General features: G+C 71.5%; 47 protein-coding genes and 1 pseudogene (2 of these 48 only partly in view). 28 read left to right on the forward strand and 20 right to left on the reverse strand.

Annotated features, from left to right (window positions below):
* On the reverse strand, positions 1-128 hold the 5' end (the start) of the coding sequence (locus ACIBQZ_RS00790; protein WP_396086343.1) for a hypothetical protein. Its footprint begins 631 nt before the window's first position; only the first 128 of its 759 coding nucleotides appear in the window; its start codon is at positions 126-128; the stop codon falls past the left edge of the window.
* A 203-nt stretch (positions 129-331) separates the two neighbouring features.
* Between ACIBQZ_RS00790 and ACIBQZ_RS00795 the strand changes: the two genes are divergently transcribed.
* On the forward strand, positions 332-883 hold the full coding sequence (locus ACIBQZ_RS00795; protein WP_396086344.1) for a sigma-70 family RNA polymerase sigma factor: 552 nt from the start codon (positions 332-334) through the stop codon (positions 881-883).
* Positions 880-1,584, forward strand: a complete 705-nt coding sequence (locus tag ACIBQZ_RS00800) for an anti-sigma factor family protein (protein ID WP_396086345.1) — start codon at positions 880-882, stop codon at positions 1,582-1,584. Before ACIBQZ_RS00795 ends, ACIBQZ_RS00800 begins: the two co-directional genes overlap by 4 nt.
* A 44-nt stretch (positions 1,585-1,628) precedes the next feature.
* Here the strand turns inward: ACIBQZ_RS00800 and ACIBQZ_RS00805 are convergent, their stop codons facing one another.
* From ACIBQZ_RS00805 to ACIBQZ_RS00820, 4 genes are all read right to left on the reverse strand, one after another.
* Positions 1,629-2,111, reverse strand: a complete 483-nt coding sequence (locus ACIBQZ_RS00805) for a pyridoxamine 5'-phosphate oxidase family protein (protein WP_396086788.1) — start codon at positions 2,109-2,111, stop codon at positions 1,629-1,631.
* Entirely contained in the window at positions 2,081-2,491 is a 411-nt protein-coding gene (locus ACIBQZ_RS00810; RefSeq protein WP_396086346.1) for a rhodanese-like domain-containing protein, read from the reverse strand. The genes ACIBQZ_RS00805 and ACIBQZ_RS00810 overlap by 31 nt, the downstream gene beginning before the upstream one ends.
* Positions 2,485-2,958, reverse strand: a complete 474-nt coding sequence (locus ACIBQZ_RS00815; RefSeq protein ID WP_396086347.1) for a cysteine dioxygenase — start codon at positions 2,956-2,958, stop codon at positions 2,485-2,487. The genes ACIBQZ_RS00810 and ACIBQZ_RS00815 overlap by 7 nt, the downstream gene beginning before the upstream one ends.
* A 290-nt stretch (positions 2,959-3,248) precedes the next feature.
* Positions 3,249-4,949, reverse strand: a complete 1,701-nt coding sequence (locus ACIBQZ_RS00820) for a protein kinase (RefSeq protein WP_396086348.1) — start codon at positions 4,947-4,949, stop codon at positions 3,249-3,251.
* Positions 4,950-5,020: 71 nt separating this feature from the next.
* Here ACIBQZ_RS00820 and ACIBQZ_RS00825 point away from each other — a divergent pair, with 71 nt between their 5' ends.
* Positions 5,021-6,271 (forward strand): glycosyltransferase family 4 protein, encoded by a 1,251-nt coding sequence (locus ACIBQZ_RS00825; RefSeq protein ID WP_396086349.1) that lies wholly within the window; start codon positions 5,021-5,023, stop codon positions 6,269-6,271.
* Here the strand turns inward: ACIBQZ_RS00825 and ACIBQZ_RS00830 are convergent.
* Positions 6,197-7,144 carry a magnesium transporter CorA family protein gene (locus tag ACIBQZ_RS00830; RefSeq protein ID WP_396086350.1) on the reverse strand — a complete coding sequence of 316 codons (948 nt, stop codon included), beginning with the start codon at positions 7,142-7,144 and terminating at the stop codon, positions 6,197-6,199. The two genes, ACIBQZ_RS00825 and ACIBQZ_RS00830, sit on opposite strands and share 75 nt — an antisense overlap.
* 385 nt (positions 7,145-7,529) lie before the next feature.
* On the opposite strand from ACIBQZ_RS00830, the gene ACIBQZ_RS00835 reads away from it, so the two are divergent.
* The 3 genes from ACIBQZ_RS00835 to ACIBQZ_RS00845 all read left to right on the forward strand — a co-directional run bounded on the left by ACIBQZ_RS00835 (position 7,530) and on the right by ACIBQZ_RS00845 (position 10,047).
* The gene (locus ACIBQZ_RS00835; RefSeq protein WP_396086351.1) at positions 7,530-8,699 is read left to right on the forward strand and encodes a neprosin family prolyl endopeptidase; all 1,170 of its coding nucleotides are present in this window, start codon (positions 7,530-7,532) and stop codon (positions 8,697-8,699) included.
* Between the two features lie 128 nt (positions 8,700-8,827).
* Positions 8,828-9,349: a sigma-70 family RNA polymerase sigma factor gene (locus tag ACIBQZ_RS00840; protein ID WP_396086352.1), complete on the forward strand. Its 522-nt coding sequence runs from the start codon at positions 8,828-8,830 to the stop codon at positions 9,347-9,349.
* Complete coding sequence (locus ACIBQZ_RS00845) at positions 9,346-10,047, forward strand: zf-HC2 domain-containing protein (protein ID WP_396086353.1); 702 nt, start codon at positions 9,346-9,348, stop codon at positions 10,045-10,047. Before ACIBQZ_RS00840 ends, ACIBQZ_RS00845 begins: the two co-directional genes overlap by 4 nt.
* Before the next feature lie 24 nt (positions 10,048-10,071).
* Here ACIBQZ_RS00845 and ACIBQZ_RS00850 read toward each other — a convergent pair whose 3' ends face one another.
* From ACIBQZ_RS00850 to ACIBQZ_RS00880, 7 genes are all read right to left on the reverse strand, one after another.
* Positions 10,072-11,247, reverse strand: a complete 1,176-nt coding sequence (locus ACIBQZ_RS00850) for a Fic family protein (protein WP_396086354.1) — start codon at positions 11,245-11,247, stop codon at positions 10,072-10,074.
* A 144-nt stretch (positions 11,248-11,391) separates the two neighbouring features.
* A complete protein-coding gene (locus ACIBQZ_RS00855; protein ID WP_396086355.1) occupies positions 11,392-11,793 on the reverse strand; it encodes a thiol-disulfide oxidoreductase DCC family protein in 402 nt (133 codons plus the stop codon).
* A gap of 5 nt (positions 11,794-11,798) precedes the next feature.
* Positions 11,799-12,818: an ABC transporter permease gene (locus tag ACIBQZ_RS00860; protein ID WP_396086356.1), complete on the reverse strand. Its 1,020-nt coding sequence runs from the start codon at positions 12,816-12,818 to the stop codon at positions 11,799-11,801.
* Positions 12,815-13,768: an ABC transporter permease gene (locus ACIBQZ_RS00865; protein WP_396086357.1), complete on the reverse strand. Its 954-nt coding sequence runs from the start codon at positions 13,766-13,768 to the stop codon at positions 12,815-12,817. Before ACIBQZ_RS00865 ends, ACIBQZ_RS00860 begins: the two co-directional genes overlap by 4 nt.
* The gene (locus tag ACIBQZ_RS00870) at positions 13,758-15,293 is read right to left on the reverse strand and encodes a sugar ABC transporter ATP-binding protein (RefSeq protein ID WP_396086358.1); all 1,536 of its coding nucleotides are present in this window, start codon (positions 15,291-15,293) and stop codon (positions 13,758-13,760) included. Before ACIBQZ_RS00870 ends, ACIBQZ_RS00865 begins: the two co-directional genes overlap by 11 nt.
* 21 nt (positions 15,294-15,314) lie before the next feature.
* Positions 15,315-18,068 (reverse strand): AbfB domain-containing protein, encoded by a 2,754-nt coding sequence (locus ACIBQZ_RS00875; RefSeq protein ID WP_396086359.1) that lies wholly within the window; start codon positions 18,066-18,068, stop codon positions 15,315-15,317.
* Between the two features lie 26 nt (positions 18,069-18,094).
* Positions 18,095-19,189 (reverse strand): ABC transporter substrate-binding protein, encoded by a 1,095-nt coding sequence (locus ACIBQZ_RS00880; RefSeq protein WP_396086360.1) that lies wholly within the window; start codon positions 19,187-19,189, stop codon positions 18,095-18,097.
* Positions 19,190-19,572: 383 nt separating this feature from the next.
* On the opposite strand from ACIBQZ_RS00880, the gene ACIBQZ_RS00885 reads away from it, so the two are divergent.
* From ACIBQZ_RS00885 to ACIBQZ_RS00900, 4 genes are all read left to right on the forward strand, one after another.
* A complete protein-coding gene (locus ACIBQZ_RS00885) occupies positions 19,573-21,432 on the forward strand; it encodes a S8 family serine peptidase (RefSeq protein ID WP_396086361.1) in 1,860 nt (619 codons plus the stop codon).
* Between the two features lie 174 nt (positions 21,433-21,606).
* The gene (locus ACIBQZ_RS00890) at positions 21,607-22,206 is read left to right on the forward strand and encodes a sigma-70 family RNA polymerase sigma factor (protein ID WP_396086362.1); all 600 of its coding nucleotides are present in this window, start codon (positions 21,607-21,609) and stop codon (positions 22,204-22,206) included.
* On the forward strand, positions 22,199-22,969 hold the full coding sequence (locus ACIBQZ_RS00895) for a zf-HC2 domain-containing protein (protein WP_396086363.1): 771 nt from the start codon (positions 22,199-22,201) through the stop codon (positions 22,967-22,969). The genes ACIBQZ_RS00890 and ACIBQZ_RS00895 overlap by 8 nt, the downstream gene beginning before the upstream one ends.
* 8 nt (positions 22,970-22,977) lie before the next feature.
* A complete protein-coding gene (locus ACIBQZ_RS00900; protein WP_396086364.1) occupies positions 22,978-24,426 on the forward strand; it encodes a S8 family serine peptidase in 1,449 nt (482 codons plus the stop codon).
* On the opposite strand, the gene ACIBQZ_RS00905 is transcribed toward ACIBQZ_RS00900, so the two are convergent.
* Complete coding sequence (locus tag ACIBQZ_RS00905) at positions 24,423-25,076, reverse strand: DNA-binding response regulator (protein ID WP_396086365.1); 654 nt, start codon at positions 25,074-25,076, stop codon at positions 24,423-24,425. The genes ACIBQZ_RS00900 and ACIBQZ_RS00905 overlap by 4 nt on opposite strands.
* Positions 25,077-25,306: 230 nt before the next feature.
* Between ACIBQZ_RS00905 and ACIBQZ_RS00910 the strand changes: the two are divergent.
* From ACIBQZ_RS00910 to ACIBQZ_RS00970, 13 genes and pseudogenes are all read left to right on the forward strand, one after another.
* Positions 25,307-25,390 (forward strand): annotated as a pseudogene (locus tag ACIBQZ_RS00910) (zf-HC2 domain-containing protein); the annotation flags it as partial.
* A 957-nt stretch (positions 25,391-26,347) separates the two neighbouring features.
* Complete coding sequence (locus ACIBQZ_RS00915) at positions 26,348-26,791, forward strand: hypothetical protein (protein ID WP_396086809.1); 444 nt, start codon at positions 26,348-26,350, stop codon at positions 26,789-26,791.
* A 96-nt stretch (positions 26,792-26,887) separates the two neighbouring features.
* Positions 26,888-28,540 carry a beta-1,3-glucanase family protein gene (locus ACIBQZ_RS00920; protein ID WP_396086366.1) on the forward strand — a complete coding sequence of 551 codons (1,653 nt, stop codon included), beginning with the start codon at positions 26,888-26,890 and terminating at the stop codon, positions 28,538-28,540.
* Positions 28,541-28,620: 80 nt separating this feature from the next.
* Positions 28,621-29,112, forward strand: coding sequence for a DUF6668 family protein (locus tag ACIBQZ_RS00925; RefSeq protein ID WP_396086367.1), 492 nt, complete (start codon positions 28,621-28,623; stop codon positions 29,110-29,112).
* 87 nt (positions 29,113-29,199) lie between these two features.
* The gene (locus tag ACIBQZ_RS00930; protein ID WP_396086368.1) at positions 29,200-30,051 is read left to right on the forward strand and encodes a hypothetical protein; all 852 of its coding nucleotides are present in this window, start codon (positions 29,200-29,202) and stop codon (positions 30,049-30,051) included.
* A 125-nt stretch (positions 30,052-30,176) separates the two neighbouring features.
* Positions 30,177-30,713: a hypothetical protein gene (locus tag ACIBQZ_RS00935; protein ID WP_396086369.1), complete on the forward strand. Its 537-nt coding sequence runs from the start codon at positions 30,177-30,179 to the stop codon at positions 30,711-30,713.
* The gene (locus tag ACIBQZ_RS00940) at positions 30,710-31,390 is read left to right on the forward strand and encodes a hypothetical protein (RefSeq protein ID WP_396086370.1); all 681 of its coding nucleotides are present in this window, start codon (positions 30,710-30,712) and stop codon (positions 31,388-31,390) included. The genes ACIBQZ_RS00935 and ACIBQZ_RS00940 overlap by 4 nt, the downstream gene beginning before the upstream one ends.
* 69 nt (positions 31,391-31,459) lie before the next feature.
* Complete coding sequence (locus ACIBQZ_RS00945) at positions 31,460-31,786, forward strand: hypothetical protein (protein ID WP_396086371.1); 327 nt, start codon at positions 31,460-31,462, stop codon at positions 31,784-31,786.
* Between the two features lie 33 nt (positions 31,787-31,819).
* Positions 31,820-32,560, forward strand: a complete 741-nt coding sequence (locus ACIBQZ_RS00950; RefSeq protein ID WP_396086372.1) for a hypothetical protein — start codon at positions 31,820-31,822, stop codon at positions 32,558-32,560.
* Between the two features lies 1 nt (position 32,561).
* Positions 32,562-34,031 carry a hypothetical protein gene (locus ACIBQZ_RS00955; RefSeq protein ID WP_396086373.1) on the forward strand — a complete coding sequence of 490 codons (1,470 nt, stop codon included), beginning with the start codon at positions 32,562-32,564 and terminating at the stop codon, positions 34,029-34,031.
* A gap of 27 nt (positions 34,032-34,058) precedes the next feature.
* Positions 34,059-35,552, forward strand: coding sequence for an SCO6880 family protein (locus tag ACIBQZ_RS00960; RefSeq protein WP_396086374.1), 1,494 nt, complete (start codon positions 34,059-34,061; stop codon positions 35,550-35,552).
* A complete protein-coding gene (locus ACIBQZ_RS00965; protein WP_396086375.1) occupies positions 35,549-37,333 on the forward strand; it encodes an ATP/GTP-binding protein in 1,785 nt (594 codons plus the stop codon). Before ACIBQZ_RS00960 ends, ACIBQZ_RS00965 begins: the two co-directional genes overlap by 4 nt.
* Positions 37,333-39,150: a type IV secretory system conjugative DNA transfer family protein gene (locus ACIBQZ_RS00970; RefSeq protein ID WP_396086376.1), complete on the forward strand. Its 1,818-nt coding sequence runs from the start codon at positions 37,333-37,335 to the stop codon at positions 39,148-39,150. The genes ACIBQZ_RS00965 and ACIBQZ_RS00970 overlap by 1 nt, the downstream gene beginning before the upstream one ends.
* Before the next feature lie 4 nt (positions 39,151-39,154).
* Here ACIBQZ_RS00970 and ACIBQZ_RS00975 read toward each other — a convergent pair whose 3' ends face one another.
* Entirely contained in the window at positions 39,155-40,528 is a 1,374-nt protein-coding gene (locus ACIBQZ_RS00975) for a glycoside hydrolase family 19 protein (RefSeq protein ID WP_396086377.1), read from the reverse strand.
* A gap of 345 nt (positions 40,529-40,873) precedes the next feature.
* On the opposite strand from ACIBQZ_RS00975, the gene ACIBQZ_RS00980 reads away from it, so the two are divergent.
* A complete protein-coding gene (locus tag ACIBQZ_RS00980) occupies positions 40,874-42,886 on the forward strand; it encodes a hypothetical protein (RefSeq protein ID WP_396086378.1) in 2,013 nt (670 codons plus the stop codon).
* A gap of 87 nt (positions 42,887-42,973) precedes the next feature.
* Here the strand turns inward: ACIBQZ_RS00980 and ACIBQZ_RS00985 are convergent, their stop codons facing one another.
* The 3 genes from ACIBQZ_RS00985 to ACIBQZ_RS00995 form a co-directional block, all read right to left on the reverse strand.
* The gene (locus tag ACIBQZ_RS00985; protein ID WP_396086379.1) at positions 42,974-43,390 is read right to left on the reverse strand and encodes a DUF4913 domain-containing protein; all 417 of its coding nucleotides are present in this window, start codon (positions 43,388-43,390) and stop codon (positions 42,974-42,976) included.
* 82 nt (positions 43,391-43,472) lie between these two features.
* A complete protein-coding gene (locus tag ACIBQZ_RS00990) occupies positions 43,473-46,955 on the reverse strand; it encodes a BTAD domain-containing putative transcriptional regulator (RefSeq protein WP_396086380.1) in 3,483 nt (1,160 codons plus the stop codon).
* 56 nt (positions 46,956-47,011) lie between these two features.
* Positions 47,012-49,360 (reverse strand): BTAD domain-containing putative transcriptional regulator, encoded by a 2,349-nt coding sequence (locus ACIBQZ_RS00995; protein WP_396086381.1) that lies wholly within the window; start codon positions 49,358-49,360, stop codon positions 47,012-47,014.
* Positions 49,361-49,759: 399 nt separating this feature from the next.
* On the opposite strand from ACIBQZ_RS00995, the gene ACIBQZ_RS01000 reads away from it, so the two are divergent.
* The 4 genes from ACIBQZ_RS01000 (at position 49,760) to ACIBQZ_RS01015 (ending at position 53,276) form a co-directional block, all read left to right on the forward strand.
* Positions 49,760-50,101 carry a hypothetical protein gene (locus tag ACIBQZ_RS01000; RefSeq protein WP_396086382.1) on the forward strand — a complete coding sequence of 114 codons (342 nt, stop codon included), beginning with the start codon at positions 49,760-49,762 and terminating at the stop codon, positions 50,099-50,101.
* A 125-nt stretch (positions 50,102-50,226) separates the two neighbouring features.
* Positions 50,227-50,850: a response regulator transcription factor gene (locus ACIBQZ_RS01005; protein WP_396086383.1), complete on the forward strand. Its 624-nt coding sequence runs from the start codon at positions 50,227-50,229 to the stop codon at positions 50,848-50,850.
* Between the two features lie 95 nt (positions 50,851-50,945).
* Positions 50,946-52,637, forward strand: a complete 1,692-nt coding sequence (locus ACIBQZ_RS01010) for an RICIN domain-containing protein (RefSeq protein ID WP_396086385.1) — start codon at positions 50,946-50,948, stop codon at positions 52,635-52,637.
* Between the two features lie 78 nt (positions 52,638-52,715).
* Positions 52,716-53,276 (forward strand): TetR/AcrR family transcriptional regulator, encoded by a 561-nt coding sequence (locus ACIBQZ_RS01015; protein WP_396086386.1) that lies wholly within the window; start codon positions 52,716-52,718, stop codon positions 53,274-53,276.
* On the opposite strand, the gene ACIBQZ_RS01020 is transcribed toward ACIBQZ_RS01015, so the two are convergent.
* Both ACIBQZ_RS01020 and ACIBQZ_RS01025 read right to left on the reverse strand, forming a co-directional pair.
* Positions 53,260-54,303, reverse strand: a complete 1,044-nt coding sequence (locus ACIBQZ_RS01020; protein ID WP_396086387.1) for a S66 peptidase family protein — start codon at positions 54,301-54,303, stop codon at positions 53,260-53,262. The genes ACIBQZ_RS01015 and ACIBQZ_RS01020 overlap by 17 nt on opposite strands.
* A 1,533-nt stretch (positions 54,304-55,836) precedes the next feature.
* Positions 55,837-56,938 carry the 3' portion of a DHA2 family efflux MFS transporter permease subunit gene (locus tag ACIBQZ_RS01025; RefSeq protein WP_396086388.1) on the reverse strand. 449 nt of this gene lie beyond the right edge of the window, so 1,102 of the gene's 1,551 nt are visible here — the last part of the coding sequence; its start codon lies beyond the right edge, outside the window; it ends in the stop codon at positions 55,837-55,839.

Raw genomic sequence — 56,938 nt, forward strand, 5'->3', positions numbered from 1 at the left:
GCGGGCGTCTTACCCTCCGCGGCCGCGAACCCCACCCGGGTCGGGTCGGTGCCGGGCTGCGCACAGGCGGCGAGGCTGAGCGCGCTGGTCAGTGCCAGTGCGGCGACGGTGATGCGGCTGCGCTTCATGGTTCCCCCTGTGAGTGAGCCGGTACGTCCTCCACACGACACCCGGCCCGATCCGGTTCAGCCGGAAAATCACTCTGAACCGATCCCGGCCTCCGGTACGTGTGGAGGGAGTCAGTCAGACGAAAACGGGGGTCGAGGGTGGCCGGACACGCGCTCCGTCCGGTCAGCCTCGGCGTGATTTCCACCTTTACCTGGGGGAGAAGATGCCGGGGTTGAGGCTCCAACGTCGCCGGGAGGTGGCCGATGAGGCGCTGGTCAGATCGCTGTTCTCGGAACACGGGGCGGCGATGCTCGCCTACGCGACGCAGCTGACCCGGGACCGGGCCGCCGCCGAGGACGTGGTCCAGGAAGCCCTGGTCCGCGCCTGGCGACATCCGGACAGCCTGGTCAACGGCAAGGGCTCGGTGCGCGGCTGGCTGCTCACCGTGGTCCGCAACATCGTCACCGACCAGATCCGGGCCCGCAACGCCCGCGCCCCCGAGGTGCGCGAGTCGCCGGTCGAGATCGCGGCCGAGGGCGACCACGCGGAGCAGGTGGTCAATTCGGTGGTGGTGGTCGACGCGTTGAGCCGGCTCTCCACCGAGCACCGGGAGGTGCTGGAGCAGGTCTATCTGCTCGGCAGCACGGTCGCGGAAGCGGCCAAGGCACTGGGCATCCCGCCCGGAACGGTCAAGTCGCGCTCCTTCTACGCCCTCCGGGCACTACGCGAGCTCCGGACGCTGAGCGCCGCCGGAACGGAACGGTCTGCCTCATGAAGACAAATCACGTGGACCTCGCCGGTTATCTGACGAAGTCGCTGGACGCGGAGCAGGTACGCGCGGTCGAGGAGCATCTCGCCGGCTGCGCCGAGTGCCGGACCGAGGTGCAATCCCTGCAGGAGTGGACGATGGCGCTCGAGGCTGTGCCCGAGGCGATGCTGCTGGACGGGCCGCCCGAGGGCGGAGATCTGTTGCTGCAGCGCACGCTGCGGCAGATCCGGGACGAGTCCGCCGGGAGGCGTCATCGGCGGACCGCGCTGATGACGGCCGCCGCGGCCGTGGTCGTCGCCGCCGCGATCGGCTCCGGGGTGGCGGTCGGCCGCGGCACCGCCGACCCGGCAGCCCCGCTCGCGCTGCCCACCCCGTCGCAAGTGGAGCAGACCACCATCCCGGGCACCAGGACCGCCACCGCGGTCGACGCCGGCACCGGCGCGCGGATCACCGTGGCGGTGGCGCCGGCGCCGGGCTGGGTGCGGATCAAGGCCGCGGTCGCCGGCATCCCGCAGGGCGAGCGGTGCCGGCTCGAGGTGGTCGCCAAGAACGGCACGGTGGTGCTGGCGGGCAGCTGGGTGGTCTCGGAGAAGGGCGCCGGCGAGGGTACGACGCTGGACGGCAGTGCGCTGGTCGCACCCGCGGAGGTCGCGTCGGTCCGGGTCGTGACCGAGACCGGCAAGCGGTACACCAGCGTCAACGTCTAGGCGGACGAGCCGGGACGGTCCTGCGGGACCGTCCCGGCCCGCTGTCATCCCCAGGGTGCGTGGACGATCTTCTCCACCGCGATGGTGAGGATCACCCGCACCTGGTCCCGGCCGCCGAACCACGGGTACGGCCCGCCGAGGTACTTCTGGGCCAGCTCCTCGATGCTCTCCGTGCCGCCCTTGGGCGTGATGTCGACGACCCGTCCACGAACGGAGAAGTAGGTCGACACGTCCTGCGGGTCGGCGATCGTCACGGCGACCCGGGGGTCCCGCTCGACGTTCCTGACCTTCTGGAAGCCCGCCACGGTGTTGATCACGATGTGCTCACCGTCTCGCGCGCGCTCGGCACCGCCGTGGGCCAGCTCTTCCTGGCGACGTTGCTGGGCGGCGGCCCGCCCGGCGCCGGGGAGCAGGATCGGCTGGTGGACGAGGTGCTCATGCCGATGCTCGGGCCGGCGGACCGACTCGGCCGCCGCCGGCCGCCGAGTCGGTCCGCTCAGATCGTCGGGAGGCCGGCGGCCTGCCAGGCCTTGAAGCCGCCGTCGAGGTCCGTCGCCCGCAGCAGGCCGAGATCCTGCAGTGCGGCCGCGGCCAGGCTGCTGGTGTAGCCCTCCTGGCAGGTGACGATCACGTCGAGGTCGTAGCGGGTGAACGCCAGCCGGGCGTCGCTGCGCGGGTCCAGCCGCCACTCCAGCACGTTGCGCTCGATGATCAGGGCGCCCGGGATCTCGCCGTGCTCGGCGCGCTGCGCGGCCGGGCGGATGTCCACCAGCACCGCGCCGCCCGCGACCCGGCGGTGGGTCTCGTGCGGGTCGAGCCGGTGCAGCCGGGCGCGGGCGCCGGCCAGCAGCTCGTTGATGCTGCGGGCGCCCCGCGGCGGGGTCGTGACAGCGGGCGCGCTCACCACTGGGCTCCGGCCCGCTCGACGGTGACCACGGCCAGCCCGGCGGCGCCGATCCGGTAGCGGGTCATGGTGGTCAGCGCCGGCCCGTACGCGTGGATGCTGATCGCCGGCCGGTTGGAGCGGTTGGTGATCCGGTGGATGTGCCGGGTGCCGAACCGGCGGCCGGCGCCCTCGCCGAGCTCACGGGCGGTGATCCGGGGCAACCCGTCGGCGCCGGTGGTGACCGTGTCCTCGGTCAGGGTGCCGGCGAAGACGTGGAAGGCCCCGGCCGAGCCGCCGTGGTCGTGCAGGTCGGTGCCCTGGCCGGGCAGCCAGGTCAGCAGCCACACCTCGTGGTCGGGTTCCTGGGCCAGCCGGTGGTACCACCGGCTGGCCGCGTTGAAGCGGGGCGCGACGGGCCAGGCGTCCGGGTCGGCGGCGTGCCGGGTGGCGGTGGCGAGATGGTCGAGGCGGATGTCGACGACGGTCACTGCAGCTCCTCGCTTTGCATATATTGCCTATCAACTCTATAGGTTTACCGCCACGGTGCGGCCGAGGGTGGACGACGCGCGGAGAGAACCTGGAAACCGGCGCTCAGGCCGGGGATGTCACGCCAAGGGGGCGCGGAAAGCGCAGATCAGCGGGGACAGCGCGCGCTGGAGCAGCGCGCCAGGTCGATCACCCGGCGGGTCGTGAGGGGAATGCCCTGCCGCTGCATGCGCCCATCGTCGTCGGCCGCCGGGGTGCAAATCCAACCCGTACCAACATGCGGGAACGAAGATCAGGACAGGCTGGCGAGGACCAGCCGGAGGTACGGCTCGGTGCCCGTCCAGTCCTGCTCGGTGGTGGCCCACTCCACCAGGTACGCGCGCCCGCCGGCCAGCCCCAGCAGCACGCGCCGCTCGTGCCGGCGTACCGGCTCGCCGTCGGGCTGCCAGGTGAACTCCCACGCCGCGCCGTCCTGCGCCGGCAGCGCGCCGAGCATCTCCCGGCGATAGCCCGGCAGCCGTCCCAGGGCCAGGGCGTCCTGCTCCCGGCCCCGCCAGAAGGCGGCGGGCGGACCGGTCAGCCGGGCCGAGGCGTCGACCCGGAACGAGCGGCTGCCGGCCGGATCGCGGAAGCAGGAGGCGGTGCCGTCCTGGGAGCGGGTCCAGCCCCGCGGCACCGCGACGTCAAAACCGGCCGGATCGGCGACCCAGAGCCAGCCGGTCGGAACCGCGTAGCCGTGGGCCTCGCTCGTGCCGGTGACCGCCGGGCCGTCCGTGGCGCAGGCGGCGACCGGCCCGGCGTACACGCCGGTGGTGACCGGCGGTGCTGGGGTGGCGCCGGGGCGGTGGTCGAGGGCCAGGGCCGTGCCGGTGGTGCCGACCAGCAGCACCGCGGCCGCGACGAGGGTGACCTTGGTGCTGCGGGCGATCCGGTCCCGGGCCGGGCGCGCGCCGGCCATCCGGCCGAGAATCATCGACATCCCGAGCGCGGCGAAGCCGGCCGGCGCGGTTGCGCCGGTAGGCACTTGCGTGCCGGCCGGTATGGACCCGCCAGCGGGCGCTTGCGTGCCGGTCGGTATGGACCCGCCAGCGGGCGCTTGCGTGCCGGTCGGTATGGACCCGCCAGTCGGCTCTTGCACGCCGGCACGCGGGGACGTGCTGGTCGGCGGCGTGCCGGTCGGTGTTGACGGGGTGCTGGTGGGGCGGCTGCGGGGCCGGGGGATGCGCATCGGGAAGATGCCGATTGCGCGGTCCCGGACCCGTTGCAGGGCAGCCTGGGTGTCCGCCGCGGTCGGCCGTTGTGCGGGGTCGTCGCTCAGCAGCCGGTTGATGATCGCCGTCAGCGGCCCCGGGCGGTGGGCGGGCGCGGCCGACCGCTGGAACGACGGCTGACCCTGGACCGCGGCGTGCAGCGTCGCGCCCAGCGACCACAGGTCCGCGGCCTCGTCCGCGTCGGCACCGCGCCGGCGTTCGGGTGCGGTGAACGGGCCCGGCGCGGCGCTGCCGACCCGGGCCAGGCCGAAGTCGGTGAGCACCACCCGGCCGTCGGTGGCGAGCAGGACGTGGGACGGCTTGACCTCGCGGTGCAGCACTCCGGCGGCGTGCCCGGCCCGCAGCGCGGCGAGCATGCCCAGTCCGATCCGGGCCACCTCGCGGTGCGGCAGCGGGCCGTCCCCGCGGATCGCGGCGTCCAGCGACCGGGACTCGACGTGTTCCATGACGATCCACGAGTGGTCCGGGCGCCACACCACGTCGTAGATGCCGGCCACGCCGGCGTGCGTGAACCGGGCCGCCGACCGGGCCTCGCGCATGGTGGTGAGCTGGGCGTCGAGCAGCTGGGCCGGGGTGACGCCGGCCGGCGTACCGATCTGTTTGACGGCGACCCGGCGGCGCAGCAGTTCGTCGTCGGCGAGCCAGACCCGGCCGGTGCCGCCGGCACCGATGATCTCCAGGAGTCGGTAGCGGCCGCCGATCAGATCCCGCGCTTGACTCATGGCGGTGATTCGGCGCAGCTCGGCCCTCGGATGGGTGATGATCATTTTGTGGTCGTTGCTACGTTGCCGCTGTGAAAATCCGGTACCTGCTGCACAACGCCTACGGGGGCGGGGGCACGATCCGAAGCGTCGTGAATCAGGCCAACGCGCTGTGCGACGAGCACGACGTGGAGATCGCCAGCGTCTACCGCACCGGCGACGACACGGTCTTCGCCATCGACCCGCGGGTGCGGCTGGTGCCGCTGACCGAGCTGCGGGAGACCGGCGCCCGCCGGAGCGACCGGCCGGGACAGCGGAGCCGGCTGGCCAACAAGACCCGGCGCTTCCGCAACCCGCTGCCGCACCGGCACGACTCGCGGTACCGCAACTGGGACCCGCTGGTGGACCTGACGATCATCCGGTACCTCCGGTCCGCCCGCGGTGGGGTGCTGGTCACCACGCGTCCCGCGCTCAACCTGCTGTCGGCCTGGTTCGGGTCGCGCAAGGCCATCCGGATCGCCCAGGACCACATGAACCTGGGCCTGTACAAGCCGCCGCTGCGGGCGGCGATCCTGCGGGCGTACCCGCGGCTGGACGCCGTCGCCGTGCTGACCGAACACGACCGGGCCACCTACGCCGCCGGGTTCGGTGACCGCAAGGTCCGGCTGGAACGCATCCCCAACGGCATTCCGCCGTGGCCGCTGCCGCCCGCGCAGCTGGAGAGCAAGGTGCTGGTCGCGGCCGGCCGGCTGGTCCGGCAGAAGGGCTTCGACCTGCTGATCACCGCGTTCGCCGCGGTCAGCGCCCGGCACCCGGACTGGCAGCTGCGGATCTTCGGCTGGGGCGCCAAGAAGGCGAAGCTGACCGCGCAGATCGCCGAGCTGGGGCTCACCGGCCGGGTCCGGCTCGAGGGCCCGACCCGCCGCCTCGACCATGAGCTGGCGGCTGCCTCGGGCTACGTGCTCAGCTCGCGCTTCGAGGGCCTGCCGCTGGTGCTGCTGGAGGCGGCCAGCGCCGGGGTGCCGGCCGTGGCCTTCGACTGCCCGACCGGCCCCGCCGAGATCATCGAGCACGGCCGCAACGGCCTGCTGGTGCCGCCGAAGGACGTCGCCGGCCTGGCCGAGGGCATGAACCGGCTGATCGAGCAGCCGGCCGAGCGCCGGGCCATGGGCGCCGCCGCCCGCGCCGACAGCGGCCGCTTCGCGATGGCGAAGGTCCGCGATGACTGGGAGCGGCTCTTCACCGACCTGGCCGCGGCCCGCGGGTGGTCACCACCAGCCCCGGCGCTTGGCCCAGGTGAGCAACAAAGTGGACATGATCGCCATGACCGTCAGCACCAGTAACAACTGGGGCAGATGGGTGTGATCGTTGACGATGATGTTCATGCCGTAAATGGAGGAAAGTGCGGTGATCGGTAACGTGACGACCGCGATCACCGCGAGCCGTTCCGCGGCAATGGTCATTTTCGTCTCGGCCCGGGCCCGATAGAACTCGATCACGCCCTGGAGGTATTCGCGTTCGCCGTCGGCCAATGCGCGGATCCGGGTCAATTGATCAACAATGTCCGCCACCAGCGGGCGGTCGTTCGCGGCCACCCGCGTCTCCAGGGCGGCGACCCGGCCGTAGACCTCGGCGCCCAGGCCGCCCATCGTGCGAACCGCGAGCAGCCCGTGCCGGGCCTGGAACAGCTCCTCCAGAAACTCCTCCGGGTTGCCCATGTGCCCGCCGGTCACCCGCTGCTCCAGCAGCCAGACCTCGCGGGTGACCTCCTCGATGAAGGACTCCAGGGTGCGCGCGAGGGTGGACGAGATCGCGTACGAGAGCTCGTACGGCGTGCCCGGCCGCAGCCGCCCGGACTCCAGCCGGCGGCGCACCGCGTCGGTCTCGCGCAGCGCGATCTCCGGGTCGACGGCCGGGTTGAGCGGGCCGTGCACGGTGACCACGTAGCGGTCGCCGACGATCTGATCAAGCTCGATGTAATGCACGTGCCCGGAGGGCCCCCGCTGCGGCCCGTGCAGGATGAGCAGCTGCTGATGGTCGTAGATCCGGACCCGCGGCACCCGGTTGCGCTGCATGCAGTCGCGGACGGCGAGCGGGTGGCAGTCGAGGACGTCGGTCAGCAGGGTGGCCGCCTCCGCGCTGCACTCCGGAATGTCGACCCAGAGCAGCGTGCCGGGATCAGCGAGCAAAGCCTCGACTGCGGACACAGGGTGCATTTCGACGCCTGACTCCGTCACCGCGAGAACCCGCATGCCGCCCATGTCGCCCACGCTAGACCCGAAAGAGCCTCACAGCAGTTTGCTTCTTTCCGAACAACGCGGAAAAGTCTGCCGCACAGCAACCGCGTGACCACGCACCGTCGACCACAATGGTGCGTCATTCACCGGATCGGCGGGTGGACTCAGCCGTTCAGGCGGAAAGGCGTCGTGACCGGCGCGGACGGTATTCAGAACGTTATATGGTCAGCTCCGCCGCCGAGAGTCGGTGCCGGAGGTTCTTTCGCCCGCCACCCCCGGTCCCCCGAAGAACGAGGACGGACACGTGTCGAACGCACGCCGCGGTTTACTCGCCGCCGGCCTAGCCGTAGCCGTAGTCGGCTCGATGGGTACGGTCTGGACCCTGAACGCCAGCGCCGAGGAGACGCCCGAGGCCGAGGCTCCCGCGGCCGTCGTAGCGCCCGCGGACACCGCGGTTGAGACCGCGATCACCGAGGCCGCGCCCGTGGCCCCCGCGGCCGTCTCCGTGCCGCCGAGGCTGCTGCCGTGGGGCTCCCGTCCGGTGAAGCTCAAGCGGGCCAGGGCCGGCGCCAGCAGCGCGGCCGTCGCCGCCGCCGGTGCCGACGCGGCCCCCGCGGACAAGAGCGGTTCGATGAAGCCGAAGCCGGAGTACGCGCCCAAGGGTGGCCAGGGCCCCAACGGCAAGTTCCTGAAGTCGATGCGCACCAACGTCGTGCCGCCCATGCCGCCTTCCGTGGGGACGGCCGACGTCACCGCCGCGGCCGCGGACCGCCCGGTCAACTTCCACTACGCGGTCGGCACCCAGCTCGGCGAGAGCGACGGCACCTGGGCGAACCTGACCGTCGAGAAGCCGCGGCTGGTCGAGGGCGACTACCACACGCTGGCCGAGCTGGCGGTGCGCTCCGCCGACACCCAGCACACCGTCGAGGTCGGCTGGACCGTGGACCGCTCGGTCAACGGTGACGACGACCCGCACCTGTTCGTCTACTACTGGAAAGACGGCAAGCGCACCTGCTACAACGCCTGCGGCTTCACCCAGTACAGCAAGACCGTCAAGCCCGGCGACACCCTGCCGGTCGGCACCCAGAAGCGTTTCGGCATCCAGCACGCCGGCAGCGCCTGGTGGATCGCGTACGACTCGGAGTGGATCGGCTACTTCCACGACAGCAACTGGGAAGGCCGCTACACCAAGGTCGGCGTGACGCAGTGGTTCGGCGAGGTCGCGTCGCCCAGCCTGACCCCCTGCACCCAGATGGGCAACGGCAAGCTGTCCACCTCCGGCAGCGCGGCGCGGATCGGCAGCATCAGCATGACCAACGGCCCGGTGGTCAAGTTCGACCTGGACCAGTCGCCGGACTACCTGGTGGACGTCGAGAACCCGCTGCCGCCGGTGCCGCCCACGAAGCCCGAGGACCCGACGTGGACCCCGTGGACGGGGGAGCTGCTCAGCGCGACGACCTTCCGCTACGGCGGCCCGGTCTACCCGCTGAAGGACCCGAAGGACGAGAACTCCGGCCCGATCGTGACGTGCTAGCGGCGCCGTAGCGCCCGGAACGCCCGGTCCTCCCCACGTGGGAGGGCCGGGCGTTTCTGTCGTGCTGATCGAACCGGCCTGCCCCGGGTGGGGTACAACCAGGCGGCGGGCCGACGAGGGAGCAGCGGATGAGGCGACGGGTGAATCCCGACGAGGAGCTGATGACCGCGCTCTACACCGAGCACTACGCGGTGCTGCTCAGCTTCATCTCGCGGTACGTCCGCGACCGGCACAAAGCGGAGGACCTGGTCCAGGAGACGCTGCTGCGGGCCTGGCGGCACATCGACCACCTCGACCCGGACCCCGGCCGGACCCGCTCGTACCTGCTCACCATCGCCCGCAACGTGGTCACCAACGCGTGGCGGGCCGAGCAGCGCCGCCCGCACCTGGTCGCGGACGAGGCCGCGGTGGCGTCGGTGCCGTCCGCCGACAACGTCGACCAGCTCGTCGAGGGCTGGCTGGTCGCCGAGGCGCTGGAACGGCTCTCCGCCGACCACCGGGCGGTGGTCCAGGCCATGTACTACGAGGGGCAGACGGTGGCGGACGCCGCCCGGCAGCTCTCGGTGCCCGAGGGCACGGTCAAATCGCGCGCCTATTACGCGGTGCGGGCACTGCGGCAGGCGTTCGAGGAGATGGGGGTGCTGCGATGACCGCCGACCACGACGAGCTGCGCCGGCTGCTGGGCGGCTACCTGCTGGGCGGACTCGACGACACCGACACCGACCGGCTGGACGCGCACCTGCTGAGCTGCGACGAGTGCCGCGCCGAGCTGGACCGGCTGGCGCCCGTACCGGAACTGCTCCGGTCCTTGGAGCACGCGCTGCCGGTGACCGTGACGGCCGGCACCCGGCCGAGCCCCGCCCGGATCGAGAGCCTGCTCGCCCGGATGCGGGCCGAAAAATCCCGCAACCGCCGGCGCAGCACCGGCCGCCGCCTGGCGGTCGCGGCGGCGGTCACGCTGGTGGTCGCGGGCGGCGTTGGCGTGATCATCACCCGGGACGACGCGCCGCCCCCGGGCCCGCCGCCGACGGCCGCGCCGAGCCAGCCGGTGGTGACGGCGGTCTTCGAGGCCTCGGACGGCAGCGGGATCACCGGCCAGGCGGTGCTGACCGGCAAGACCTGGGGCGTGTCGGTCGACCTGACCATGTCGAAGCTGCCGGGCCGGGGACCGTTCGTGTGCAAGGTCGGCAAGGCCGACGGCACGCAGGAACAGGCCGCGATCTGGGGCCCGACACCCAGCGGCAACGCCAAGGTCACCGGCGCCAGCTCGATCCAGCTCCGCAACGTGAGCACAGTCGCGGTGGCCGACCACGATGGACACGTCCTCGGCACGGCCCACCTGAACTGAGGATCACGGACCTGCGTTGGTGGGCTAGTCAGTGTTAATGATCTTGAGAACCTGTCGTGCGGCGAACACGCGACCGTACTGCCTTCCCGTGCGTTCCTCAAGAATGCCGAGTTGCACCAGGCGGTTCACGGCGGTGTTCGCGGCCGGATAGGTCACCCCGTTCCGATTCGCGGCCGCCGTCGGTGTGATCATGGGATATCCGATGAGATCCTCTGTGATCCGGGTCGCCACGCCCCGGATGTTCGCCTTGACCAGCTTGTCCAGCGCTTCATCGCGCCAGTCGTGGAGGGCGTCGATCTTCTCGACAGCGCCGATGGCCTGAGCCCGGACCGCCTCGGCGAAAAAGCGGATCCAAGTGTCGAATTCACCGGTCGCGCTGCATCGCAACAGATGGTCCTGGTACTCACGGCGGCGTGTTTCCAGCCATGGCGACAGGTTCAGGACCGGCACTCGGAGCTCTCCGCGCCCGGCCAGCTGGAGGACGCAGACGAGCCTGCCCAAGCGACCATTGCCGTCGTTGAAGGGGTGCAGGGTCTCGAACTGATAGTGCCCGAGCGCCATTTTGACGATCAAGGGGAAGACTTCGCCCGCATTGATCCAGGTCGCCCAGGCGTCAATCCCCGCTCGCAACTGGTCGCCGGGAGGCGGCGGGATGAATCGAGCGTCCCCCACGCGTCCGCCGCCGGCCCCGATGAAGACTTGCGTCGTGCGGATCCGGCCTGCGTCTCCGGAGTCACCTCGCGTGCCACGGACCAGAATCTTCTGCAACTGTTCGAGCATGCCGACCGTGATCGGCTTGTCCTTGATCCACTCAAACGCCAGCTCGGCCGCGTCGACATAGTTCACCACCTCGGACACCGAGGCGGTCAGCTGCCCGCGATCCAGGAAGTCGGCCTCGAGTACCTCGTCCAGGGCGGCGTAGGTGCCCTCGAGCGCGGAGGTGGCAACCGCCTCGCGTCTGATGGCCGGGCGGGCGAGCAGCGTCGGATTCGGCAACCGGAAGGCAGCTTGATCCAGGCGTGCAACGGCAGCGGTCGCATTGGCCGCAGCGACGTAGGTCTCCTGCTGGAGATTGAGCTTCATGGGCAGCGGCTCGGGGAGAAACGCCTGCTCGTCGTAGTTCTCGCCGTAGCGGGGGTCCCAGCCGGTGATTCGGACAAGGGACCCGGCGGGGGACGTTCCGAACGCGCTGTACTCCACGGAATTTAAAGTATCTCGGCATCTGCTTACAATCCAGCGCCGAGAATGCAAGTAGCCCGATCGGCGGCTTCGAGTTTGTAAGTAGATCCGAGAAACTTTCAATCTAGGCCCAAGATTGCAAGTACGGTCCGTGCCCGGGGCTGCTTAGCCGGCGGTGGTGCCGTGGAGCTTGTCGCGTTGGGCCTGGGGGAGTGAGCAGGCCGCCGTGCCGCCCGGCAAGAGGTGGCGGTGGCCCGCGATCCAGCGGTATGCCGGCCACGCCACCAGCCCGACCGTCCTGACCTGCAGTGCCCGCCCCGGCACCGTCCACAGCCGGCCCGCGTCGCGCAGCAGCAGGGCGATCGCGTCCGGGCCCGCGGCGATCGTGCCGTCGGTGCCGACCCATTGCACCGCCGACTCGACCTGGTCCAGGGTCAGGCCGAGCCGGTCGAGGTCCGCGAACTGCCAGGGCACCACGGTCGCCTGTGACGGGATGCGGCGTTCGATGAAGCGGGCGCACGAGGTGCAGAACGAGCAGTCGCCGTCGTACACGAACACCGGATTCATGATCGTCAGGTTACCCGGCGGAGTTTGGCCAGGTAGGTCTGGGCGACCACGACCACCGCGAGGAACGCGCCGCTGATCAGTTGCTGGTAGCTGCTCGGCACGTTGCCCACCTGGTTGATCATGTTCTGGATCACGCCGAGCAGCAGCACGCCCGCGATGGTGCCGGTGATCGTGCCCGCGCCGCCGGTCAGCAGGGTGCCGCCGATGACCACCGCGGCGATCGCGTCCAGTTCCAGGCCGATGCCCAGCACCGTGACGCCGGAGCCCAGCTTGGCCGCGTTGATCGCGCCCGCCAGGCCGGCCAGCAACCCCGACATCACGTACACCCAGACCTTGGTGCGGCGCACCGCGACGCCCATCAGGGCGGCCGCGTCCTCGCTGCCGCCGACCGCGTGGACCGCGTGGCCGAAGCGGGTGCGGGCCAGCAGGATCATGCCGGCCGCGAAGACCGCGGCCACGAGCCAGACCGGATAGCCGATGCCGAGGAACGAGCCGGTGCCGAAGCTGCGGAAGGCGTCGCTGCCGACCAGGTACGTGGTTGAGCCCTCGTCGCTGATCGCCCGCATCAGCCCGCGGGCGCCGAGCAGCGCGGCCAGCGTGACGATGAACGGGGCCATCCTGGTGTACGCGATCAGGATCCCGTTCAGCACCCCGATGAAGCCGCAGAGCGCGAGCGGCACGAGGAACGCCGGCACCAGGCCCCACTGCGACGCGTACGCCGAGACCACCCCGCCCAGCACGTAGAGCGAGCCGACCGACAGGTCGATGCCGCCGGTGAGGATCACGAAGGTCATGCCCAGCGCGATCAGCGCCAGCGGCGCGGCCGCCACCAGGATGGTGCCCGCGTTGTCGAAGCTGCGGAAGTTGGGGAACGCGGCCGCCGCGACCAGCACGACCACGACGAGCACCGCGAGCGCGCCCTGCCGCTGGACCAGGCCGACGATGCGGTCGGTGCGCTCGGCCCGGCGCACGTCGGCGGCGACGACCGCCGCGGGGGCCTCGGGGTCCGACACGGTGGGGGTCACCGGGACTTCCTCTCTCGGGCGACGTACACGGCGACGAGGATGATGGCGGCCTGCACGATCTCGGTGATCGACGACTGCAGGTTGTGCTTGATCATCGTGGCGATGACCAGCTGCATGAGCAGCGCGCCGGCGACCGTGCCGAGCACCCGGACCCGGCCGCCGGTCAGCGGGGTGCCGCCGACCACGACCGCGGTGATCGCGGAGAGCTCGATGAGCAGGCCGACCGAGGAGGCGTCGCTGGACTGGATTCGGGCGACCGCGAGCAGGCCGGCGATCGAGGCGAGCACCGAGCAGATCACGTAAACCGTGATCAGGACCCGCTTCACCGGCACGCCGGCCAGCTCGGTGGCCGGCCGGTTGCCGCCGATCGCCAGCAGCCGGCGGCCGAAGACGGTCCGCCGCACCACGAACGCGACGATCAGCACCAGCAGCGCGGCGATCCAGACCAGCATCGGCAGGCCGAGGAAGTCGCCGGAGCCCAGGAAGATCAGGTCGTCGTTGCGGACGTCCTTGAGCTGGCCGCCGGAGATGACCAGGGCCAGGCCGCGACCGCCGACGAACAGCGCCAGCGTCGCCACGATGGGTTGCAGGCCGACCCGGGCGACCAGGGTGCCGTTGACCAGGCCGACCAGCACGCCGGCGGTCAGCGAGACCAGGATCGCCGCGACCACCCCGTAGCCGAGGTAGAGCGGGATCAGCGCGGCGGCCAGCGCCATCACCGAGCCGACCGACAGGTCGATGCCCTCGGTGCCGATCACCAGCGCCATGCCCAGCGCCACGATCACGATCGGCGCGACCTGGATCAGCTGGATCCGCAGGTTGCTCCAGGCCAGGAAGTTCGGTGTGAACAGGACGTTGTAGAGGACCAGCAGCACGATGGCCACATAGACGCCGTATGCGGGAAGCCAGGATCTGAGCTGGGGTCGGGTGGCCACTGCCTCAGTGGTCATCGGGGGTCTCCACTTCCGCCGCCGCGGCGATCGTCTGCAACAGGGCCTCGGTGGTGACGGCGTCGCCGCGCAGCTCGCCGACGACCGCGCCGTCCCGCAGCACCACCACCCGGTCGGCGCCCTCGATCAGTTCCTCCGCGTCGGAGGAGATCAGCACCACGCCGAGGCCCTCGCCGGCCAGCTCGTCGATGAGCGACTGCACCTCCGCCTTGGCGCCGACGTCGATGCCGCGGGTGGGCTCGTCCAGCAGCAGCACCTTGGGGTGGGTGGCGAGCAGGCGGGCCAGCAGCACCTTCTGCTGGTTGCCGCCGGACAGGTCGCCGACCCGCTGGTCCGGGCTGGACGCCTTGATCCGCAGCCGGCTCATGTAGCGCTGGACGACCTCGTCGATCTTGCGATCGGAGACCAGCCCGAACCGGGACAGCCGGGGGAGCACGGCGAGCGCGATGTTCTCCCGTACGGACAGCCCGGCGACGATGCCCTCGGCCTTGCGGTCCTCGGGCTGGGTGGCGATGCCCGCCTTGACCGCCCGTACGGTCGTGGGTTTGTGCAGCTTTTTGCCGTCGACCGCGACGGTCCCGTCGTCGATCGGGTACGCGCCGCCGATCGCCTTGACCGTCTCGCTGCGACCGGCGCCCAGCAGCCCGCCCAGCCCGACCACCTCGCCGGGCCGGACGGTGAAGCTGATGTCGTGCAGCTTGTGCCGGCTGGTCAGGCCGGTGACCTCGAGCACCGGGACCGCGTCCGCCGCGGTGGCGTGCTCGCCGGCGAACCCGGTGAAGCCCTCGCGGCGGACGGCGGACATGTCCCGGCCGAGCATCAGCGAGACCAGCCTGATGCGTTCCAGCTCGGCGAGCTTGCCGGTGTGCACCACCTTGCCGTCGCGCAGGATCGTGACGGTGTCGCAGATCCGGTAGAGCTCGTCGAGCCGGTGACTGACGTAGACGATCCCGATGCCCTGGGCGTGCAGGTCCCGGATGACCCCGAAGAGGGTCTCCACCTCGCGCGGTTCCAGCGACGAGGTCGGCTCGTCCATGATGACGACCTTGGCGTCGATCATCACGGCCCGGGCCAGGGCGACCATCTGCTGCGCGCCCAGGGCGAGCGTGCCGAGCTGCCGGCGGACGTCGGTGGTGACCCCGTAGCGGCGCAGGATCTCACCGGCCTCCCGGTGCATCCGGCCCTCGTCCAGCAGCCCGAGCCCGGTGCGGGGCTCGCGGCCGAGGAAGAGGTTGTGCGCCACGCTCATCAGCGGGATGAGGTTGACCTCCTGGTAGATCGTGGAGATCCCGGCACGCTGGGCGTCCATCGGTGTGCCGAACCGGACCGGCTCGTCGCGGTAGCGCAGCTCGCCACCGTCCGGCTGGTAGACGCCGGTCAGCACCTTGATCAAGGTGGACTTCCCGGCGCCGTTCTCGCCGACCAGGGCGTGCACCTCGCCCGGCCGGAGCGCGAAGGAGACCCCGTCCAGGGCGCGGACGCCCGGGAACTCCTTGGCGACATCGACGACTTCCAGCAGTGCCATGGATCCACTCACTTTCGCCCGCTACCCCAGCGGGGCGGCGTTGTTCCAGGTGACGTCGGCGGCGTAGCTGCCCGGGTTGTCCCAGGCGTTGCCGCCGCCGTTGGTGGCGATGTAGACGGCCTCCCCGTAGTGCCGCCAGTGGTAGCCGACGTAGTTGTACGACTCCAGCGACACGTTCCCGCTGCCGCCGTTCAGGCCCGGCTGGGCGCAGAAGGTGGCGTCCTGGGCGAACGTGGTCGTGTTGTCGTTGGTGGCCGTCTGCACCCGGTAGTTGGCGTGCCGCAGATAGCGGCCCGGGTAGTTGACCGACTCGAACGTGTAGCAGGTGCTGTCGGCCAGCCCGGCGCGCACGGTGAACGTGGCGTCCTGCCGGTCGGTGAGCGGGCTGGCCGCGTTGATCACGTCGGTCCGCGCCAGCGAGTCCCGGTGCCGCAGGTAGCGGGTGTCGTAGCCGGCGGTGGTGACCCGGAACGACCGCTTCTGCCCGACGGCCAGGTCCGCGCCGCTGCGCCACAGCGGGTTGCTCACGGTCCAGGTGGCGTCGTTGGTGAACGTGCCGCCGGTGTTCTGGTCCATCCAGACCTCGGAGTTGCGGTGCCGCAGGTAGTAGCCGGCCAGGTTGGCCGACTCCAGCGAGGTCCCGCCGCCGGAGAGGCCCGGCCGGGCGCAGAACGTGGCGTCGGCGGTGAACGTGCCGCCGTTGTTCGCCTCCCGGTAGACCCGGTAGGCCCGGTGCCGCAGGTACTGGCCCGGGAAGTTGCGGGACTCGAACGAGTAGCAGGCGCTGTTCGACAGCCCCGGCCGGACCCACCAGGTGGCGTCCTGTTTGGCCGCGGTGCTGCTCGCCGCGTTGATCACCGCGGTGACGGCGGCGCCGTTCTCGTGCCGCAGGTAGCGGTCGGTGTAGCCGGGGGTGGTGACCCGCAGCGAGGCGAGCCGGCCGGTCGGCAGGGTGGTGCCGTTGGCCGCGCCGAGGACCCGCTGGTGAACGGCCCGGACCGCGGCGAAGTTCATCTTCTGGATCTGCCGGTCGTAGGTGAAGAAGCCGTTCAGCTCCTCCTCCACGTCGGTGGGCTCGGTGTAGACGGATCCGGAGAGGCCGTTGGTGGAGGTCAGGTCGGCCAGCTTGCCGGTGATCTGCACGTACCGGTTGGTCAGCGCGTTGGTGTCCGGCAGCCACTCGTACGCGAACTTGCCCGCGGTCGGCCACTCGTGGTCGGGCACGCGCAGGCCGAGGCCGCCGTACTCGCCGTTGACCGCGATCCGGGTGGCCGTCGGTGCGCGGGTGATGCCCGGGCCGACGTACATGTGGTCGTCGATCACGTCGCCGTTGCCCGGGTCCGGGTCGGAGTCGCAGCAGTTGGAGCCCGAGTTGTGGTTCACCAGCCGGGTCGCGTCCCAGCTCTTGACCAGGTCGGCGATGCGGCCCGCGTCGTACTCGCCCCAGCCCTCGTTGAACGGCACCCACTGGACGATCGACGTGATGCCCTTGTGCTCGTCGATCATCTCCTTGAGTTCCTTCTCGAACCGGGTGCGCCCGGCCGTCGACGGCTCGCGGCCGCTGGCCAGTGCCGGCATGTCCTGCCACACCATCAGGCCGAGCCGGTCGGCGTGGTAGAACCAGCGGTCGTTCTCCACCTTGATGTGCTTGCGGACCATGTTGAAGCCCAGCGACTTCTGCTGCTCCAGGTCGAAGCGCAGCGCGGCGTCGGTGGGTGCGGTGTAGAGCCCGTCCGGCCAGTAGCCCTGGTCCAGGGTGCCCAGTTGGAAGACGAACTTGCCGTTGAGCGTCGGGCGCAGGGTGCCGCCCAGCATGGCCTTGCCCAGCGAGCGCATGCCGAAGTAGCCGCCGACCACGTCACCGGAGGCGAGGGTGACCCTCAGGTCGTACAGGAAAGGGTCGTCCGGGGTCCACAGGTGGGCGTTCGGGACCGGGACCCGCAGGCTGGCACCGACGGTGCCGGTGGCCGTGCCGACCACCGTGCCGCCGGTGAGCACCTGCGCGGTGACCGCCTGGCCGCTCGCGTTGGCCGCCTGCACCACCAGGTCGAGGCCACCGGCGGCGACGTTCGGGGTGGTGTCCAGCCGGGTGATCCGGGCCGGGTTGGTCGGCTCCAGCCAGACCGTCTGCCAGATGCCCGAAGACGGCGTGTACCAGATGCCGCCGCGGTTGGTGCGCTGCTTGCCGACCGGGATGTCCTGGCCGTCGGTGGGGTCCCAGACCCCGACGATGACCTCGTTGCTGCCGGCCCGCAGCGCGCTGGTGACGTCGTAGGAGAACTTGTCGTAGCCGCCCTCGTGGGTGCCGAGCAGCGTGCCGTTCACCCACACCTTGGACTGCCAGTCCACGGCGCCGAAGTTGAGCTGCACGCTGCGGCCGCTCCAGCCCGCCGGAACCGTGAAGTTCTTGCGGTAGTACATGTAGTTTTCATGCCGCATGATGCCGGAGAGAGCGCTCTCGATCGGGTACGGAACAAGTACCTCTTCGCCCAGCGTCTGGTTCACCGGCGGGGTGTTGATGTTGGACGCCCCGGCGAACTGCCAGATGCCGTTCAGGCTCTGCCAGTCCGGCCGGGTCAGCTGCGGCCGGGGGTATTCCGGCAGCGGGTTGGTGGTCGAGACCTGGCTCGTCCACGGCGTCGTCAGGGGTGGGGTCTTGGGGACGAAGGCTGCTGCCGGGCCGGCGGTGGCGATCAGGGTGCCGGCGGAAGCGGTGAGGGCGGCGGTGGTCACGGCGATGAGGCGTCGCCATGTCCGGGGACGGGGAACGGTCATGTGAGCACTCCTGGGGGAGAGGTGACTCAGTAGGCGCTGGGCAGGTCCGTCTTGGCGTTGCTCTCGTCGTACTCGCGGTCGGAGATGATGATGTCCGCGGGGATCGGCTCGCCGCTGAAGAACTTGGTCGCGGTCTCGAACGCCAGCGGGCCGAAGCGGGGGTTGGACTCGATGACCGCGGAGAACCAGCCGTCGGCGATGCCCTTGACCGCGCCCTTGGTGCCGTCGATCGAGACGATCTTCACGTCGCCGGCCTTCTTGCCCGCGCCCTGGAGCGCGACCTCGGCGCCGAGGCCCATCTCGTCGTTCTCCGCGTAGATGCCGTTGATGTCCGAGTTGGACTGCAGCAGCTGCTCGGTGACCTTCTGGCCCTCCTCGCGGGAGAACTGGCCGGTCTGCTCGAACGTGATCTTGATGTCGGGCGCGACCTTGGCGATCTGGTCCTTGAAGCCCTTGGTCCGCAGCGTGGTGACGTTGTTGCCGGGCGCGCCGAGCAGGATCGCCACCGAGCCCTTGTTGCCGAGGGCGGCGGCCAGCTTGTCGGCGGCGCGCTTGCCCTGCTCGGCGAAGTCGGACCCGATAAAGGTCAGGTAGTCCTTGCAAGGAGTCGCGTTGATCTTGCGGTCGATGGTGATGATCGGGACCTTCTTGGCGGCGGCCTTGGCGAAGACCGAGTCCCAGCCGTCGGAGTTCAGCGGCGCGATGATCAGCAGCTGCACGCCCGAGTCGATCATCTGCTCGACGTCGCTGATCTGCTTGTTGAACTGCGAGTTGGCGTTGGTGGTCCGCAGGTTGCCGGCCGGGATGCCGAGCTTGGCGGCCTCGTCCTTGATGGACTTGGTCTCGGCGATCCGGAACGGGTTCGCCTCCTTCTCCGACTGCGAGAAGCCGATCTTGGCGGTCTTCAGGTCGACCTTCGTGCCACCGAACTGCTCCAGCGTGCAGGTCGGCACACCGGGCGCGGCGGACTGGGCGACCTGGGCCCCGGCGGAGGCGGCGCCGCCGGCGGCCGGCGTGTCGCTGTCCTCGGACTTCGCGCACGCGCCCGCGCCGGCGAGCACGATCAGCGCCGTGCCGAGGGAGAGGACGGCCGGTCTCCAGTGTCCGGACATAGTGGCCATGGGGGCTCCTTCAAAGGCGGTATAGAAGCTTTACTATCTGGAAACACATTCACGCACTATCGAACTTTTCCTGTCAAGGTCACGGCCACAAACACCCAGAAACGAACGCCGAGCACTGTCGAGATCGGCCGGTGTTTCCGCTAAAGTGCAGCTCAGACGCCCCCTGCTACCTTCTGTAGCGCCCCTTTTCGGATTTGTTACCGCTCACATTTGGACATGGGTGCGCGTGAGCTCCTCCGTAGCCGCTCGCCGGGCCGCCGGAATTACCGCCCCCCGCCATGAACCGGAGGCTGCCGCCGTCCGTCGTGTCAGCGACGCCCCCACAGGTCCGCCGCAGTGCGACGGCCGAGCGGGTGTCGCGGGAATCGACGAGAGGGAACCGGATGTCCTGGATCAGCCGGATGGCGATCCGCTCGTTCCTGGCCGGGGTGGCCGGCACGGCGGTGCTCGCGCTGCCGGCGCCGGCGCAGGCAGCGGGCGAGGAGTACGTCAAGTACTACACGGTGACGTCGGCGTACAACGGGGCGCCGGAGAACCTGACCGAGATCGCCGGCCGCTTCCTCGGCAGCGGCGACCGGTCGGGGGAGATCTTCGACCGCAACGCCGGGCGCAAGCAGCCGGACGGCAAGGTGCTCGCCGACCCGGGCCGGCTGCGGTCCGGCTGGCTGCTGGTCATGCCGTGGGACGCGGTCGGCGCGGGCATCCAGTACGGCGTGCTGCCGGACCGCGCGCCCGCACCCGTGACGACGAAGGCCGGGAAGCCGACGAGCGGGCCGACGACCGGGCCGACCGGGCCCGCCGTCGGTGGCGCCACGCCCGCGACCGGCACCCGGCCCAGCCCGGGCGCGCTGCCCAGCGGGGTGCCCTCGGCGTCGACCGGCTGCGCCTCCGCCGCGGCCTCCAGCACCAAATCCGACTGGGCCCGGCTGCGGCTCGCGGCCGACAAGGCCTGGCCGCAGAGCCGGGGCAAGGGGCAGGTCGTCGCGGTGGTCGACTCCGGCGTGAACGGCGCCATGCCGCAGCTCGCCGGCCGGGTCATCGGCGGCGCCGACGTGGTCCAGCCCGGCCGGCGGGGGGACGCCGACTGCCTCGGCACCGGCACCGCCATGGCTGCGCTTGTGGTCGCCCAGCAGGTCAACGGTGAGGGACCTGCCGGTGCCGCGCCCGACGCCACCGTGCTGCCGGTGCGGATCACCGTCAATCAGCCCGCGGCGACGCCCGAGGTGCAGGTCAAGGCGATCGAGGCGGCCGTGACCGCGGGTGCCACCGTGATCGCGCTGGGCGCGTACGTGGACGCGAGCGACGCCAAGGTGGCCCAGGCGGTCGCCACCGCGATCACCAAGAACGTCGTCGTGGTGCTGGGGGCGCCGACGCCCGCGAAGCAGCCCGACCCGCAGGCCAAGATAGGCGAGGGTGCCCTCTGGGTGGCGGGGGTGGGGGTCGACGACAAGTGGGCCGTGGACTATCGCAAGGGCGCGGTTGACGTGTCCGCCCCCGGCGTCAACGTCAACAGCCTGGGCGGTACGGCGACCACCGGCAGCGCGGTCACCGGCAGCGGCACGCACTACGCCGTCGCGTACACCGCGGCCGAGGCGGCACTGGTCCGGGCGGCCTATCCCGAACTCACCGCCGAGCAGGTGACCCACCGCATCAAGGTCACCGCCGACCGGATGGGCGACGGCAACCCCCCGCACAGCCAGTACGGCTGGGGCTTCCTCAACCCCGGTGAGGCGGTCACCAAGGTGCTCGCCGAGGAGGCCGGGGAGGTCCGCCCGCCCGCCCCCGCGGCGAGTGTCGCGGCGAGCGAGGCGGCCCCCGGTGACCCGGCCGGTGCGAGCGGGGACACGGGCGGGCGATCGACCGTCCTGATCGTCACCGCGCTGCTGATGATCGCCGCCGCGCTGCTGCTCGGCCAGCGGATCTGGCGGCTGTTGCGCCGGGGCCCCGCCGACGACGAGGACGGCGGCAACGCCGGGGAGCCGGAGATCGACCTCTACGACCCGCGGTTCCGCACCCCGGTGCCGGCCCCGGTGCCCGCCCTCGTGACCAGCAGCGGCGGCCCTTCATCGGCACCGCCGCCCCCGCCGCCCCCGCCGCCTCCGCCGGGCCCTCCGCCGGCCGCCGGTTCCGCGTTCGGCGGGCAGATGCCGGTCGACGACGGCGGCGAGGACCACTGGTCCGAGGTCGGCGGGCACTGGTCGGACCGGACCGACGCGCCACCGTCCGTGCCCGGGCGTGGCTGACACCCACCGGGGTCCGGCGTCCCGGAAAAGGGACGCCGGATTCGTCCCAAGAGGTAAGAAGGGACCCCTTCGCCGGGGCATACGGCCATGACTGTTGCCACCACAGTGACTTCGCGGCGACGGGCTGCGAACGTCTTCATCGTGGGTCACCTAACTTCGAGCACCGGTGGCGACGTGGCCGGAGACGTCCGGCCGGCGCCGCGCACACCGCCGCCCCGCGCCGGCACCACCGCAGACGTTGATGCTTTGCGCCACCTGCAACAAGTGCACGGGCCGGTGCTGCTCAGCTTCCTGACCCGGCTGACCAAGGGTGACGTGCACCGGGCCGAGGACATCGTCCAGGAGACCCTGCTGCGGGCCTGGCGCAACCCCGACGCCCGCAACTCCGAGGGGCGATGGAGCCGCGGCTGGCTCTTCACGGTCGCCAAGCGCATCCTCATCGACCAGATCCGCGCCGCCGAGGTGCGCCCGGAGGAACGTTCCGACGAGTACATCGATGTGCACGCCCGTTCCGAGGACGGCATCGACAAGCTGGTGGACGCGAGCGAGGTGCGGGCGGCGCTGAACTCGCTGCCCGAGCGGCTCCGGGTGACCCTGATCGAGATCTACTTCCAGGAACGGTCGGTGTCCGAGGTGGCCGACCTGCTCGCGGTACCGTCGGGCACGGTCAAGTCCCGGACGTTCTACGGTCTCAAGGCACTGCGCGAGGCCCTGATCAGCCGAGGCTTCACCTTCCGGACCGGCGGACCAGAGAGCGGCGATCAAGGTGGCTGAGATCATCGACAGCGGCGCCCATGTGCATCAGGAGCTGCTCGGGCTCCACTTCATGGACGCGCTGGACCCCGCCGAGAGCGACGTCATCCACCGGCACCTCGAGGACTGCCCCGCGTGCCGGGCCCGGGCCGACGAGGTCATCGACACCGTGGCCGCGCTCGCGCTGCTCGGCACCGACGACGTCGATCCCGGCACCCCGGCGCCGGTCGCAACGCCGGTGGCTGCCGCGCCGGCGCGCCGCCCGGGTGGACCGGTCCGGCCGTCCGGGCGCGCCGGCTCCACGCGGCCGAGCTCCTCGCGCCCCGGGGAGAAGGCGCGACGCTCCGGGCGTACCGGAAAGCTGCTCCAGGCCGGCAGCCTGCTCGCGCTGGTCCTGGTCGTCGCCGGGCTCGGCCTGGCGACGCTGCTGCGCTCGCCGCAGGGCGAGCCCACCCCGGTGCGGACCGCCGCCGCGGTGGCCACCGACGACACGACCGGCGCATCCGCCTCGGTGGCGGTCGCCAGCGAGGGCGAGGACGGCGTGCGCATCCGGGCCACCGTCAGCGGTCTGCGCGAGGGCACGGCGTATGTCCTGCATGCCGTCACCTCCGACAGCACCACCGGGGAAGTAGTCCGCTGGACCGGCACCTCGGCGGTGCAGGAGGTCTCCGGCTACCTGCCGGTGCGGATCGGCGACCTCTCGTTCTTCACCGTCTCCCTCGCCGACGGCGGTCCGGTGGTCTCGGTGTACCTGCCGGGCGTGCCCGTCGCCCCCACCCGATGAGGCCCCCCGTGCGCATCCTGCTGGCGCTGAGCGCGGTGATCGCGCTGATCGGCCTGTCCGCGACCGCCGCCGCCGCGGTCGACGACCGCGAGTACGTGAAGTACTACCAGGTGGCCGAGTCCTATCAGAACAAGCCGGAGAACCTCACCGAGATCGCGGCCCGGTTCCTGGGCGACGGCGCACGGTCGGCCGAGGTGTTCAACCTCAACCGGACCCGTAAGCAGCCGAACGGCAAGACGCTCACCGACCCGGCCCGCCTCGAGGCGGGCTGGACGCTGCAACTGCCCTGGGACGCCGTCGGTGCGGAGGTCCGCTACGGCCTGCTGCCGGGCAGTGTGCCGGCGGCCGGCCCGGCCGCCCCGGCGCCCACCACGGCTGCTCCGTCCTCGCGGTCCACGCCGCCGTCGCCGGCCGGGCCCGCGAAGCCCGCCCGGCCGGTCGGCTGCACCAGCGTCGCCGCGTCGACCAGCCGGTCCGACTGGGCCGGCCTGCGGCTCGCCGCCGACCAGGCCTGGCCGCAGAGCCGCGGCAAAGGCCAGCTCGTCGCGGTCGTCGACTCCGGCGTCGAGGCGGCCCATCCGCAGCTCACCGGGCACGTCGACGCGGGCCGCGACGTCGTCACCGGCACCGGCCGCGGCGACACCGACTGCCTCGGCACCGGTACGGCCATGGCGGGCATCATCGCCGCGCAGCCCGGCAAGAACCAGAGCGGTGCCGTCACCGGGGTCGCCCCGGACGCGACGGTCCTGCCGATCCGGGTGGTGGGGGGCGACGGCCGCGCGAAGGCCGCCGACGCGGTCGAGGCGATCGACGCGGCGGTCCGTGACGGCGCCACGGTCATCGCCATCGGCTCGCATGTGGACACCGGCGACCCGGCCGTCACCAGGGCGATCACCGAAGCGGTCACGAAGAACATCGTCGTCGTGCACGCGGCACCGATCGGTTCGGCGGCGGCCGGCGCATCCGGCGACGGCGTGCTGCGAGCCGGCGGCGTCGGCGTGGACGGCCGCGGCGCCGCCGACTACAGCTCCGGCGGCGTCGACGTGGTGGCGCCGGGCGTCAACGTGAGCAGCCTGGGCCCGAAAGGCCTGACGACCGCGAGCGGCACCCAGTACGCGGTGGCGTTCGTCGCGGCCACCGCGGCGCTGGTGCGGACGGCGTACCCGGAGCTCGATGCCGGGCAGGTCGCCCACCGGGTCGAGGTCAGCGCCGACAAGATGGGCGACGGCGGGCAGCCCGACGACACCTTCGGCTGGGGCATGATCAACCCGGCGGTGGCGGTGACCCTGGTGCTGCCCGAGGAGGCCGAGGCCGCCCCGAGCGCGGACGAGACGGCCACCACGGTCAGTTCCACCCGCACCGGCGACCAGGTTGCCCTGCTGACGGTGGTGACCCTGATCGCCTTGGCCGCGGCCGTGGTGCTGATCGCCCGCATCCGCCGCCTGCTGCGTGCCTAGGGCTGGACCGGCTGAAGAGGCGCCGCCGTGGTGCGCCGATGCTGAACGAAGTGGCCGAGCTCGATCGCCACCCGGGTCAGTTCGGCCTTGTTGCTGACGTTCAGCTTGGCGCGGATGCGCTTCGCGTACGTGTCGACGGTCGCCGTCGACAACCCCATCCGGGTGGCGATCTGCGCGTGCGTGAAGCCCGATGCGATCCATCGCAACGTCTCGATCTCGCGGGGTGCCAGCCCGCCCGGGTCGTCGTCGCCGCGGCTGGCCAGCTCGAGCTGGAGCCGGCCGGTGAGCCGCGGGCAGAAGTAGACCCCGCCGCGCGCGACGACGTGCATGGCATCCCGGACGTCCTGCTGCTCGGTGAGCCGGCTGATGCAGCCGCGCGCGCCGGCCCGGACGGTGCCGAGCAGGCTCGGGCCGGCCTCCCAGGCGGAACTGACCAGCGGATGGCCGACGGTCACCACCTCGGCGATCGTGCCCAGCGCGGCGGCGTCGAGCCGCGGCAGATCGATCACCACGACGTCGTACGCGTCGTCGAGAAGCTCGGCCACCGATGCGACGGCCGCGGCGACCGTCATGCCGGGATCGTCGGACGCCAGCTTCTCCAGCCCGGCACGCGCGACGGGCTGATCCGCTACGACGGCGACTCTGAACACCGGCTCCTCCTGGCCCGCCCCCGCCCGCGCGGGAGCACGGCCCTGAAACGGCCACCGGCGCGCCCCGGTTCACCGGGCCGGCGACGAATTCGCCGATCCGTGAACCCGGAGCAGCCCCGACCCGTTGGTGTCCCGCAACAGGAGCATGTGGTGCTGAGGGGTGCGACGGCGCAGGCCGTCCACCGGAAGGGCTGGGCCGGGTGGCTGACATAGGCGGCGACGAGCCGCATGTGACCGAGCTGCTCGGGCTCTACTACCTGGACACGCTCGGCATCGCCGAGGGTGTGGTCATCGAGGCGCATCTGGCGGAATGCGCGCGATGCCGGGAGCTCGCGGAGCAGATCATCGACACGGTGGCGTCGCTGGCGTTGCTGTCGGAGCAGGACCGCGACGAGGTGCTGGACAACTTCGGGGCACTGAACCGGACGGGACCGCCGTCGGAACGGTTCGTGCAGTTCTTCGCCCCCGAGCCGGAGCCGGCGGCGCCGTTGGAGCCGAAGAAGGGCGGGAAACCGGCCGGCGAGCCGACCCGCCGACGGCCTTTCCGGAAGCGCGGATCAGCCAAGCCGGATCTCCAACCGGATCTCCAACCGGATCTCCAACCGGATCTCCAACCGGATCTCCAACCGGATCTCCAACCGGATCTCCAACCGGATCTCCAGCCGAAGCTCAAGCCGGATCCCGAGCCGGGTCCGAAGCCGGATCGCCAGCCGGATTCCGGGCCGGGTCCGGAGCCGGTGGATCCGCCGCCGGTTGCGCCGGCTCCGACCGCACCGCCTCCCGTCGCGCCGGCGCCGGTTGCCGCGCGTCCGGTCGCGCCGCAGCCCATCGCCGTGGTCAAACCACCGTTGCCGACACCCGCGGTCGCGTCGGAGGGGCGGAAGGTCCTGCCTCCCGCCGCCCCGCAGCCCATCGCCGTGGCCAAGCCACCGACGCCGGTCGCAAAGACCAAGCCGCCAACGGTTGTGCCACCAACGGTTGTGCCGCCTACGGTTTTGCCGCCACCTTCCGAGCCGTCGCCGTCGCCGTCGCCGTCGCCGTCGCCTTCGCCTTCGCTCGGGGTGCCGGTTCGTCCTGCTTCTCGGCGGGAGGAGCTGGTCGGTGAGCCGGAGAAGCCGCGGTTCTCGCGCCGTAAGGACGCCGATGAGCTGCCGGCGATCGGATCGCTGCCGCTCGCACCCCTGCCCGCGAAACTTCCCAAGGAGCCGCGTCCGCCTGCTGCACCCCCGGCCCGGCAGGCTCCGGCCGGGCCGCCCGGTCGCCGCCCGCCGGTGCGGAGCCGGCGGACGGGTGCCCTGGTCCGGCTGGGTGGCCTGCTGGCCCTGGTGCTGGTGATCGGTGGTCTCGCCTTCGGGGCGTTGCTGCGGGGCAACCAGCGGACCGGTGCTGTCGCCGTACCCGTGGTCACCGCCGCGGCGACCGCGGCGGACAGTTCGACCGGGGCCTCGCTCTCGGTCTTCGTCACCCAGCAGGACGGCGGCGTCACCGTCCGGGCGACCGTCGACGGGTTGCGGTCCGGGGTCGGCTACCGGCTGCAGGCGGTGACCTCCGACGGGCACGCCTGGCCCGTCGTCAACTGGACCAGCGACGGGAAGCTGCAGGACATTACCGCGCAGGTCCAGGTGCCGCTGTCCACTTTGGTGTTCTTCACGGTGAGCCGGGCCGGCAGCGGGCCCGTGGTCTCCGCCTATCTGGGCCCCGGCGGCGTTCGCTGACCTCGGGGGAACGGGACACCGTAAACGGGACGATGCGCTTTCCCGGTCCCGTTGTTTGACTCGGGACGATCCATTTTTCTATGCGGAGGAGAAACCATGCCCAGCAGAAGAGCGGTTCTTGGCATCATCGCCGGCGGGGCGGCGGCGAGCGTACCGTTCATCGGCTCCGCGTTCTTCTCCCGAGCCGACGCCGCGGACGGTCTGCCGATCACCGTCACGAACAACACCGGGCAGTTCCCCAACTCGGCCATCACCATGTACATCGTCGGTGAGCAGCCGAACGGCGGGCCGCGAGGGTACGTGAAGTCCCCTGGCCGGTTCACCCCGGCGGCGCTGAGCGACAACGGCGCGGACGGCTATGTCGACCTGGGTATTCCGCTGTCCGGCGACGGCGACACGTCATTCATCCTGCCGAAGATGGTGGGCAGCCGGATCTATTTCTCGATCAACGAGCGGCTGAAGTTCAAAGTGGTGACGGACGGCAACGGAAAGCCCTCCCTGCAGTTCCCGGTGGGCTGGGCCGAGGGCGACCCGAACTTCGGCGTGCTGCATGACTGCTGCGAGTTCGCCTTCACCGATGACGGAATGTTCTGCAACACCACGAACGTCGACATGTTCAGCATTCCGATGTCGATCCGGCTGCGGGGCGGCGGTGGCGAGAAGGTCGCCGGCGCCCCGGCCGCGGGCAGCCGGAACCAGATCTTCGCGGAGATGCGGCAGCAGCCCGGCTTCGAGCGGCTGGTCATCGGTGACAACCTGCGGATCGTCGCGCCGAGTCACGCGATCGGCATCGGCCGGTTCTCGCCGACCTACCTCGACGGCTACATCGGGGAGATGTGGGACAGGTATGCCACCACCGACCTGCGCGTGCGGACCTTGCAGGGCGAGTTCACCGGCCGGGTCACCGACGGGCGCCTGTCGTTCAGCGGCGCGGGCGGGTCGTTCGCCCGGCCGAGCACGTCGGATGTGCTGTTCTGCCACGGTGCGCTGCAGGCCACCAACGACGGCATGAGCGGGCCGGTGGCGGCGATCGTCGCGGCGGGGCTCAACCGGTCCGTGCTCGGTGACCCGAATCAGCCGACGACCGATCCCGCGCGCTTCTACCAGGGCCCCGTCACCAACCACTACTCGCGCATCATGCACAAGTACGCCGGCGACGGGCTGGCGTACGGCTTCGCGTTCGACGACGTCACCGAGCAGGCTTCGTACACACAGGACAATGCGCCGCAGCACGTGCAGGTCACGCTGACGCCGTTCGGCGACGGCGGCGGCACCGTCCCGGAGCCGGGTGCCCCGGAGGTGCCCGTCGTGGTGGTCCCGCCCGTCCAGGAGAAGAAGAGCCATGACGCGTACGGCCAGATCGCGGCCGACGGTCACTCCGCCGAGCACGGCACCACCAGGCAGGGGACGTCCGGTGGCGGCGGGTTCATCGGGAACATCGCCAACGGGGACTGGGCCTGCTACGCGGGGGTCGATTTCGGTGACCGTACGGCGACCCAGTTCACCGTGCGGGTGGCGTCCGGGGCCGGCCCCGGGATCTCCGGTCTGGTCGAGATCCGGCTCGACGGCCCGGGGAACCCGGTCCTGGGCTCGGTCGCGGTCGCGGACACCGGCGGGTGGGAGACCTGGCGGGTCGTCCCCGGCAACCTGGCCGCGGTGACCGGCACCCACGACGTGTACCTGACCTTCACCAGCGGCCAGCCCAACGAGTACGTCAACGTCAGCTGGCTGCAGTTCGCAGAGAGGTGACCACCGCAGCCGTGAACCGGTGCGGCCCGGCGCACGTTGTGGCCAGCTGAACGGACGTTCTCGGCAGAAGGAAGTTCGGCATGAGCCCTGCAACCGGCGGCCCGGTGCCGCACCGTTCCCTGTCCGCCCACGGCCTCGGCTGGGTGGCGGCACACGGCGGCGCGGGCGCCACGACCCTGTCCATCGTGCTGGGCGGCAAGGACCTGGGCACCGGCTGGCCCGACGCCGCGCGCGCCGAGCCGGCCCGGGTCATGGTGGTGGCGCGTACCCACGCGCAGGGCCTGCGGGCCGCATCGCGGGCGCTGAACGCGCTCCGGGAGGGCCGGCATCCGGCGGGGATGGAACTGGTGGGGCTGGTCCTGGTCGCGGACGCGCCGGGCCGGCTGCCGCCGCCGCTGGTCACCCGGATCCGCCTGCTGCGATCGATCGTTCCGGTGTGGAGGGTGCCGTGGATCGCGCCGTGGCGACTCGGCAGGAAGGTGGCCAAGCTGCCGAAACAGGCGATCGGGCTGGGCCGGATCGTCGAGATCTGCGAGACCGGTGACCGCCGCACGCCACAACTCCAGCACTGATCCGCACGGAGCGAGGTACTCATGCCACCGACATCCGGCAAGTCGCGTTTTGACAGAGCGGTCCAGATCCGCCGGGCCGAACGAACGTTGCAGAAGGACCTCCGCTACATGATCAGGCGGAATCAGGAGCGGCGTGACAACGGGGAGAAGGGCCCCGGCGGTGTCAAGCTGCCGAACGAGTTCCCGCAACTGCGCCGGGCGAAGCTCGATGTGAGCATCGAAGCGACCGCCCTGGTCAAGAAGGAATTCGGGAGTATGGCGGCCCTGCCGTTCGCTTTCCGTACGGCGCTGCGGCAGCTGGCCTACGACGTCGTTCCGAATCGGGTGGCGCAACTCATCGGTGCCAGTGGCGGCCGGGAGAGCCAGTCGGAGCACGACGAGGGCGGACAGGAGAAACGACGGCAACGGTCGCAGCAGAATCAGCGCGGCGACGGGCGGGCCGCGGCCTCGTCCGCCGGCCGGGTGAGCCCGGCCGAGGGGCCGAGTCTGGACCGCACCTTGTACGTGGCGAAGGCCGTGGACGCGCTCGCCCGACAGATCCCGGACGTGCAGCGTTGGCTGCGCGCCGAGCCCGAGGCGCTGAACCGGACGCGAGACCTGTTCTCCGTGGCCGATCGAGTGTCCGCCGAGCACCACAGCATGACGGCCGAGTGGATGGAGCCCCGGATCTACGGCCCTGAGTCGTACGGGACAGAGCCTCGGAACTACGGCCGCGGGTCGTACGGGACGCAGCCCTGGAACTACGGCCGCGAGTCCTACGGGACGGCTCCCTCGCCCGACAGCCCTGACTCTCGGAGGGGAAGCCCGGTCAATTTTGAGGTGGCCGATGTGGCCCGGTCCACGGGGCTGGGCCGAGCCGCCGACCTGCCACCGCCCACCCCGTCCCCCATCCGGCGAAAGCCGGTGCCCGTCGCCAAGACCGTGCAGAAGCGGTCCTAGCGGGTGGCTCCCGGTCGTCGGAAGAGCTTCGGGAAGAAACCCGCGGCGTCGTGAACCGGGCCACCCCGCCGGCCGTTGTGGCTTTCTGACAAAGGCTTCCGACGACTGACGAAGGGGTGGAATCGTTGACCTACACCACCTCCGCGCCGTCATCCCACGCCGTTCCGTGGCGGGTGGACGGCCCGGTCCCGCTGACTCCGCAGGCGCCGCGGGCAGGGCAGCGACCGTTGTCCGCGCCGGGCGTCAGCTGGGTCGCGGCACACGGCGGTGCCGGCGCCTCGACCCTGGCCAAGGTGCTCGGCGGTTCGGATCTGGGGTGCCACTGGCCCGATGTGACGTGTGGGCATCCGGCTCGGATCCTGCTCGTCGCGCGCACCGATGTGCAGGGTCTGCGGGCGGCCGCCCGCTCGCTGAACGCCGTTCACGAGGGCCGGCATCCGGCGGGCATGGGGCTGGTCGGCCTGGTCCTCGTCGCGGATCTGCCCGGCCGGCTGCCGCGCGAGCTGCGCGGCATGATCAGGGAGCTGCGCTCGAAGGTGCCGACGTGGCGGGTCTCCTGGGTTCCGCAGTGGCGGCTGGGCCGGCAGACCGAGCGGCTCCCGCGTGACCTGGTCAAACTCGGTCGTGTGGTGCGGGCCGCGCAGCAGGGCGGCGGGCGATGAAGCGGACGCGGCTGATCGGTGCGGTCGTCGTCGGTGCGCTGGCCCTGATCGGGTTGGGTGCGCTGGCGTCGGCGCCGGCTCAGGCGGATGACAAGCCGGGAATGATCAAGGTGGACGTCGACAACCAGATGGGCGCCACCGTCCAGTTCTGCATCAAGAGCGACACCTCCATGAAGAAGCCCCGCGGCAGTGACCGGGCCTGCTCGAAACATCTGCTGGCCCGCCAGACGGAGACCCTGTACGTCGAGGGTGGACCGACCGATCACGTGTGGCTCGACTTCGAGGTGTTCGGCGAACACACCCACGACAATTTCAAGGAGATCACCGGAGCCAGTCAGTGCACGGCCACCGGTGTCACCATCGGGTTCAAGATGAACTGCCCCGGCGTGGTCGTCCCCGGTCATTCGTTCTCGGAGAAGCCGTTGGAGGCCTTCACCCTCAAGAACGACGACCCGGAGGATCCCGGGATGCGGCTGCTCAACCTGCTGGCCTGGTCGGTCTCGGCCGCCGCGGTGGCCGGCCTGGTCATCGTGGGCGCCAATCTCGGATTGCAGTTGCGCCGCGGGGAACCGGGCGAGTTCAGCGAGCACTGGCGCGGCATCGTGCTGATCGGGGTCTCCTGCGTCGTCGGTCTTTCGGCGGGCCCGATCATGACATTCCTGCACCCCTGGAACTGACGCTCATCCGCATTTCGGCACCAGGCGACTCTTCATTACTCCCACCGCTGATGAACAAGGAGAACTGCCATGTCTCTGCCCAGTCTCGGTCACTACGTCCTCAGTCGCGCGCTCGCCGTGGATGTCCCGCAGCCGGAGGGCGCCGCCCCTCCGGAGCTCATCAAGTTCGTGACCCTCGGCCTCAACCTCATCGCCTGGGCCGGCACGGCGGCGGGCGTCTGCGGGGTGCTGGTGACCGGCACGATGATGGCCATCTCGCACAAGCGGGGCGAGAGCTCGGAGCACATGAGCCGCCTCGGCATGGTGCTGGGCGGTTGCATCCTGGTCGCCGTCGCGGGACCCGTCATCAGCTGGTTCTTCTCCAACGGCGGCACCACCACTCCCGAGGGCAACTAGGTCCGTCCCCGTCCAGCGAAAGGGGACCGAGCCGTGTGGCGTCGATCCGAGTCCGGCGAAGTGGACGACCGGCCGTTCTGGCAGCAGCGGGGCTGGCAGATCTCGGCCTGCTTCCTGCTCCTCGTGGTGTGTGCCGGGGGCACGACTGTGCTGTTCGGTGGCCCGGACTCGGGGGACGGCAGCGAGCAGCGGGCGGCGGCCGGCCCGCTCTCCAGCGGTCTCGGTCCCGACGGTTCCCGGCCCGGTGGGTGCCGTTCCGACGACACCGATCAGGACCCGCCGGCGGCGCCGCCGGCCGACGTGACCTGGCAGCCGTTGAACGGCGGCAAGGTGCCGCTGTCCGCGACCGCCGGACCGCTGCTGACGAGCGGCCCGCTGCTGTGGTGTTTCGCCCACACCCCGATGGGTGCGGTCATGGCGGCGAACGTCATTCCCCGGCAGATGAGCGGCAGTGACTGGGAGACGGTGACGGACCAGCAGGTCGTACCGGGCATCTCGCGCGAGATCTTCGTGGCGATGCGCTCGTCGGACCGGGGAGCGCCGCCGCAGTACACCTCCCGGTCGCTGGCCGGCTTCATGCTGATGACCTACTCACCGGACGAGGCCGTCGTGCGTCTGCTGATCAAGGACACCGCCTCGATCTACGGGATCGCCGACTACACGGTGGCCTGGGACGGCGGTGACTGGAAGGTGCGCCCGCTGAGCGACGGCAACCTGCACACCCCGCTGAAAGTCGTGACCGCCAACGGCGGCTTCGTGATGTGGAAGGTGTGAGATGGCTTCCTGCAGCGGTGATGCCACCTACGGGGGTGCGCTGGGTGGTGTCGCGTCCGTCCTGGACAGCGGCATCGACGGCATCCTCAGCTCGATCGCCAACGCGATCCTCAGCGCCGCCGTCAGCCTGTTCGCGGACGTCGCCAAGGACATCCCCACGCTGGCCGATTCGTCGGTGAACGGCAAGATCGGTCTGCAGATCAACTGGCTGGTGGTCGCGCTGGCCGTCGCGTCGCTGCTGTTCGCCTCCGCCCGGATGGCGATGGAACGGCGCGCGCAGCCCGGGACGATGGCGGTCAAGGGCATCCTGCGGATGATCCTGGTGGCCGGCGGCTCGACCTTCGTGCTCACCCAGCTGGCCAAGCTGGCCGACGAGTACACGAAGCACCTCTACGAGAGCGGCGTCAAGGAGCAGCTCAAGCTCATCGCCCAGTGCGGCACGGACAGCCTGACGGCCTTCCTGCTGATCATCGTCGGGCTGCTGCTGATCATCGCCGGGATCATCCACATCATCCTGCTGTACATCCGGCTCGGTGTGATGGTCATCCTCTCCGGCACCCTGCCGCTGGCCGCGGCCGCCTCGATGACCGAGTGGGGCAGCTCCTGGTGGCGCAAGCACATCGCCTGGATGGTCGCCTGGCTGGTCTTCAAGCCGGCAACCGGTCTGGTGCTGTATGCGGGCGCGGCGATGATCACCTCCTCCGGCGCCGACGCGACCCAGCAGAAGATCGCCGGCTGCGGCGTGCTGCTGCTCTCGGCGGTGGCGCTGCCCGCGCTGCTCCGGCTGGTCGTGCCCGCCGCCGCGGCGCTGGGCTCCTCGGACGGCGTGGGCGCCACCGCCGCGGGTGCGGCCTCCGGGGCGGCCAAGGCCACCGGTGCGGTCGCCACCGGCGCCATGAGCTACGCGACCCGCGGCGGCGGGGGCGCGGCCAAGGGGTCGGGGCCGAGCGGCGCGGCGTCGGCGAGTGGATCGTCCGGATCCAAGAACCCCAGCGAGAAGAAGGACTCCGCGGAGTCGAAGAAGTCCGATGGCGCAACGGGCGCGGAGGATGCCGCCGGCACGTCCGGCAGTGGCGAGTCCGGCGGCCCATCGGGCGCCGGCGACGCGGAGAGCACGTCCGGCGGCAGCGATGCGAGCGGTCCTTCGGGCGCGGGTGACGCCGCCGGTGATTCCGGCGGTGGGTCGGACTCCGACGGTCCCTCGGGAGCCGGCGACGGCGGTGACTCCGGCGGTGACGCCGGTGGTGGCAGCGCCGATGGTCCCTCGGGCTCGGATGAGGGCGGCGGCGACTCCGGGTCGGGTGGCGGCCGGTCCACCAGGCGCCGGGTGGTCTCGGGCGCCGGACGTGGGCTCGCCGGCGTCACGGGTGCCGCGGCGGGGGTCGCCTGGGGCAGCGCCGTGGCGGCCGAATACGTCGCTCCCGCCTTCAACGGCGCCCTGCCGGACGGCCAGAACGGCGAGAACCAATAGTCAGCCTCACGGAAGAAGGCCCGCATCATGAGTACGGAAGCGATCAAGACCCGGACCTACGGCAACTGGCGCCGGCCCCGCAAGGCCGGTCTCGGATCCTTCGGACTGGTCGGAACGGTAGGCGTGTTCGGCGGGCTCATCCTGGTCCTGTTCGCCTCGCTGATCTCGCTGCAGGCGGCCGTGGTGATCGCCGTGCCGCTCGTGGTGGCGGTGGGCCCGCTGGCGATCCGCACCCAGGACGGCCGCAACGTCTACAACGTGATGGCGCTGCGCGTCGGCTGGCTCCGCCGCAAGACCAACAGGCAGCACCTGTACGTCTCCGGCCCGCTCTCCCGGCGTCCCGGCGGCCGGTTCCGTCCACCCGGGATGCTCAGCAAGGTGACGATGCTGGAGGGCCGGGACCCCTACGACCGGCGTTTCGGCGTGCTGCACCACCGCTACCGCAACCTCTACACCGTGGTGCTCGGGTGCGAGCCCGACGGCGGGTCCCTGGTCGACTCCGACCAGGTGGACATCTGGGTGGCGATGTGGGGCGACTGGTTGAGCCGGCTCGCCCACGAGCCGGGACTGCGGGGCTGCTCCCTGATCGTCGAGACCGCCCCGGACCCGGGCACCCGGCTCGCCACCGAGGTGCTGACCCGCATCGCGCCGGGGGCGGCACCGGCCGCGCGGGCGGTGATGGAGGAAGTGGTCGACCGCTATCCCTCGGCATCCTCGGAGATGAACACCTACATCACCCTGACGTACGGGCTCCCGGGCGGTAACAAGCGGGACAAGGAAGAGATCCTGACCGACCTGGCGCTGCGGCTGCACGGACTGCTCACCGGCCTGGTCGGGGCGGGCGGGGGAGCCGCGGAACCGCTGTCGGCCGAGCGGATCGCCGAAGTGGTCCGGGTGGCCTATGACCCGGCCGTCGCGGCGGACGTCCTCGACGTACGCGCCCAGCACGGCGGCACCGGGCTGGAGTGGGCGGACTCCGGGCCCGCCGCCTCCCGGGAGACCGTCAACGCGTACCACCACGACTCCGGCGTCTCCCGGAGCTGGCTGCTGACCCTCGCCCCGCGCGGCACGGTGCGGTCCAGCGTGCTCCGCAACCTGCTCGAACCGGCGCCCGACCTGCGTCGTAAGCGGGTGGCCCTGCTCTACCGTCCGCTCGATCCGGCCACCTCGGCCAAGATCGTCGAATCGGACCGGCGTTCCTCGCAGTTCATGGCCACCTCGACGCGGGGCATGGTCCGGGCCCGCGCCGCCTCGGAGGTGGCGGCGGCCGAACAGACCGCCGCGGAGGAGGCCTCGGGTGCCGGCCTGGTGGAGTTCTCGATGGTCGTGACCGTCACCGTGGACTCCGCCGCCGAGGTCGCCGACGCCAACGTGACGGTTCGCAATCTGCTCGGCGCGACGCGCATCTCGATGCGCGCGGCCGACCGGATGCAGGCCGCCGCCTTCACCTGTTCGCTGCCCGTCGGCATCCTGCCGTGGGAGCAGACGATGATTCCGCACGAGCTGCAGGAGGCGCTGTGACCGCGCAGGACTCGCAGATCCGCGTCCACGATCTCGGCGCGGGCTGGCCCCGGGGTGCCTCGGGTGAGACCAACGCGCTGAGCAACCTGGTCGTCCCGCCGTTGCACCAGCAGGCCCGGGAGCTCGACGAGACCGGCGACCAGTCGCCGCGGGCCCGCCGGAAGGCGAGCAAACTGCGGGCCCGGAACGCGGCGGCGGAGGCCCGGCACCGCAGGCAACTGGCCCGGGCCAACGACGACGACAGCGTGCCGCACCGCGGGTCGGCCGGGATCGGCGGTGGCCGCGTCGCCGCCCTGGACCCGCCCACGATGTGGCGGGCCACCACCGTGCAGGCGTGCGGCCTGTGGCCGTTCGCCGCCGGGTCCGGGGCGCCGATGGTCGGCGTGCCGCTGGGTCAGCACCTCGCCACCGGAGCCACGGTCTGCGGGGACCCGCTCAACTGGTTCACCCGGGCCCGCTACATCTCCAACCCGTCGCTGTTCATGTTGGGCATGCCGGGTCTGGGCAAGTCGACGCTGATCAACCGGATGCTCATCGGGTTGAGCGCCCAGGGTGTGGTGCCGCTGGTCCTGGGTGACCTCAAGCCCGACTACGCGGACACCGTACGGGCGCTCGGCGGCCAGGTGATCTCCATCGGCCGGGGGGTCGGCGGGCTGAACGTGCTGGACCCGGGCGCGATGGGCGCCGCGGCCATGAAGATCGGCGGCCAGGCCGGCGAGACCCTGGTGGCCGAGGCGCACGGCCGGGTGCTCAACATGGTCGCCGCACTGCTGACGATCGTGCGCGGCCAACCGATCTCGGACCACGAGCAGTCCGTGCTGTCGGCCTGCCTGCGGCACCTGAGGGAGCGAACGACACCGGGGCAGGCCTTCCACCTCACCGACCTGCTCCAGGTGCTGGACGAGGGGCCGCCGCGGATCCGGCAGGTCACCCTGGACCGCGGCCAGGAGGCGCGGTACCGCGACGCGGTGGACCCGCTGCACCGGTCCCTGCTCGGCATCCTCGACGGCCCGCTGGGCGGCACGTTCGCGTCCCCGACCTCGGCCCACATCGACCCCAACGCCACCGCGGTGTGCATCGACATCTCCCGGATCGGCGAGGCCGACGGTCAGCTGACCGCCGCGGCGATGCTCGCGGCCTGGTCCGACGGCCTGGGTACGGTCGCCGCGTCGCACGCCCTCGCCGACGCCGGCCTGGCACCGCGGCGCTGGTTCTTCACCGTCCTCGACGAGTTGTGGCGCCCGATGCGGGCAGCCTCCGGCATCGTCGACCGGATCGACGCGCTGACCCGGCTCAACCGCTCGCTCGGCCTGGCCGACGCGAAGATCACCCACACCCTGAAGGACGCCGAGGCCCTGGGCAGCGAGGCGGACAAGGCCAAGGCCCGCGGATTCGTCGAGCGGGCCGGCATGGTGGCGGTCGCCGGGCTGCCCAAGGCCGAGATGCAGGAGCTGGGCAAGGTGGTGGGCCTGTCCCGGCGCGAGATCGACCTGGTCTCGTCCTGGTCCTCACCGCCCGGCTGGGCGCAGAACGGTGAGAACGAGGAACCGCCCGGCCGCGGCCGATTCCTGATCAAGGTCGGTGGCCGTCCCGGCATCCCGATCCGGGTGTCCATCACGAACACCGAGAGCCACCTGCACGACACCAACACCCGCTGGGTCTCCAACGGTTATGCCGAACGGGTGGAGGCCGAACGGCTCGCGGCCGAGGCCGCCCTGAAGGCCGGCGACGGGCCGCTGCCCGCCCCGAGGCCGGCCGCCGACCAGCGGACGGACGGCTGATGAGCAGGTCCGGCGGGGGCGCCTCCGGCGAGAAGATGACCTGGTTGATTCCGGGCCTGGCGCTGCTCAACATCGTGCTGTTCGGCGTCATCTGGTTCGGCGGTACGGTCGGCGCCGCGATCATGGGCAACGGCTGGCACCCGCCGCCGTTCAGCATGGATGTGTACGCCGCCGTGCTCACCGGCTCGGCTGCCGAGGTCTGGCCGGGTGCGCCCCCGTACGCCGTCTACGCGGGCATTGTGCTGGTCCTCGCCCTGGTGATCATCCTGGCGCTGCTGATCGTCGTCGGGGCGTACAAGAAGTTCGCCAACCGGACCAGAGGGCTGGCCGGGCAGCGCGAGATGCGGAGCATGATGCCGAAGGGGATCGCGGCCCGGGCCCGGGACCTGCGGCCGTCGCTCCAGGGCGTCAAGACGCTGCGTCCCGACGACACGGGGAACCTGCTCGGTGATCTGTCGCCGTCCGGGCCCGAGTTGCGGTCGTCGTTCGAGGACGTGGAGCTGGATCTGATGGCGCCGCGGGCCGGCAAGTCCACCGGCATCGCCATCCCCCGGCTGCTGCGGGCCACCGGCGCGGTGCTGCTGACCTCCAACAAGTCCGACGTCTACACCGTCACCCGGCAGGAGCGGATGAAGGTCGGCACGGTCTGGACCTTCGACCCGCAGGGCATCGCGCACACGCCCCGGGAGATGTGGTGGGACATGCTGGCCGACTGCGACACCATCGAGGGCGCGCGCCGGCTCTCCGGTCACTTCGTCACCTCGGTCAACGATGACGCGTCCAAGAAGGACTTCTGGATCTCGGCCGCGCAGAACACCTTGACCTCGTTGTTCCTGGCCGCGGCGCGCGGCGGGGCGACCGTACCGGATCTGCTTGCCTGGCTTGCCGACCCGGCGGACCGCACGCCGATCGACCTGCTGCGGGAGGTCGGCTTGCCGGCCATGGCCGAGCAGCTGCAAGGCACGGTACGCGGCGCGGTGGAAACCCGCGACGGCATCTACGAGACCGCCCGGCAGTGTGTCGCCTGCCTGCTCGATCCGGGCATCCTGGCCTGGGTCAGCCCCGACCCGACGCGGCCCGAGTTCATCCCGGACCGGCACGTGCTCGGCAAGGACACGCTCTACCTGCTCTCCAAGGACGGCGGCGGCTCGGCCGCCGGCGTGATCGCCGGCCTGGCGGACGCCACCATGCGTGCCGGGGTGGTGGCGGCCGAGCGGATGGGCGGCCGGCTGGACCCGCCGATGACGGCGGTGCTGGACGAGGCCGCGAACGTCTGCCGGATCAGCGACCTGCCCGACCTCTACAGCCACCTCGGGTCGCGGGGGATCAACGTGGTGACGCTGCTGCAGAGCTACCGGCAGGGGGTCCGGGTCTGGGGCGAGCCGGGGATGGACGCCCTGTGGAGCGCCGCCACCGTCAAGCTGCTCGGTGCCGGCCTGGACGACGCGGACTTCGTCGACAAGGTGGCGCGGCTGATCGGCCAGCACGACGTGAAGACGCCGAGCTACTCCCGGAGCCGGGACGGCACGTCCCGGTCGTACTCGTACCGGCAGGAGCAGGTGCTGCCCGCTGACAAGATCCGGGCGCTGCCCAAGGGCACCGCGCTGCTGCTCGCCACCGGGGTGCGCCCCGCGATGATCAAGCTGCGTCCCTGGTACAAGGAGCCGAACGCCGGCCCGATCGCGCGGGCGGCGAAGGAGGAGGTCGCGGCCATCACCGAGCGGGCCGCCGCGAGCTGGGCGCGCCGGCCGGGCCACCGCAGGTCGCAACCCGATCCCGCGGTGTATCCGGTCGCTCCCGCCTGGCACGGCAACTGAGCGGTCAGCAGCTCAGGTTGTCACCCGGCGCCACCCCGAGCACCTCGGTGAACCTCTGATAGGCGGTGACCCGGGCCTGCACCCGGCCCGGGTTACGCCCGCCGCACTCCAGCGCGCCGTTGATGCTGCGGATCGTCTCCCCGAACCCGCCGCCGGTGATCGCGGCGTGCGGCGTGGTGGTGCCCGCGCCACTCTGCGTCATCCAGAACCACAGGGCGGTCTGCCAGGCCACGGACGCGTTGTTCTTCACCTGGTCGGGATCGTTCAGCAGATCGAGGCCGAGCGCGTCGCCGGCGGCCTTGTAGTTGGTGTTCCAGCTGAGCTGAAGCGGCCCGCGCCCGTGGTAGGCGGTCCGGCCGGCCGGGCACCCGTACGGCTGGCCGCCGTCGCAGTAGTTACCCCAGGCCGCCTTGTCGATCTCCTCGACGTAGAGCAGGCCACCGGACTCGGCGTCCACGTTGGCCAGGAACGCCGCGATCTCCCGCCGGCGCGCGGCGTCGTCACCGACCGCCGCGAAGGTGGGGAACTTGCCCATCGCGGCGGTGAGCCCCGCATAGGAGTAGAACGTGCTGCGGCTCGGGAACATCTGCTGGAACTGGGCCTCGGTGACCCCCGCGGCGGTGACCTTGCCCGAGGGCGCCGCCGACGCCTCCTTGCCGTCGTCCTCGTACTTCTTGAACAGGGTCCGGACCAGCATCGGGTAGCTGTCCATGCTGGGCATCGCCACCCCGCCGGCCTCCTTGACGGCGTCGACGCCGTAGTCCCAGGCCAGCAGGGTGAGCGTCAGCCGATCGCCGATGACCTTCCGGTCGTCGAGCAGCTTCTTGATCTCGTCGCCCAGCGCACAGAGATAGCGGGCCTGAGCGAAGATCGCGTCCTTGGCGTCGAGGGCGGATATCTTGCCGTTCTTGTCGTCGTCCTTGCCGTACTTGGTGAAGACGGCGGGGGGCAACTGGGCCAGGCCCTGCTCGCCGTCCGGCCCGACCCTGCTCGCATCCCACTGCGACTCGACCTCGATCTGCGCGGCGAGCACGACGGGGCCGAGCAGATCGCACTCCTTGGCGGCCTCCTTGAGCGGCTCCACCAGCTCCGGGTCCGGCACCTCGCTCTCCTTCAGGGCCGCCTTGCCGTCGCCACCGGTCATCGCGGCGATGTAGGCCGACCCGTCGACGGGGGATCCGGAGGCTGAGGGGTCGGCGCCGGACGACAACCCGGAGGATCCGGTCAGCACGATGACGCCGACCAGGCAGACCAGCACCACGCCCAGCGCCGGGCCGAACCCGATCACCGAGACGACGATCCACGCGATCTGCGCGGCGTTCGGATTCTGGGTGGCCTGTTGCGCTTGGCGCGCCTTCTGCAGCTTGCTGACGACCATGTGTCCCTCGCGCTCGTCCGTCCCGGTCCGACCCGGGGTGTCACTGCCACGACGTGGCCGGGCGCTGAGCGGTTCATGAACCGGGCTGCCGCGAGGTGCCCGGCGAGGCCGCCGGCCGGGTGCGATCGGCCGAAGTCCAGGCCGGGCGGCCGTTGCTGCCCGAAAGGGCGAAGATGACGCCCTTTCGGACACGCGTCCCGTGGGCCCGGGGTGCGGATGAACCGGCGCGGCCCAGATCCGTTCCAGACGGCGACGCCCCCACGACGGGGGTCTGTTCCGACGCGAAGAACATTCCTCGACTTCGTCCCGGAAAGGAAATCCGTGCCACCCAGACCAAGAATCTCCATGTCGGGTATCGACAACGATCAGAACGAGCTGTATCAGGGCCGGAATCAGCTCCGGCAGGACACCAGCGACCTGTGGGAGGAGATGGATCGCCGGCTGCGGGCCACCAATCTTCCCGATCCGGAACGCGACCACCTGCGGGCCGGCCTGACGGCGGTCAACAACCTCATCGATCTGCAGGAACATCGGGACCGCACGCCCACGGAGTGGGCCAACCGCAGCGCGCAGGATGACCTGACGTTCGAATACCTGCGGCAGACCGAGATGCAGGACCGCGGGCGGGTCGTGGCGTTCCTGCAGGCGGAGAACAACGTCTACGCACAAATGATCAACAACGCCAGCGCGGCCCGGCAGACGGCCGACGGCGAGATCAAGCAGGCCAGCGCCGCCATGCTGCAGGCCAGTGAGCATCCGGCGAAGGCCGCCGCCGAACTGCAGAAGGCCACCGAGCGGTTCCAGTCGGCCCAGGAGAAACTGCGGCCCTATGAGGGGCGCGAGCATCAGTACCGGAACGACCGCCGGTACATCAGGCTCGCGGAAAGTTACAACGAACGACTTGCGGCCTACCGGGCGGCGCAGACGAACCAGGCCGATGCGGCGAACGCCACGCAGCGGTACAACGCCGCGAAGACGGTCTACGACGGTGCCAAGGCGCGCTACGACACCGCGAACACGCAGCTCACCGAGGCGCAGAGCAAGTACGCCGAGAACCGGGCGATAGCCGACCGCATCACTCGGATCGGCGCGCTCGAGGACAAGCTGGGCCGCACCTACGACACCCTCGGCAATGAGCTCATGGCGGACACCAAGCGCAAGCACAAATGGTCTGCCAATCAGGTGAGGTCGGTCCAGGAATCCGGCGGCCAGAGCATCCAGCGGCTGAAGGAGGTCAGGAACGACAAATACCAGTACATGTTCGACAATCAGGGGTACATGCTGGCCCAGGACGGCCAGCGAATGGTGGATTTCAGAACTCAGCAACCCATGTACCGGGCCCGGAACAACTACGAGCAGATGGCCATCACCGCGGCGCTCTCCGAGAAGTATCAAACCGCGAACTGCGGCGAGAACGCGAACTGGGAGGCGATCGAGGCCATGCACCGGTTCAACCGGGCGAACATCCCGATCGGCATCAAGTCGCACGACGCCGATCATGCGATGTTCTACATGGGCAGGTTCGGCTACCGCGAATGTCGCGTGCAGGACACCTGGCCGCCGGACTCGACCGAATCGATCAACGTGGAACGCTACAACCTCACGACGTTGCATCGGCAGCAGGTCGCGTTCGAAGGCGTCACGAACTCTCCCTTCAACTATCTGGAACACGCCAAGAACAACCTGATCCATGATGCGCCCTCGGCCCGTGAGCATTTCGGGCCGGTCAAGCCGTTCCGGAGCCGGGCGGAGACGACCGCCTGGGTGCGGACCAACGAATATCCGTACCGGTCGCACCTCTACAACATCACGCGGGCCGAGCACCTCGACGGTTACCAGTCCGACGCGACGGGTGTCACCATCACCAGCAACGGCCTCCGGAACCCGATGTCGTCGCCGCCGTGGAGCTCGTCCGAGCAATACCCGAACAGCAGCAGCAACAGCAACAGCAACAGCAACGGCGGCGCGCAGTGGCGCGGCATGCGGGACCTGTCCCAGGACATGGACCGGCTCTCGATGTCGCCCGGGTCAGCCGAACCCGCGGCCGGGCAGCGATTCAGCCCCGGCGGCAACGCGTATATGACCAACGCCCCGGTGGCGTCGCCCTCCAACAGCGGGTACAACGCCTCGTCGGAGCGTTCGAGCTCGACGGGCGACTCCGGCTCCGACCGGGGACGGCGTTCGGACGCCCCTTCGCCGACCAGCTCGACGACGAGCATGAGGGCGAACCCGTCCTCTCAGTACGCGTCTCTGCCGTCCAGCAGCGGCCCCCCGCGCGAAAGCCATGCCTCGCGCAGCGAAACGCACCATGAGAAGCCCAAGGCCGGCACCGGTAAGAAGCCCAGAAAAAGGTCTTGAGGCAGCGTCCCGGGAGATCTCGCCGGCGGCCGGTTCCCGCTCAAGGGTGCACCTTGAGCCGGGAGCCGGCCGCCGCCGAGGGCCGCTCTAGGAGTTCAGGAAGCCGTCGTCAGCGAGGGCCGGCCTCGCGACCGCGCGATGCGATCCCGGTTTGCAGCTCGCGAAGGGACCGGACGGGCTGCGGAGGGCGTCCATGATCGATCCGAGATAGTCCCGGTGCCACTGCGCGGGGCCGGTCGCGTCCGCGTTCGGGCCGGTCAGTGACTGCCAGGCGAGCCAGAGCGCGTGCAGTTGGGCGATCGCCTCCGGGTGTTCCCGCCAGCGGGGGCACCACGGCGCCCCGGAGGTGACCTCCTGGCCGTACACGGGGATCAGCAGTCGTTCGACCCAGAACGCCAGCCGGCGCAGTTCGCCGGAGTACTCGTCCCCGTCCAGGTACAGGATGAAGAACGGCTTCTTCGGTTCGGCCTCTTCGGTCTCTGCTTCTTGGACGACCTGTGTCATGGTCAGTCGCTCCGTCCCGTCGCGTCAGCTGTCACCGCAACGACGGATGGGACGCCGACCCGGTTCACGGGCGGGCGGGCCGTCAGCGGGTCGTCATCGTGGGTGTCGGGCCACGGGACGGGTCGACCCCGTACTCGCTGAGCCGCTGCCGGGCGCGGCGCAGATCCCAGCGCGCACCGAGCACTGTGTACAGCTCCGCCGCCTCGCCGCCGGTGCTGGCGGCTTCGTGCGGCCGCCGGTTGGCGGCCAGCAGCACCGCCGCGTCCTCCAGCGCCGCCGCCAGCTCGGGGACCCGGCCCACCGCGCGGTAGTGGGTGGCCGCGGCCAGGGCCGGCTCCGGGTCCTCCGTCAGCAACGCGCGGCAGCGGGCCGCCGCCGCGAACGCGCGGGCCGGGCGCACCTCCTTGGCCGCCTCGGTGAGGCAGATGGTCGCCGCCCGCTCGGCCAGATCGCGGCGGCCGACCCGCAGGGCCAGCCGGATCGCATCGGGCAGCCACTGGTGGCGCAGCATCATCGGGGCGTACTCGGGGGTGAGCAGCGGGGCCAGCTCCGCCAGGGCGTCGGCCGGGCGGTCCTGCTGCTCGGCGACCAGGGAACGGGCGACCAGCAGGAAGTCGCAGCTCTCCCGTTCCGCGTCGGTCACCGGCAGCGCGTTGGCCGCGTCCAGGTGCGCGGTGGCCAGTCCCTTGTCCTCGCGGTGGCCGGCGATCAGCGCCGCGACGCCGTGCAGCAGCATCCCCACCGCGCCCGGCTCGCGCATGCCCAGGAAGGTGATCCCGGGTGCGTCGTCGGTGACCGCGCTGACCTCGGCGGTCGCGTCGTCCCAGCGGCCCAGCCAGTAGTACTGCACCGCGGAGGCGACCTGCAGGGTGGCCGGCAGCCGGTGCCGGATCGCGAACAGGGCGGCCTCGCGCAGGGTGCGTTCGGCCTCGTCCAGGCGGTCCAGGTTCTGCAGCGTGAACATCCGGTTGTCCAGCAGGTCGAAGTACATGCCGGCGAACGTCGGGTGGTCCCGCATGATCTCCAGCGCGCGGTCCACGTACTCCAGCGCCCGCTCGTGGTCGCGGCGGATCGAGTTGGTCAGCCACGTCGTCTGGAGCGCGAACGCCGCCTCGTACGGCCGCTGTTCGGCCACCGCCTCGTCGTGCACCTGCCGGGCGGTCCGGTCCGCGCGGTCCAGGTCGTCCAGGCTGCCGCGGCGGAAGTTGGCGAGCAGCACCCGGTGCCGGGTCAGCCAGATCTCCGGTGTCGCCGGGTCGCCCACCGCCCCGGTCAGCAGCTCGATCGCCTCCTCGTGCGCACCCTGGCGGAACCGCATCGCCGCCAGCAGCTGCCGCATCTCCGCCCGGTCGCCCGGGTCGGTGGCGATGCCCAGCGCGTCGCGGGCCTCGGCGATCGGGTAGCTGCCCTCCCGGAACTCGAGCTTGACCAGGGCGATCAGCAGCGTCTCGCGCTGCGCGGCGCCGGCCAGGGCGGTGCCCAGCACCTGCCGGATCAGCGCCCGGGCGGTCGCCGGCTGCCGCTTGATCACCTCGGCGTGGTGCTCGGTGAGCCAGCCGACCACCCAGTCGTCGAGCACCGGGGTCTCGGCGGCGAGCTGCTCGACCACCCGGGTCACCGGGCTGCCGCCGCGGGCGAGGACCTCGGCGGTCTGGCGGTGCAGCATCGCCCGCAGCGGCCGGGGGATGCTGTCGTAGAGCGCCTCGCGCAGGAACGGGTGCCGGAACGCCAGCGTGGTGCCGGCGTCCACGACGATGGTCGCGGCCAGCGCCTCCTCCAGGTTGGCCATCAGCGCGAACGGCGGCCGCCCGGTCACCGCGATCACGTCGTCGACGGCGAACTCGGTGCCCAGCAGCGCGGCCAGCCGCAGCACCTCCTGGGTGTCGTCGGAGAGGAAGTCCAGAGTGGTCCGGACCACCGCCAGCAGCGACCGCGGCGCCTCCACCGGCACCGACTCGTCGATGTCGGCCCGGCCGTCCGCGACCGTCACGACGCCGCGGCGGACCAGCGCGGCGGCCATCTCCCGGGCGCAGAGCGGGTTGCCGCCGGAGTGGCCGACCACCGCCCGCAGGTGCGGGCCGACCGGGGCGCCGACCACCGCGGCGATCAGCTCCTCGGTGGCCGCCGCGGGCAGCGCACCCAGGCTCAGCACGTGGCCCTGGCGCAGCTGCACGCTGCGGCGCAGCTGGGCCAGCTCGCGCCCGTTCGGCTCCGGCCGGGCCGCCGCGACCAGCAGCAGCGGCATCTGCCGGGTCGCCGCGACCAGCCGGTCCCAGAGCAGCACGCTGGCCTCGTCGGCCCACTGCAGGTCGTCGACGACCAGCACGATCGGCGTGCCGGCGCAGGCGGACCGCAGGTAGGCGAGCACCCGTTCGGCCGCGATCGCCGGCCCGGCGTCGTCGTTGTCGCCGTTGCCGGAGGCCATGTGCAGCTCGGTGGCGATGACCGCGCGGCGAGGATCGGCCGACGTCGGCGCGAGACCCAGCGCCCGGGTGAGCACCTGCAGCGGCACGTGCCGGTCGAGCTCGCTCGCCACGCCCCAGAACAGCCCGCAGCCGGCCTCGTCGGCGTCGGAGAAGGCCCGGGTCAGCACCTCGGTCTTGCCGATGCCGGGCTCGCCCTCGATCCACACGGCCGCGCCGGCGCCGCCCGCCGCCGCCCGGACCAGCCCGCGCAGCAGCGCGACCTCGTCGGTGCGGCCGAGCAGCGCTCGTCCACCCAGCCCGTCGCGGATCGCGCGGGCGACCTGGGTGGGCACGATCGCGGCGGGCAGGGCCGGCGGTTCGGTCGCGGCCATCGAGCCGTCCAGCACGCGGCGCTGCAACTCGCGCAGGGCGGGGCCGGGCTCGACCCCGAGCTCGGCCACGAGGGTACGGCGGGCAGCCTGGAACGCCTCCAGCGCCTCGGCGCTGCGCCCGGCCCGGTACAGCGCCTGAATCAGCAGCTCGTGCAGGGGTTCGTGCAGCGGGTGATCGCGGACCAGCCCGGCCAGCTCGGCGATCAGGCCGTCGTCGCCCAGGTCCATGGCGATCCGGGCCCGCCGTTCGACCGCCGCCATCCGCCGCTCGGCCAGGTGGGTCCGCTCCAGCTCGATCCGGTCGCCGGAGATGCCCGCGTACGCGTCGCCGTGCCAGAGCCGCAACGCCTCGTCGAGGGTGCCCGCCGCGGCCGCCGGATCACCCGCGACCTGCTGTTCCTCGGCCCGCGTGCAGAGTTCGGCGAACCGGTCGCTGTCCAGGTGACCGGGCCGGATCCGCAGCGAGTAGCCGGCCGGGCCGGAGGTCAGCACGTCGGCGGCGGGGCGGCGCTCCGGCCCCGAGCCGAGCACCCGGCGCAGGCCGGAGATGTAGGTGTAGACGCTGCCGGGCGCGGTGGCCGGGGCGGCGGCGCCCCAGACCGCCTCGATGATCTCGTCCCGGCTGACCAGGCGGTTGGCGGCGGCGACCAGCACCGCGAAGAGCGCGCGCTGGCGGGCCGGGCCGAGGCTGAGCTCGTGGTCGCCGTACCAGGCGCGGAGCGGGCCCAGCACGGAGACCCGCAGTGGCTCGTGCGGGGAGTCCGACATGTGTCCTCCGGTTCCGCGGCGGGGCCCTGCCTCCGCCTGGGGAGACCACGGGTGGGTCAACGGATAACGGAAACTTTGTCACCCAGCAGCATCGCCCGGTTCAGATGGGGGGTGGTCGGCTCGCCCGGCAGGTGCGGCCGGAGCCGGGTGATCAGCGTCCGGAACCGGTTCAGCCAGGGCTCCGGCAGCCGCCGGGCGCTCAGCGCGGACCGGGCGACGTCGGCCGCCGCCACGTGCTCGCCCAGCCGGTCGTGGCTGTTCGCCATGATCCACTGCATCTCGGCCTCGAGCTCCACGTCCGTGGTGCGGGCCGCCACCCAGCCGGCCTCGGCGACCGCGTTGGCGCGCTGCTGGTCCAGCAGGCGGGCCAGCCAGGCGGTCAGCCCGAGCCGGGTCTCCTCGTCCAGGGCGTACTCCGTGCGTACCCGTTTGAGCATGCTGACCGCGACCTGCGGGGCCCGGGCCGACAGCTGCTCGATGTGCTGGGCGAGCCAGCGGCTCGCGCCGCTGTCGAGCGGCACCGGGCCGGCCAGCAGCTGACCGACCACCCGCTCCGGCGCGCCGCCGACCTCGGCGATCTTGCCGGCGAAGGACCGGTGCAGCATGATCCGCAGCGCCGCCGGGGTGCTCTCGTGCAGCACCCGGGCCACGATCCGGTGCCGGAAGACCAGCGTCTCCCGCTCGCCGGTGAGCACGCCCGCGGCCCGGGCCGGCTCGATGATCCGGTGCAGCTCGGCCGGCTCCTGGTCGGTGACGGCGGCGACCTCGGCCACGGTGCAGTGGTCGCCCAGGAACGCGGCCGCCCGCAGCACGTGCCGGGTGTCCTCGCCGAACGTGGCCAGGTGCGCGTCCACCGCGGCCACCAGTTCGGCCGGCGGGGCGCCGCGGTAGCCGCCACCCTCGCGCGGGGCCGCGGCCAGGTGCCGCAGGTAGTACGGGTTGCCGCCGGCGTCGGCCAGCAGCCGGTGCAGCACCCGAGGGTCGAACGGCTCCGGCGTGACCGCCCGGACCAGCGCCGTCGCCTCCTGCGGGGTCAGCGGCGCGAGGGTGACGATCTCGTCGGCCGGCACGCCGTACAGGCCGGGGTTGCCGGGGCGGGCCGAGGCGACCAGCAGCAGCGGCAGCTCCCGGGTCAGCTCGTACAGCGTGGCCCAGACCCGCAGCGTGGTGGTGTCCGCGCGCTGGAGGTCGTCGGCGACCAGGATCAGTGGCGCCTCGGAGGCGGCCTGCCGGACCAGCGCGACCGCCCGTTCCACGGTCTGCGGGCCGGGGCCGTCGAGCGCGTCCGCGGCCACGGTGAAGAGCTGGCGCACCAGGTCACGGGTCGCGTCGCCGGACATCGCGGACTCGACGCACTCGAGCAGCACGCCCAGCGGCATCCGTTGGGCCAGCTCGTCGCCGACCCCCCAGCCGGTCCGGCAGCCCGGCGGCGCCGTGGCGCGCAGGGCCGCGGCGAGCAAAGTGGACTTGCCCATTCCCGGGGTGCCCTCGATCCGGATGCTGCGCCCGCGGCCGGCGGCCACGTCGAGCTGGGCCCGGCGCAGCAGCCCGGCCTCGGCGTCGCGGCCGATGAGCGGGGCCGGCTCGGCGGGCGCTGCCGGGGTGGCCGGGCCCCGGACCGGTACGGCCTGCTCACCCGCGCCGGTCAGGATGCGCAGCCGCATGGCCCGCAACGCGGCGCTGGGCTCGGTGCCGGTCTCCTCCAGCAGCACCTCGCTGAGGTGGTCGTGCACCCGCAGCGCCTCGGCCCGGCGACCGCTGGCGTGCAGCGCGGTCATCAGCATCCCGTGCAGCGTCTCCTGCAACGGGTACGCCTGCACCAGCAACCGCAGCGCGGCGATGGCCTCGTCGTTGCGGCCCAGCTCCAGCAGCAGGGCGGCCTGCCGCTCCGCACTGGCCAGCCGCAGCTCGGTCAGGCGCAGGCGCTGCGCGGCGGCGTACGGGCCCGGCACGCCGAACAGCGCCTCGCCCTGCCACAGGTGCAGCGCCGCCTCCAGCGCGGCCAGCTCGGCGCGCCGATCGCCGGCGCTGCGGTGCCGCCGGCTCTCCTCGCGCAGCGCCTCGAACCGGAACACGTCCACGTCCTGCTCGCGGACGTGCAGGCAGTACGTGCCGCCGCCGGAGGTGAGCAGCTGACCGGCGGCCCAGCGATCCCGCCCCGGCTCCAGCACCTGACGCAGGGTGGAGACGTAGGTGTAGACGTTGCCGGTGGCGCTCGCGGGCGGTTCGTCACCCCAGAGCGCGGTGACCAGTTGCTGCCGGGAGACCGCGTGCCCGGCATGCAGGGCGAGCACCGCCAGCACGGCGGCCCGGCGCGCCGATCCCAGCGGGAGCTCGGCCTCGCCCCGCCATGCCCGTACGGGCCCCAGCAGGCGAAGGTCCATGCCCTCGTGCGCTGCCGTCATGGCTTCCCAACCTCGGGGTCGTGGGATCGCTCCCAGTTGCTGCTCGGTTGAACGTACAAGCTTTCGGGTGCCGTCGGGAGTGGCCCCCCGTCGGGTTCCCGATACCGCTGCTTTGCTTTATTCCTAGCCAATGCGCGCAAGTGCCGGAATGCGGCGCGCCTGGAGGCCGAGCATATCCTCGCCCCCGGTATTCACGAATCCTCAGCTTTGTGTGACGAAATAACTACGCACTTTCCGGGCTTTGCGGCGGCGGGCGGCTGGGCAAGGTTACTGGTGGGTCAGGGCACTTCGGCTGCTCCGGGGTTCCGCGCCCCGGGCCGGACTTGGTGGACTCGCTGGCGACGTGCGGGCCGGCGCCGCACTCCGCGGGCCGGTCGGCGACCCGGGCGAGGAGGCCAGATGAGTGGGGACGTCTCTCCCCTTCCCTTCGCCGGTGAGCTGTTCCTCAATCTGGCCGAGGAGGGCCGGCTGGTGCTCGATGCCGGCCGCGCGGACGAGGCCATCGCCGGGCTGGAGCGCACCCTGGCCCAGATCCGGGCACGCCTGCGGGTCATCCGGATCTGGCAGCAGGCGCCCGCCCAGCGGGTCGACGAACTGCCCGCGGAACTGGTCCAGGATGTCGTCGACGCGGTATTCGTCGACCAATTGGCGCCCGGTCAATTAGAACGCGCGGCGGCCGAACTGCCGAAGTACATCGCGGCCCTGCGGCGGGCCAGCGCCGGGTCCGCCCCGCGCGATTAGCGGCAATGAGCTGCGTCGATGTGCCGACCTTCACGGCGGATCGGCGGCCATGAAGGTCCCGTGAAGTTTTTCTGAAGACCGCTTCCGGAGACTGGCCCGGCCGTATCGATCAACCGGAGGTAGCAGTGGACCAGGTTCGGGTCGCCCTGCAGGCGATGGACCCGCTCAGCCACGCGGGGCTCGCCAGCTTTCTTCAGTCCCGTCCGGAGCTCACCCTGCTTCGCCCCGCCGAGCGGGCCGACGCCAAGGTGCTCGTCGTGTCGACCGACCGCCTGAGCACCGACGTGGTGGCCATGCTGCGGCGCTCGGCCGCCGAGACCGGGGTGCCGGTCGTGCTCATCACCAACGAGATCAACGAGACGGAACTGCTCACCGCGGTCGAGTGCCGGGTGGTCGCGGTCCTGCCCCGGGCGGCGGTCACCGCCGAGCGCCTGGCGCACAGCGTGCTGGCGGCGGCCAACGGCGGCGGCGTGATGCCCCCCAACCTGGTCGGCGAGCTGCTCAAGCACATCGAGCGGCTGCAGCGCGACGTGCTCACCCCGCAGGGCCTGAACGCCTCCGGGCTGACCCCGCGCGAGATCGACGTGCTGCGGCTGATGGCCGAGGGCTTCGACACCAGCGAGATCGCCGGCGAGCTGTGCTACTCCGAGCGCACCGTGAAGAACGTCATCTACGGGCTCACCCACCGGCTCAAGCTGCGCAACCGGTCGCACGCCGTCGCGTACGCGCTGCGCACCGGAATGATCTGACCGTTCTGGTGAACCGGCGCCGCCCCGCGTCCGTCTTGGGGTGACCACGGCCGTACTCGATGGTGCTCCAGCACGTTCGACAGGAGACAGCAGGGATGAAGAGACCGACACCGGGTAGCCGCAAGCTCGTCACGGCAGCTGCGCTGGGACTGGCCGCGCTGATCACCCTGGCCGCGTCCGCGCGGCCGGATGCGGCGGCCGCCGTACCGGCGCTGCCCGGCGCCGAGGTCTCCGACGCCGACCTGCGCATCCTCGTCGAGGCGGCCAAGTCGTGCCCGGCGCTGACCCCGGCCCGGCTGGCCGGGCAGGTGATGGCCGCGTCCCAGTTCAGCGGCGACCCCGTGCAGGCGGTCAGCGCGGCGGGCGGGCGTGGCGCCGCGGGACTGACCCCGCAGACCTGGCGCAAGTGGGCGCCCTGGCAGAACGCCAAGCAGACCGACAGCAAGGCGAGCATCGTCGCCCTGGCCCACGGCATGTGTGACCTGGTCGGCCAGCTCCGCGTGGTCAAGCTCACCGGCGACCAGTGGCGGCTGGCGCTGGCGGCGCACCGGGTCGGGATGGCCCCGGTGATCCAGGCGGCGACGGTTCCGGCCGGCGCCCGCGAATACGTGGACACAGTGGAGCGCTACGCCGTCTGGTACGCCCTGCAACCGCAGTTCGGCGGCTCGGGCGACCCCTCGCCGGCGAGCTCACCGACCGACCCCGCGGTGGCCGACGTGCCGCTGCTGCCGGTGCCCGACCAGTACGTGGCCGCCGTGGTCGAGGCGGGACGGATCTGCCGGGCGGTGCCGCCGACGCGGATCGCCGCCCAGATCATGGCCACCTCGGCGTTCGACGCGCAGAAGCTCGGCCCGGCCGGCCAGCAGGGCATCGGCCAGTTCCTGCCGCAGGTCTGGGTCCGCTACGTCCCGCAGTCCTCGTCGACCCCGTGGAGCGACCAGGCCGCGGTGAAGGCCCTGGGCACGACGATGTGCGCCATGGTCAAGGAGCACGCCAAGCAGGGCAAGGACGCGTACCCGGTCGCCCTGGCCGCCTTCCGGCGGGGTGACTCGTCGGTCCGGAACAAGGCCGACGTCGCCGGGTCGGCGAGCCTGACCGCCCTGGTCACGCAGGTCGCCCGCTACGAGGGCGAATACCTCAAGGACGTCCGGCTGGTCCGGCCGGCCGCGGCGCCGAGTACGCCGGCCAAGCCCACCCCGACCAGCGATCCCACCACCAGCGCGCCGAAGCCCACCAAGACCGGGTCCAGCACGGCGGGCCGGTCCAACCAGCCCCCGATCAAGGCCGCCGACGGCGACGGCTCCGGCCGGGTCTACGGCCCCTACTACCTGCACAACCACGGTACGGGCCTGTGCGTGGACATCCCTGGTTACGGCGCAGGCCCGCGGGACGGCCCGGTCAACCAGGCGCCCTGTCTGCCCAAGATCGAGGACAACCAGGAGTTCGCCTTCGTGCCGGGTCCGGTGGACGGCGACGGCTACCAGCTCTACAAGATCCGTAACATCGACAGCGGCTACTGCCTCGACCCGCCGGGGCTCGGCTCGAACCCGGGCGGCACCCCGCTCAGCGAGACCGGCTGCTTCGACGGCGACAACCAGGACTGGCGGCTGGAGAAGAGCATCAAGGTCGGCAAGTTCCAGCACTACTGGCTCCGCAACGCGGCGTCCGGCATGTGCCTGGACGTACCGGGTGACGCCAACGCGCCCAAGGACACCCGGCTGGCCCTGTCGCCCTGCCAGAAGAAGAACGACCACGACTGGTCGCTGGTGCAGAAAGCGGAGTGGTGACCGAGCGGAGCCGGCGGGAGTTCGCAAACGGCTCGAGTTAGGGGTTCTCACCTTGAGCCACCGTCGTAACGTTGCAGGATGACCGCAGGAGGGATCAGGGACCGGTTCCGGGCGCAGATGCGCCAGGAGGTCAAGGACGCCGCACTGCGCCAGCTCGCCGACGGCGGCGCGGGTGCGCTGTCCATCAACGCGATCGCCAAGGAACTGGGCGTGTCCGGGCCGGCGCTGTACCGCTACTTCGCCGGCCGGGACGCGCTGCTCACCGAGCTGATCCTGGACGCGTACGCGGACCTGACCGCGGCCATCTCCCTCGCCAGCCGGCCACCCGACCTCGCGGCGGCCTACCGGGCGTGGGCGACCGCCCACCCGCACCGCTACCGGCTGCTGTTCGGCACGCCACTGCCCGGCTACGACCCGCACCACGACGGGCTGACCGACGCGGCGCGGCAGGTGATGGCCGTGCTGCGGACCAGCGCGGAGCCGGGCCCGGAGCCGGCGGTGGCGCTGCGCACGGTCGGCCTGTGGAGCCGGCTGCACGGCTTCGTGAGCCTGGAGATCGAGGGCAACTTCCGCGCGCTGGGGCTCGACCCCGACCACTACTTCGCGGCCGAGGTCGACACCCTCAGAAGTGCGCGATGACCCGCCGGGCCGTCCCGTCGACGGTGAGCCTCCCGCCGTACGGCAGCACCCACTGCGGATCGGTGTGCCCGAAATCCACCCCGAAGACGACCATCGCACCCGGGTTGTAGGTCTCCACCGCGCGCAGCACGGCCGCCCGCTGCTCGTCCCGGTACCGGGTGCGCTCCGCCACCGGCCGGGGATCGGTGAAGACGGTGCCCTTGGCGGTGCCCATGACGATCGCGGGAAACTGCTCCAGCAGGCCGCGCTCACCGAAGTCGCGCAGCATCCGGAACACCTCCCCGCCGGGCGGCATCTCCTCGGACGTCTCCAGCAGCAGCACACAGCCGGCGTAGTCCGCAACCGGCCGCACCCACCGGTCGACGGCCAACGTGCAGTGCAGAATCTCCAGGTTGCCACCCCAGGTCGGCGCGCTCACCACCCGATCGCCCTGATGCCACACCCGCCCCGGACCGGGATACGGCGTCGGCGACCGGGTCAGCGCCGCCGGATCGGCCCAGCTCAACTCCTCGTCGCTGAACATCTCGGCAACACCGATCTCCAGATCCCCACCGGTGAACAGCGCGGCCCGCAACGACTCGACGGTGGCCGACTGCACGCCGGCGCCCCGGCCGAGGTGCACCATCGTGGACATCCCGTGATAACCGGCGACGCCATGGGTCCAGAGCCAGTTCAACAGGTTGGTGTTGTCGGAGTAGCCGAAATACGGCTTGGGATCGGCCCGGAACGGCTCCGGATCAAGATGCCGCAGCACGGTGATCTGATCGTCACCGCCGATGGTGGCGAAGACGGCCCGGACATCCGGATCGGCGAAAGCGGCCATGAGATCGTCGGCCCGGGCGGCGGCGGGCGAATGCCGGCGGGTGGTGGGGTACTCAACCGGCTCCAGCCCGAAAACCTCACGCAGCCGCCGCATGCTCAGCTCATGCACGGCGGGGTAGTCGGCGGGTGCGGCATAGGCCGGCGAGACGACGGCGACCCGGTCGCCGGGGGCGAGCTTGGGCGGAACGCTGAAATCAGGGCGCATAGGAATATTCAAGTACGCGGGGGAAGTGGTTTTCCCTCACATCAAGATCTAATTCCAGTCGTGCGTGGGTGCATGGTGCTGACCGTCGCTCCCGCCGAACGCAGGGTGGTTGCATGGTCTATCCGCTGCCGGCTGGTTGCATGGTGGCTTGGGGGCGGGGATGACCCACTCCGGGCGGTCAGGCTTGGTCCCTGCGTGGGTCATCCCCGCCCCCAAGCCCGTTGTGGTCACCCTTTTCCCCTTCCCCGCCTGTCCGGCTGGGGTTCCCTCGCGCGATCTTGTAGCGCTGGGGTGCGGAGCTGACCATTAGTCCACAACATCCACGGATTCGCCGTCTCCAGCCCGCCCCACCAGCACAAACCGCCCCGCTCTCCGCCCGTCCCGTCCCTCCCGCAACCTCTTCGCCCGCCCGCCCGCCCGCCCGCCCGCCCGTCCCGCGCCGCCCCGCGCCGCCCCGCGCCGCCCCGCGCCGCCCCGCGCCGCCCCGCGCCGCCCCGCGCCGCCCCGCGCCGCCCCGCGCCTCTTCGCGCCTCGTTCCGCCTCGCCCTCGCCTGTCCTGGCATCGGTTCGCCCACTCGCCGTCTCGCCCCGGCAGCGTCGCGTCGCGTCGCGTGAAGCTTGTTGTTTTGTGGTGCGCTCGACTTTTGCCATGTGGCGGAGCCCTTACGCGCCTTGACTTTCGGCGTCCGCGGGGGTCGGGCGGCGTCTCGAAGTTCTCGCCGAGGATTTCGGGACCTCGGCTCGACCGGCGCGATGCAAAGATTCACTTCAAGGGCCGGCTGAGCTGAGCGTCCCCCATGGGGACCACGGAGGCAGGCCGCAACCAGCTCACGGGCACCTGCAGCGGCCGGCAATGCCTGACATCACCCCATATGGTGCCCGCACCGAGAGGCAGCTGCCGACCGCTCCATAGATCTTGGAAAGCGCGGGTGCGGTCGACTTTCGCCGTTCAGTGCCGTCGCGGCCTCAGCGGCGGCCTTCCCGCAGATCTTGTCGAGCTAAAACGTTCCAGCCGAACCACGCCGCTACAAGGTCCACTACTCGCGCCCCTTTCCTCCTGAGATGAACCCCTCAACCCCCACAGGGTCAATCCCGCATACCGGATGAAACCGGCAAAGGGCTGGATCACGGGGGGCCGTGATCCAGAATGGCGAAAGTAGAGCGGTGCGGAGCTGACCGTTGCGTCACAACATTCGCCTCCGGCCGCCCACCGGAACCGCATACATCGCAGGGATCGTTCGAGTTACACCTGCGGGCTGGTTGTCGAACGGCATGAGTCCGGCCACGGCCGCCGCTGAGTGGCTGAGAGGTTCAGGCACTCAAGTTCTTTGCCCTCTTGGCCGGGTTCCGACATTCGTTTTGGGTTCTCGCGGCAGCTGACCGCCGAGACCGTGGCTGGCGTGTGGCGCGGTGTCCGGGCTCGCGCGCCGCTTGACCGCACGGTGCGGCGGTCGGCCGTCGAGTTGGTTGTCGATCCGTTGGCTCCCAGCGGGTTACCGAGGCTGCTGGTGTCGTGAGTGGCGGGTTGGCGGGTCAGGGGTCGGTGCGGGGGTGGACCGGGGGGCCGGCGATGTCGCAGTAGGTGCGGATCGGGCTCGGCGGGGCCACGTCGGCGTTCGCGGCGGCGGCCGGGGCCGGTGGTGTCGCTGGTGCCGGGACCGGGGTCGGGGTCGGGGTTGGGGTCCGGGGTTTGAGGTGGGCCGGGATCAGGGCGGCCGCCAGGGCTGCGCCCGTCGCCATCAGGGCTGCGCAGATCATCAGGGAGTTGCGGTAGGTCGGGGCGAGGTCTGTGGCGTTGGTCAGGTCGCCGGTGCCGATGCCTGCCGCCAGGGGGAGGACCGCTACCGCCAGCAGGCCCGCGGCTCGGGCCACCGCGTTGTTCACGCCGCTTGCCACCCCCGCGTGCTTGTCGTCCAGGGCGCCCAGGGCTGTTGCGGTCAGTGGGGCCACCAGCAGGCACAGGCCCAGGCCGAACACGATCACCGGGGGGAGGACGTCGGTCCAGTACGAGGCGCCCGGGCCGATCCGGCTCATCCAGAGCAGGCCCGCCGCCGAGATCAGCGGGCCCGCCGTCATCGGGAGGCGGGGGCCGATGCGTTGGCCCAGGGCGCCGGCGCGGGCCGACAGCAGCAGCATCAGGACCGTCACCGGCAGCAGCGCGAGGCCGCCGGCCAGTGGGCTGAAGCCCGCCACCACCTGCAGGTTCAGCACCACCAGGAAGAAGACGCCGCCGTTGGCCGCGTACACCAGGAAGGTCACCAGGTTGGCGCCGGAGAAGGCGCGGGTCCGGAAGATCTCCAGCGGCAGCATCGGGTGCCGGGAGCGGCGCTCGTTCAGCACGAACGCGGTCAGCCCGGCCGCGCCGAGCAGCAGCGGGATCAGCACCTGCGGGCTGCCGGGACCGTGGGCCGGCCAGGCGGTGAAGCCGTACGTCAGGCCGCCCAGGCCCGCCGCGCCGGTCAGCACGCCGGTCACGTCCAGTTCGCGGGGCGCGGCCGGGTTGCGGGATTCCGGCACGTGCCGGGCCGCGACCGCCATGACCAGCGCCGCGATCGGCACGTTGATCAGGAAGATGAGCCGCCAGTCGCCCACCTGGACCAGCCAGCCGCCGAGGAACGGGCCGAGCGCCCCGCCG

Origin of the sequence: Actinoplanes sp. NPDC049599 (assembly GCF_044465625.1) — a bacterium.
Lineage (GTDB): Bacteria > Actinomycetota > Actinomycetes > Mycobacteriales > Micromonosporaceae > Actinoplanes.

What these genes read in the sequence shown, in the direction of transcription:
- ACIBQZ_RS00795 (WP_396086344.1), top strand. Translation starts at nt 332, where the DNA reads ATGCCGGGGTTGAGGCTCCAACGTCGCCGGGAGGTGGCCGATGAGGCG.
- ACIBQZ_RS00800 (WP_396086345.1), top strand. Translation starts at nt 880, where the DNA reads ATGAAGACAAATCACGTGGACCTCGCCGGTTATCTGACGAAGTCGCTG.
- ACIBQZ_RS00820 (WP_396086348.1), bottom strand. Translation starts at nt 4,949, where the DNA reads ATGAGTCAAGCGCGGGATCTGATCGGCGGCCGCTACCGACTCCTGGAG.
- ACIBQZ_RS00830 (WP_396086350.1), bottom strand. Translation starts at nt 7,144, where the DNA reads ATGCACCCTGTGTCCGCAGTCGAGGCTTTGCTCGCTGATCCCGGCACG.
- ACIBQZ_RS00835 (WP_396086351.1), top strand. Translation starts at nt 7,530, where the DNA reads ATGGGTACGGTCTGGACCCTGAACGCCAGCGCCGAGGAGACGCCCGAG.
- ACIBQZ_RS00840 (WP_396086352.1), top strand. Translation starts at nt 8,828, where the DNA reads ATGAGGCGACGGGTGAATCCCGACGAGGAGCTGATGACCGCGCTCTAC.
- ACIBQZ_RS00845 (WP_396086353.1), top strand. Translation starts at nt 9,346, where the DNA reads ATGACCGCCGACCACGACGAGCTGCGCCGGCTGCTGGGCGGCTACCTG.
- ACIBQZ_RS00855 (WP_396086355.1), bottom strand. Translation starts at nt 11,793, where the DNA reads ATGAATCCGGTGTTCGTGTACGACGGCGACTGCTCGTTCTGCACCTCG.
- ACIBQZ_RS00865 (WP_396086357.1), bottom strand. Translation starts at nt 13,768, where the DNA reads ATGACCACTGAGGCAGTGGCCACCCGACCCCAGCTCAGATCCTGGCTT.
- ACIBQZ_RS00870 (WP_396086358.1), bottom strand. Translation starts at nt 15,293, where the DNA reads ATGGCACTGCTGGAAGTCGTCGATGTCGCCAAGGAGTTCCCGGGCGTC.
- ACIBQZ_RS00875 (WP_396086359.1), bottom strand. Translation starts at nt 18,068, where the DNA reads ATGACCGTTCCCCGTCCCCGGACATGGCGACGCCTCATCGCCGTGACC.
- ACIBQZ_RS00880 (WP_396086360.1), bottom strand. Translation starts at nt 19,189, where the DNA reads ATGGCCACTATGTCCGGACACTGGAGACCGGCCGTCCTCTCCCTCGGC.
- ACIBQZ_RS00885 (WP_396086361.1), top strand. Translation starts at nt 19,573, where the DNA reads ATGTCCTGGATCAGCCGGATGGCGATCCGCTCGTTCCTGGCCGGGGTG.
- ACIBQZ_RS00920 (WP_396086366.1), top strand. Translation starts at nt 26,888, where the DNA reads ATGCCCAGCAGAAGAGCGGTTCTTGGCATCATCGCCGGCGGGGCGGCG.
- ACIBQZ_RS00925 (WP_396086367.1), top strand. Translation starts at nt 28,621, where the DNA reads ATGAGCCCTGCAACCGGCGGCCCGGTGCCGCACCGTTCCCTGTCCGCC.
- ACIBQZ_RS00940 (WP_396086370.1), top strand. Translation starts at nt 30,710, where the DNA reads ATGAAGCGGACGCGGCTGATCGGTGCGGTCGTCGTCGGTGCGCTGGCC.
- ACIBQZ_RS00945 (WP_396086371.1), top strand. Translation starts at nt 31,460, where the DNA reads ATGTCTCTGCCCAGTCTCGGTCACTACGTCCTCAGTCGCGCGCTCGCC.
- ACIBQZ_RS00955 (WP_396086373.1), top strand. Translation starts at nt 32,562, where the DNA reads ATGGCTTCCTGCAGCGGTGATGCCACCTACGGGGGTGCGCTGGGTGGT.
- ACIBQZ_RS00960 (WP_396086374.1), top strand. Translation starts at nt 34,059, where the DNA reads ATGAGTACGGAAGCGATCAAGACCCGGACCTACGGCAACTGGCGCCGG.
- ACIBQZ_RS00970 (WP_396086376.1), top strand. Translation starts at nt 37,333, where the DNA reads ATGAGCAGGTCCGGCGGGGGCGCCTCCGGCGAGAAGATGACCTGGTTG.
- ACIBQZ_RS00975 (WP_396086377.1), bottom strand. Translation starts at nt 40,528, where the DNA reads ATGGTCGTCAGCAAGCTGCAGAAGGCGCGCCAAGCGCAACAGGCCACC.
- ACIBQZ_RS00980 (WP_396086378.1), top strand. Translation starts at nt 40,874, where the DNA reads ATGTCGGGTATCGACAACGATCAGAACGAGCTGTATCAGGGCCGGAAT.
- ACIBQZ_RS00985 (WP_396086379.1), bottom strand. Translation starts at nt 43,390, where the DNA reads ATGACACAGGTCGTCCAAGAAGCAGAGACCGAAGAGGCCGAACCGAAG.
- ACIBQZ_RS00990 (WP_396086380.1), bottom strand. Translation starts at nt 46,955, where the DNA reads ATGTCGGACTCCCCGCACGAGCCACTGCGGGTCTCCGTGCTGGGCCCG.
- ACIBQZ_RS00995 (WP_396086381.1), bottom strand. Translation starts at nt 49,360, where the DNA reads ATGACGGCAGCGCACGAGGGCATGGACCTTCGCCTGCTGGGGCCCGTA.
- ACIBQZ_RS01000 (WP_396086382.1), top strand. Translation starts at nt 49,760, where the DNA reads ATGAGTGGGGACGTCTCTCCCCTTCCCTTCGCCGGTGAGCTGTTCCTC.
- ACIBQZ_RS01010 (WP_396086385.1), top strand. Translation starts at nt 50,946, where the DNA reads ATGAAGAGACCGACACCGGGTAGCCGCAAGCTCGTCACGGCAGCTGCG.
- ACIBQZ_RS01015 (WP_396086386.1), top strand. Translation starts at nt 52,716, where the DNA reads ATGACCGCAGGAGGGATCAGGGACCGGTTCCGGGCGCAGATGCGCCAG.
- ACIBQZ_RS01020 (WP_396086387.1), bottom strand. Translation starts at nt 54,303, where the DNA reads ATGCGCCCTGATTTCAGCGTTCCGCCCAAGCTCGCCCCCGGCGACCGG.